Origin of the sequence: Oceanobacillus sp. E9 (genome assembly GCF_001741975.1) — a bacterium.
GTDB lineage: Bacteria > Bacillota > Bacilli > Bacillales > Amphibacillaceae > Oceanobacillus > Oceanobacillus kimchii.
This window is the reverse complement of sequence record NZ_LSNA01000008.1, coordinates 346,028-403,004: the sequence shown is the minus strand read 5'-3', so window position 1 is coordinate 403,004 and position 56,977 is coordinate 346,028. Positions and strand designations below refer to the sequence as shown.

Sequence of the window (56,977 nt, the reverse complement as noted above, 5' to 3'; positions counted from 1 at the left end):
CAAAACAAATTATTATTTTGAAATCACACCAAGGGAGGTTAGTGGTTTTTAGAAACTATTTCCAGGATACATAGATCAAAAAAATGATTTCTATTTAAAAATTAGCCCCATGGAAATTAAGTCAAGGGGCTAATACCATATCCATTACTGTCTTTTCTTTGTTTTTTTATTGTTAAACTTTTCTTCGGCTGTTAATGGTTCATTGGCAAATTCATGATCAAATTGTTTGGAAAGATTTCCTCTGACTGCTTGTTCATCGCTCATATTAGCACGATCTTTCTTTGACTTTTTATTCATAAAAAACACCTCCTAACTTATTTTTCCTATGTAAAGTTAATTTATGTAATAAATACTTCCTAATGTGATAGATATACTAAAAACATTAAAAACAAGCAATTGCCTTAGAGTATCCGCCCCCACATAAAAAGAAAAAACGCATAGATTATCAATGTAAAGTAAAGGGGGGAAATAATAATATGTGGAAAAAATATGATAAAGATGGGAATCAAGAATTCAGTTTTTCAAAAGCGCGTGCACAGGCAGATGCAGATTCGAAATCAAATGTTGATTTTGATTCTGATATAAAGCTTGACAATGACAACGATAACGATAACGACAACAAATCAAAGAACAAAAATCGTAATATCAATATTGCAAAAGTAGTTAACAGTGGAAATTCTTATGTAGATGTAAAATCCGATTCTAAGTCTAAGTCTAAAGCAGATACTGACGACGATAACTTTAACGATAATGGTGATGTAGCAGGCGAACAAGATAATAACGACGACGATGATCGTCATAAAGATAATCATCATTGTTGCAAAAAAAGAAAAAGATTTTAATACAATGTTTTCAAAGTGGGATATCCAACCATCCCACTTTGTCCCTATAACTTTGGCGAAAAGGAGGTTGTAATATGGCGAATATAGATAATCTATATAATATTAAAGGTAAAAGAAGACCTTATTCAAACGATACACAAGCTATCGAGTCAACGATTAGGGAAAGCGGAAATTCAGATGTCGATATTAGTATTCTTGTTGATACTAAACCGATAGCATATGCGATGTTATGTTCATTACTAGCCACCAAGCAACTTACGAGACGTGAATTTGAAAAAGCAGTTCGTGAGCTAGAAGAATTAACTCACAACTTTAACAGAAATGATGTTTCCAATGTTAGGCTTTATGAAGATAAATGAGAAGGTAAACATCTGCCTTCTTATTCTACATAAATACTATTTTCATATGTAACTTGTATGTATTTCCGATAATTATATCTGATGGGATTTTAGAGGGTATAAACATGTCATTTCTTTTCGTTCGAAAGCTGTTGGGTGTACAGTTGCGTTAGATACGGCAAAGCGAATGGAGTATGATATGGACTTCAAATAAGTAAAAAATATTACTTTTTTTAAACAAGATTACTACTGTCAAAAAGGATTATGTTATAATAATTGACAGAATATTACAACCACAATTTTAATCAAACGTTTATTTGAAGGAGAGATAAAGAATGAGTAACCCAATTATAAAACGTACCAATACCATTTTTATTCATGTGAGTGATTTACAACGTTCGGTTCAATGGTATAGTGATTTGCTAAGTGAAGAAGTAGATGTAAGTAAAGTCGCTGATCCAGTACATAACTTAAAGATGGAACAGAATACAGGTATAACGTTAGATGCAGGACCTCCAGGAATGACAAAAGAAATACAGCCATTACCGTATCCACTATTTAACTTCTACACAGAGGATATTTATCAAGCATATGAATATCTTCAACAATTAGGATTTCAAATAGAGTCAGATATCGTAGAGTTTGATGATTTTTCTTTTTTTAATATAAGCGACCCAGATAAGAATATGATTATGATTTGTACTGGATAAATAATCATATAGAATGAGGTGGATGTTTTGGATAAAAGCTCAACTGTTAAGGCAAAAGTATTACTTTCTATAATCGTGGTACTTCCTTTGCTTGCTTTCTCGGAAATAGATGATTCATTCTACAGATGGTTTGCTACTTCCTTTTGGGGAATCATTTTTATCTTCTTTATTCAACCATTCGTTTATAAACGTTTTTAACATTCCTACGATTAGTTAGGCTGGTATATCTAGCCTTTTTTATATTGTCAAAAATTCACCTGGAGAGGTTGCTATATTATTCAATGAAGCGTATATTAAATTGTTAAAGAATAATGTTTTGCGTTAGAAAGAAGGTTCATCATGGTAGAATCTCAAGAGAATCAAAAGAGTAATAATCAGCTTCAATTTGTACTTTTATTTATAGGAATTATTGTTGTGGCATTTAATCTACGTCCGGCCATTACATCAGTAGGTCCATTGATAAGTTTTATTCGAGAAGATATTGATATTTCAAATGGTACGGCAGGATTATTAACGAGCTTGCCATTGATAGCATTTGCAGTTATTTCACCTATGGTACCAAACTTTGCTCATAAATTTACAAGAGAAAAAGTATTAATCTATGGACTTATATTAATTATGATTGGAATTTTAATTCGATCTATTTCTGTATTTACTTTATTACTAATAGGAACCTTAATCATCGGTACAGGGATAGCAATATGTAATGTATTATTACCGAGTGTGATTAAGAGTCACTTTCCGTTAAAGGTGGCATTGATGACTAGTATTTATACCACGGTTATGAATATTTTTGCTGCGGCTGGATCTGGGTTAAGTAACCCTCTTGCGAAAGATCTAGGCCTGGGTTGGCAGCTTTCTTTACTTATTTGGGCAATACCTGCTGTGTTTGCGGCTGTAATATGGATGATTATCATAAGAAAAGACACAACGAAGGAAGAAAACATTACTCCTTCTAAAAAAGGAATTCTATCTGGTAATCGTATGTGGCGGATACCGCTGGCATGGGTCGTTGCTGCTTTTTTAGGCTTACAATCAACGCTTTTTTACGTTACGATCTCTTGGCTTCCTGAAATTTTGCATAATTTTGGTATGAGCATGGCGACGGCTGGATGGCTCCTTTCCATTACACAAATTATTGGATTACCAGCGAGTTTTGCTATCCCTATCCTAGCTGGTAAGTTACAAAAACAATCCTTTATTGCTTGTTCGATTGGTGTTTTCTCATTAATTGGATATGGTGGATTGTTATTGGGAGATTCTTGGGCAATGATAATATTTAGTTTGATTTTTATTGGAATCGCATTAGGTGGAGGATTTGCTTTGGCTTTAACTTTCTTAGGGCTTCGGTCTAAGGATGCGGAACAAGCAACGGAACTTTCGGGAATGGCACAATCTGTCGGTTATTTACTTGCTGCTATAGGTCCGTTTGCGATTGGTTCTATTTATGATGTTACAGCAAGCTGGACGTTTCCACTGTTAACATTGATTATAATAGCGGTATTATTGATTATTATTGGATATCAAGTTGGTAAAGACAGATATGTGATTGATTAAGTAATATAAGACAAGTTTTATAAATTATAAATACTTCTGAGGGAATGGGGGAAAGTGAAGGAATGAAAGTTAAATCTAACACCCCGGAGGTAGCATCATGATGAAGTGGATTAGCATTACGATAACTGCAATATTAATCGTTGGAGCGTTAATGTTTTTAATAAATGTAGAGGACAAACAAAGATACAGATCATCAGATAATATTCGTGAAATATCCGCGAAGGTAGAAGAGATGAGTTTAGATGAAAAGATCGGCCAACTGATCGTTGGTGGAATTGACGGAACAGAAATAAATAATGAAACAAAAGATATGATTGAACATTATCATATTGGAGGAGTCATTCTATTTGCAGACAATATCGAAAGTAAGACGCAAACTGTAAATCTTATGAATGACATGAAAAAAGTGAATGAGAATAATCCCTATCCATTGCTTCTTGGGGTTGATGAAGAAGGTGGAAGTGTAACAAGAATGCCAGAAGAGATTACAAGTCTTCCTCCTAGTGGGTCTATAGGAAAAGAACAAGATCAGGAACTTGCTTTTGAAGTTGGTACGCTTTTAGGAAAACAGATGCAGGGGTTAGGTTTTAACTTAGATTTTGCTCCAGTGCTTGATGTAAATAGTAACCCAGATAATCCTGTTATTGGAGATCGTTCCTTTGGTGACAATCCAGATATAGTGAGTGATATGGGAATCCAAACCATGAAAGGAATTCAGAGTGAAGGAATTATCTCTGTCGTCAAACACTTTCCTGGACATGGGGATACAAGTGAGGATTCACATTTAGAGCTTCCAAAAGTGGACAAGAGCTTGAAGGAACTTTTAGAAGTTGAACTGGTTCCTTTCGAAAAAGCAATTTCCAATGGAGCTGACGTAGTTATGACTGCACATATTTTATTGCCGCAAATGGATGCCACATACCCAGCATCTATGTCTGAAAATATGATTACTGGATTATTGAGAGACGATATGGGTTTTAATGGAGTTGTTATCTCAGACGATTTAACGATGGGAGCAATAACGGAAAACTTTAGAATAGAAGAAGCGGCTATCCAATCAGTAAAAGCTGGCAGTGATATGATACTTATCGCACATCATCCAAATGCGGTGACTTCTGTTCATGAGGCATTGAAAGCAGCTGTAGAAAATGGCGATATAAGTGAAGTGAATATTAACGAAAGTGTTGAAAGAATCATTCATTTAAAAAGGAAATACAAACTTTCAAACGAAGAAACTCCTCAGACATACTTTCAATGGATTAACGAGAAGGTTCAAGAGATTTTAAATAAAGTCTCTTGACCTTTTTTATTTATTGGGGGTATAAAGAGATTCTTAATTTAATTTTAATTGGATATTTTTAACATATATTTAAAATCTAGCTATCTACCGGTATTATTTTCCTGATTAAAGAAAAAAGAGCTGTAAAATACTAAAATAAATTGTTATTTCTCCTTAAACTCAATGTTAATACACTGTGATTTTCATATGATAGATTAGGTGCAGTGATAAAATATGATGGATTTTATCGATATTCATCATATTTTAACTAGTATAGTAGAGAAACAAAGGAGGAATAACGTTGGCAAAGTCCAATCTATCAGCTAAGAAATACGTGCTTTCTACAGCATTTGTTACTTCTTTAGCCCTAACACCTATTTTTGCGGGAAGCGTGTTTGCTAATGCTGGAGCAGGAGCTTCAGAGGGAGATATACCTGCTAGCGAAAGTAACCTTCCTAACGTAACAGAGCAAGAAGAAACTTCCACGAGTGTAGGACTCATTCAGCGCGGGGATGTAAGCTCTGCAGTGGAGAACTTGCAAGAAGAATTACAAGATCAAGGTTATTATACATATAACATTGATGGTATCTTTGGTCCAATTACTGAAGAAGCAGTAAGAGAATATCAAGCAGACCAAGATTTACAAGTGGATGGTATTGTAGGACCAAATACAGAAGAAGCGTTGGCAGTAGAAAATGAAGGTTCTGATGGAGAATTAAATATTGTAGAAAAAGACGAAGATGAGAATACAACTGAGTCTGGAGACATCCAATCCGATATTGTTGCTGCAGCAGAGAGCGTTGTAGGTACTCCTTATGTATGGGGAGGAACAACTACAGATGGAATGGATAGTAGTGGATTTATTAACTATGTATTCAATCAAGTAGATATTGATATTTCTCGTACGCATAGTGAGATGTGGGTAAATGATGGAGTACATGTAGATTCTCCTGAAATTGGAGACGTTGTATTCTTTGAAGGAACCTATGACACTAAAGGAGCTTCACACAGTGGTATCTATATTGGTAATGGTCAAATGATTCATGCTGGAAATGACGGTGTCAGTGTCGCTGATTTCACCATTGATTACTGGCAAGATCATTACATTGGCGCAAAGTCTTTCACTGAATAATATAATCTAAAAAAATTAGTATGATTACTCAAAGAAAAGAGGCTAGTAAAATCTAGCCTCTTTTCTTTGTGTTTTATTTTTAATTTAATGAACCAATTTCATAATTAATATATTTAGTATAAAATTCGAATGTTGTGCTGTTTGATTTCCATTATAGACGGACGCTTTTTAGCAGGCACGGCCTCAGCTAACTTGAAAAGAAGAACACTTTTCAAGTGGATCTTCAGTTCGTTATTCTGAGCAGGAGTCGCCGTCTTCCATTACAATCAAAGCCGAATCCAAGCAGCTACATTAAAGGAATAATAAACCATACTCAAGGAGTTTTTTCTTGATAACGTCTTTAAATTATTCAATACATGTCTAGTTAAATTGGGTTTTTACTAGATATCTAGTATAGCTCGTTCTAGGTTTTGTTTTAATTGATCGATACGAATAAATCGGCTTTCCCTAAATAATTCTTTTTGCTCTAGAAGCAAAAACATGGTAGGTACCGTAAATACTAGGTATTCTCCTGCAATTTCTTTCACTTCATCTGCATCGACTTTTCCTACTTGGATTTGTGGGTAGTCACTTAATAGCTCTTGAACCTTTGGCCACACGGCATGACAAACACTACAGTTTTCTCTAGAAATATATATGAATGATAATTGATTGTCCCTCGTAAATTCTCTAACCATCTCGATAGAAGTTAGTTGTGTGTATTCTTTCATACAGCGACTCCTTTTTAGTTATGCGTCATCTTTTACTCTAAGCAGGCGTAAGCTGTTGAGTGTTACGATTAATGTTGCACCAATATCTGCAAAGATTGCTAACCAAAGCGTTAACCATCCTGGAATAACGAGTAATAGGGCTGCTAGTTTAATTCCTAATGAAAAGATAATGTTTTCTTTAATAATTCTTAGCGTTTTCTTACTTAAGTTCATCGTATATGGTAATTTATTAAGGTCATCCGACATTAATACGATATCAGCGGTTTCTAAAGCGGTATCGGTACCTGCACCACCCATTGCAATGCCGACAGTAGAAGCTGCGAGTGCTGGAGAATCGTTAATGCCATCTCCTACCATCGCTGTTTTTTGATGGTTAGTTGATAACTCTTTAATGTACTTCAATTTATCTTCTGGCAATAGATTTGACTTAACATTGGTGACACCGACTTGATTTCCAATTGCTGAAGCAGTATTGTGATTGTCACCTGTTAGCATGACAGTATTCATACCAAGCTTATTTAGTTTTATCACTACATTTTTTGATGCTTCTCTAACTTTATCTGCGATGGCATATAACGAGAGAATATCTTGATTAGTTCCTAGAATGATCACCGTTTTTCCTTCTAATTGTAAGTCTTCTATTTGTTTTTGGATAGTTGAATCGATGGATGTGTGTAAATCTTTAAAAAAGTCAGGGCTACCAACGTAATAATCTTTGTTGTCTAGCGTAGCTTGAACACCTTTTCCTGTGATCGATTTAAAGTTTTCCATTTCCACATTTTTAAATACAATGTTATTTTCATCCGCTTTACGTATAATCGCAGCAGCTAGTGGATGCTGGGAACCATTTTCAATAGCGGCGATGAGTGATAAGTTATAATCTTCTTCGCCTTGATAGGATACAATATTGGTTACGTGCGGTACACCTTCTGTTAAGGTACCTGTTTTATCAAAAGCGATAGTCTGTAGTGATCCAGTCTCTTCTAAATACACGCCACCTTTAATCAGTACACCATTTTTAGCGGCATTACCAATTGCAGTAACAATTGCAACGGGAGTAGAGATTACAAGTGCACAAGGGCAACCAACGACTAATATAGCTAATCCTTGATATACCCAAGTACTCCAATCTCCTGTGATAGCTGAAGGAACAATCGCCACCATGAGAGCAACGAGCATGATTACTGGGGTATAGTATTTAGCAAATTTATCTACGAAAGCTTGTGAAGGCGCACGTTCCGCCTGTGCCTCCTCTACAAGATGAATAATCTTGGAGATAGTGTTATCTTCCACTTTTTTCGTAACACGTATTTCTAATAATCCATCTACATTAAATGTACCTGCAAAAACTTCATCGTCCGTCATTCGAGCAACAGGAATACTTTCGCCCGTAATAGCTGATTGGTTAACAGATGAAGATCCTTTGATGACAGTGCCATCCATCGCTATTTTTTGTCCAGGTTTCACAATCATAATATCGTTTATCTGTATGTCGTTGACATCGACTGTTTGCTCTATATTACCTCTGCGTATAAGTGCTTCGTTTGGTGCGATGTCCATTAGAGACTGAATGGAATGTCTCGCTTTATCCATAGAAAATCGTTCTAATGCTTCACTTATCGCAAATAGAATGACGACCGCTGCGCCTTCTAACCATTCTCCTATTAATGCTGCACCAACAACGGCGATAGTCATTAATGTATTCATATCAAACTGGAACTGGATTAAATTCTTGAGTCCTTTGATAAATAGAGAGTAGCCGCCAATCAGAATTGCTGCGCCAAAACCTATAGTTGGTATCATACTTTGTTCATTTAAGGAATAACTAGCGATAAGACTGATAACTATAATAAAAGCGGCAATGTAGAGACGGATATTGTCTTTTTGTTTCCAAAAAGAAATCTTCTTTTTGGATTTACGTTCTCTTTCATCTGAGATTTTTAGATTCTCAAACGAACCTGCTTTTTCTAAATCTTGAATGGTTGTATTTCCCTCAACATATACTTTAGATGCTCCAAAATTTACTTGAGCATTCTCAACACCAGGTAATTGTTTTACATTGTTTTCAAACTTTGCTGCACAGTTCGTACAGCTTAAACCTTGTATTCGATATGTTTCTGCATTAGGATTAGTGTTTATTTGACTATAAGACATGGTTTTCCCCCTCTTGATGATGAATTAGTGCAATAGATACAAGTTGACGAATATGATCATCATCTAGAGAGTAGAAAGCGAGCTTTCCTTCTTTACGGTAGTTCACAATTCCTTGTTTATATAACGTTCTCAAATGATGAGAAGCTGTTGCGACTGATGTCTCGATGATATTCGCAATATCACAAACACAAAGATCATCTTCTTCACATAAAGCATAAGTAATTTTCGCTCTATTTTGATCAGATAAGGCTTTGAATATTTTTGCCATACCTTCTAAATCATTGTTTTTCATCTTGGATTGAACACGATTAACCTTTTCTTCATTATGACAATATATATCGCAAGTATCTTTAGTTATCATAAAATTCACGTCCTTGTTCAAATATTCATTTGATTGTATTGTATTACTAAATTTATTTATATTCAAGTATTCGTTTGAATGTTAGTTTGTATACTCTCATAAAGGAAAATAAAGATAAAGATAGAATAGTAAGTAGAGGTGGTTAAAGGGGGATATGATGACTAATCAAGGATTAATAAGAAAAATACCAGAATTACGTGAATGTAAGGAAATTATCCAAATTGAAAAAGGGTTCTCTGCTGATAAGAAATATATTATTCATACAGAGAAAAATCAGAAACGATTACTACGTATATTTGATTGCGCTGATATGAAGCAGAAACAACTAGAATTTATGGTGTTGAAGAAAATGGAAGAAAACCAAGTAGCCTGTTCCAGACCTAAAGCCATTGGTGAGGTGGGTCAGCATGGGTATATGATTACTTCATATATCGAAGGAGAAGATGCGGAAATAGAAGTCCTCAAACTATCTGAAGAAAAGCAATTTCAGGTGGGCGTAGAGGCGGGAGAAGAACTGAAGAAGATACATAGACTTCAAGTGCCACCACAGATTTCTTCTTGGTATTCCAGAAAAGTGATCAAACACCAAAGTTATATGGAAGCTTATCAAAATTGCGGAGTACAAGTAAAGAATGATGAAAAAATCATACGTTTTATTAAAGACCATATGCATTTGATGAAAGATCGTCCGAATGTATTTCAGCACGATGATTATCACCTTTCTAATCTGATTATTAATAACGGCGAGTTCGCAGGAGTCATTGATTTCAATCGATACGATTGGGGAGACCCTGTTCATGAATTCTTGAAAATTGGTATTTTTAGCCGGGAAATTAGTATTCCATTTTGTACTGGACAGATTAAAGGCTACTTCAGTGGAAGAGAACCGGATGAAGGGTTTTGGCGATTATATTCTCTTTATCTTGCAATGTGTGTGTTCTCGACAGTTGTATGGACATTGAAAACGATACCAGAGAATTTGAATCAGATGCTGGATAAAGTATACACATTTCTAGAGGATCACAATTATTTTGAAGAAATTGTACCGAAGTGGTATAGAAGGGAAGGAGGGTATTGATTTGATCAAGCAACTACTTTTAATTATTGATGTGCAACAAGATTTGATGGAAGGAAATGATACAGAACCGCCTGTTTTCTTGAAGGATCAACTTATAAGTAATGTTAATATTGTGATTGAAAAAGCACATAAAGAAAATATTCCTGTCGTATTCGTTAGAGATCTTGATGTGGCAGGAGGTAAAGGAGAGGGATTTGAAGTTCATCGCAACATACATGTACCGGAAGATGCGAGATTTTTTAATAAATCGGCAACAAATGCTTTCTACGGGACTGGTCTATTAGAGTATGTAAAGGCTGAGGAGTTTAACCATTTAATTATTATGGGCTGTGAAACCCAGCACTGTATTGATAGTGCTGTTCGAACTGCTACTATTAATGGCATGGATGTAACACTTGTCAGAGACGGACATTCAACGAAAGGCAATGAAGTGTTAAGTGGAGAACAAATTATCCGACACCATAATACAACCCTCCACGGTTATTATAATGTAGATCATTTTTCTGTCGTTCGGAATTCAAATGAAGATCTATTTATTCCTACTCATGATAACTATAGGTGAATAAAGAGGGAAATAATATATGAACACAAAAATACTCAAATTATTAAATGAAATATATCCACTCCAGATTACTGAAATTGAAGTAACAAATGAACTGTATCGATGTAAGGCGGATAAGAGGCATACGCTAAGTGGGGAACAAGTGTGGATTATGAATCACTTTAGAATTAAGATAGAAAATAACCATACTTTATTAAATCTAAGTGAAATGTATATTTGATCGGCAATTATTGATATTAGCAATCTATTATTAGTTGGCGTATTTTACCTTCCATAAAAATGATTAACTTTATTAAAACTGGGAATACAGATTATATAATCAAATTAATAGGAGGTAAATATCATGCCATTTGTAAAAGCTTATACAAACGATGAAGCACTAGAAAAGGATATTAATACTTTAAAAGAAAGTGATATTAATTCTAAAGAAATTTTTGTGTTATCACATGATGATGATCGTACAGCAAGAATTGTTAGCAATACAGATATTTCAGGAATTGACTATAATAAAGAAAACATCGGTTCCTTTGAAAAACAAGGTGATGAATTAAGAGAAAAGCTTATCGAATTAGGAGTAGCAGACGCAGAAGCTCATGAATTCGAAGAGGATATGGATGAAGGAAAAGTCTTTTTAATTGTCAAAGATGAAAGAGCACAAATAGTGCTAAAATAAAGGATACAATGTAGAAATCGCTTGGAGCTTAAGCTTCAAGCGATTTTTTGTGTCTAATAATTTTCTGATTCGTTTTTAATATAGGTATATACTGATTTTGGTAATGGAATCCCTTCTGTTTCTCTCTTTTTAGCTGTTATATTTTCTATCTCTCCTGGAATAAATACTCTTTCTACATGAGTGCTAGGAGTTGTGTTACGTAATTCTTGAATCATAGCGTCGAGTCTTGTTGTGAATACTTCAATTGATACAAATTTAGATGGGTCAATTGCCATGAAGAAGTGTCCAAGTTCCCTGTTTTTATCATAATCTCCATACATTTTAGATATATGTGGTCCAAAAGCAGCTCCTGTAAGCATAGAAGAGAATATTTCTACTACCATTGCTAAGCCATATCCTTTTGGACCTCCGAATGGTGACAATGCTACAACTTCATTAGGATCTATTGTAGCTTCTCCATTGTTGTCTACCCCCCAACCATGAGGAATTTTCTCTCCTTTTTCTTTGGCATTTAATATTTTCCCTAATGCAACAGTGCTTGTAGCGAAATCTAAAATTATTGCTTCTTCTTTATTTGCCGGAAAACCGAAGGCGATTGGATTTGTACCAAAGAATGGTTCTGCCCCACCAAATGGAACAACTACTTTATCCGTATGGGTCATAGCTATACCAATCAAGTTATTCTTTGCAGCTTGTTGAACGAAATACGATAACGCCCCACAGTGACTACTGTTCTGTACTGCAACTGCACCAGTCCCTGTTTGTTTAGCTTTTTTAATTGCTATGTTCATTGCTTCTTTGGAAATATAATGTCCAAACCCATTATCACCATCTAAAATGCTAGTGGACGGGGATGTGTCTGTTTCTTGCAATACCGGCTTAGGATTGATTCCGCCTTCTTTAATTCGTTTAATATAGTGTTCTACTCTTAATACGCCATGTGAATCAACCCCTCTGAGGTTAGCGTGAACAAGTACGTCAGTAATGATATTAGCGATCTCTTCTTCAATGCCATATTTTTCGAATACTTTTTTGGTCATTTGTGTTAACTCATCTTTAAGAATCATATTAAATACACTCCTTTCTTTTGAAAACGCTTAAATTAATACTAGCATACTTGTATGGTAGTATGGTAGAATTATTTTCAGAAAGGAGTGAATTATATGTTAAACAGGACGAAATTTAAAAATTCAACAAGAGATTTTGTATATGATACAATGCGAGAATCTATCATGAACCTAGAAATGCCACCTGGTAAAGCTATCTCAGAGAAAGAAATTGCTGAAGAATTAGAAGTTAGTCGTACACCTGTTAGAGAAGCTTTCTTAAGGTTAACTCAAGATGAATTATTAACTGTTTTACCGCAAAGAGGTTCGTTTGTTGCACTTATTGATTTAGACCATGTAGAGGAAGCTCGTTTTTTACGTGAGCAAGCAGAAGTAGGGATTATTCGATTAGCTTGTGAAGTGCTAAATGAGAGTTATATAGAAAAACTCCAATCAAATTTGAGTGAGCAGAAGGAAGCAAGAGACAGTGATGATGAAAACACCCTGTACATTTTAGATAAAGAGTTTCATCGTATATTTGCAGAAGGGACGGATAAACATCGTGTGTGGAATGTTGTTCAAAAGATGGATACACATTCCAACAGACTTAGGAAATTAAGTATAGAATTGAAATTAAATTGGAGAAAGCTAGTTGATCAACATGAGGCGATGCTGAATGCTGTTAAATCAAATAAACCAGATTTGGCTGAAGATATAATGCGTGAGCATTTATCACTCTTAATCTATGATCAAGAGGAGCTAAAAGCGAATTATCCTGATTATTTTTATTAAATAAAATGATAACAAGGGGTTGGCAATGATGATCAAAAAGTTAGTATTATTTGTTTTACTTACTTTCCTTTTCTTAAACGGTTGTTCAACAAATCAAAGTTCTGCGAAGGAAGAGGACGTTACACATTGGAAAATGACCCATATTTCCGATTCAAGCCATTTATGGCATCGTACAGCAGTTGAATTTGCAAATCTTGTAGAGGAAAAAACCAATGGAAAGGTAATAATTGAGTTATTTCCTAATAGCCAGCTTGGCAGTGAAGTAGATAATATTAATTCGATTCGTTACGGTGCTACGGATTTAACCATTACGGGGGAAACTTTAGAGGTATGGACACCGAATGCTGTTATGTTAGCGGTACCATATGCTTTTGAAAGCAATAATCATATGAGGGAGGTCATTGAAGGTGACATTGGGGAGAAAATCGAAAACGATATTAAGCGTGATATTGGTCTGACTCCTTTATTTTATATGGAACGTGCTCCACGAAACTTGACTTCAAACTATCCCATCTCAACACCGGATGATTTGCGAGGATTTAGTATGCGGGTTCCAAACGTACCGTTATTTTTAGATTCGTGGTCAGAAGCTGGTGCTCAACCACAAGTAATGAGTTTAAGTGAAGTATTTACTGGATTGCAACAGGGAGTTATTGATGGTCAAGAAAATCCCAATGACTTAATTGAAAGTAATGGATTTTATGAAGTGCAAGATTATTTAAATTTAACAGAGCATGTTCGTTCTTGGATTTATGTGGTAGTAGGTACGGAACAATTGAAAGCGCTACCTGAGAATCAACAAGAAGCAGTCAAAGAAGCTGCTGCAGAAGCAGAGAAGTATGCACAAGATTTATTAGAACAAGAGACAGAAGAAGTCCGACAAAGATTAATTGATGCTGGTATGCAAATTAATGAAGATGTTGATACAGATGCATTTCGTGAAGCAATGTTACCAGCGTTAAAAGAATATTTTAAAGAGGAACAATTAGAGCTTTACCAGGACATATTAGATGTTGCCGATGAAAACGGAGGTAATCAATAATGAATGTAATGAGAAAAATAGATAAAATTCTCGGAATAATAGCAATGTTATTATTTGCCGCTTTATTGTTAGTTGTTATTATTCAGATCTTAAGTCGTTATTTTCCGTATGATTTTATATGGACTGAAGAGCTTTCTCGGTATCTATTTGTCTATTCTATTGTAATAGCAGCACCACTTGCTTTAAGGAAACAAGAATTTATAAAAGTAGATATGCTTATAGAATTCTTGCCGAAGCATGTTCGAAGAATTTATGAGAGCGTAATCGCTGTTTTAATTTTGCTGTTTTCAGTGGTGTTATTCATCTATGGATTCAATTTAGTGACATTGGGTATAGATTTTTATGCTCCTACTTTAGGGTTTTCTATGGCGTATACCTATGCAGCAATTCCGCTATTAGCGGTTTTATTAATTGTTTACTCTGTAGTGTACATCATCGATCAATTTAGTATTGAAAGTCAAGAGAGTGAGGAGGAACAATTATGATGGCTTTATTGCTTTTTGGTCTGTTCTTAATACTCATTGTTACCGGTGTGCCAATTGCATTTAGTTTAGTATTATCTTCATTGGTTTATCTATTAATTGCAGGAGTACCGTTAACCGTTATTCCACAAACCTTATTTGCGGGCTTAGATTCTTTTGTCATGCTTGCGATTCCAGCATTCATTTTGGCAGGTAATTTGATGAATGCTGGTGGGATTACAAACCGTATTATTGACTTTGCGAACGCAGTAGTGGGTCATATAAGAGGTGGCTTAGGCTTAACAAACGTAGCTTCTTCTCTAGGATTTGCAGGAATATCTGGAACAGCTTTATCTGATACAGCAAGTATAGGATCTGTAATGATTCCAGCGATGAAAAAACAGGGGTATGGTGCTGGGTTCTCAGCAGCAGTAACTTCAATATCATCAACTGTGGGACCGATGCTACCCCCATCTTTACCAATGATTATTATTGGAACTTTAGCCAGTATTTCTATTGGTGATTTATTTTTAGCAGGTGCAATCCCAGGGGTATTATTAGCATTAGGATTTTTACTAGTTACATATATTATTTCTGTAAACCGTCAATATCCTAAAGGTGAAAGACAGACAATCGCTGTAGTTGGTAAAACCTTTATGGGAGCGTTTTGGGCGCTATTAATGGTAGTTATTATTCTTTGGGGGATTCTTGGAGGATATTTTACCCCAACAGAAGCAGCGGTAGTTTGTGTGGTATATGCATTTATTGTAGGGAAATTTGTTTATAAAGAACTGGACTTAAAACAAGTACCTGCTATTTTGCTTACAACGTTAAGATCAACAGCTTCCATTTTATTACTTGTAGGATTTGCAAATACTTTTGGTTGGATTTTAGTAAGTGAAGGTGTGCCACTTCTAATTGCAGATGGAATCCTTTCTGTTTCAGAAAATCCAATCTTTGTAACTTTATTAATTATATTGTTGCTCCTTATGGTTGGAATGTTTATGGAAACAATAGCAGCATTAGTTATTCTATTCCCTGTATTGTTGCCAGTTGCAGAAAGTATAGGAATGGATCCAATTCACTTTGGCGTGGTGATGGTATTATCCTTAATGATAGGTTTATCAACTCCGCCTGTGGGTGTTTGTTTATTTGTAGCATCAACATTCGCGGAAGTTCCAATTACCAAAACGATAAGAGAACTACTGCCTTTTTTTGGTATCGCAATTTTTGTGCTCCTTGTTGTAGCCTTTGTACCTTCTCTATCTTTGTACCTACCGAGTCTATTTGAATAAAGGATGTGGAAAGTAATGAAAGCAATACAGGTTGAGAAACCAGGGAAATTAGAAATTGTAGAAATGAATAAACCTACTATAAAAGATGACTATGACGTCATTGTAAAAGTGAAAAGAGTTGGTATATGTGGTTCAGATGTTCACATCTACCATGGAACTAACCCATTTACCAAATATCCAAGAGTAATTGGTCATGAAGTATCTGGTGTAGTGGAAGAAGTTGGAAACAAAGTTGTTAGTATAAAAAAAGGTGATTTAGTAGCGTTAGAACCTATTATCTACTGTGGAGAATGTTATGCATGTAGAAAAGGTCAACCTAATGTATGCAAATCATTAGAGGTTTTTGGTGTTCATCGAGATGGAGGGATGAGTGAATGGCTTAAAGCTGAAGAAAAGAATTGGCATAAAGTCTCTAGTCATGTTTCTGAAGAAGCGGCGGCTTTAATTGAACCTTTAACAATTGGAGCGCAAGCAACGTATAGAGGAGAAGTGCGTGAAGGAGAGAAAGTTTTTATTATTGGCGCTGGTCCTACAGGTATTGCTTGTCTGTTATTAGCAAAAGAACGAGGTGCTACAGTATTCATCTCTGACTTCAATCAAACAAGATTAGATTATGCAGATTCTATTGGTGCAGATGTTACCATACAGCCTAAAAAAGTTAATGTAGCATCGGAGATAGATAGATTAACAGATGGAGAGCTAGCAAATGTTGTAATCGATGCCGTAGGATTACCTGAGACTTTTCAACAAGCAGTTGAACTTACTTCAATAGCGGGGACAGTAGTTACATTAGGTTTTAATGAAGAACCATCTTCAATACCGTCTCTGTTATTAACGAAAAAAGAATTAAAAGTTGTTGGATCAAGACTACAGTCACATCAGTTTAAAAATGTAATCGATAAAGTTAATGAAAGAAAGTTAGATCCAAGTAAAATAATTTCTCATCAATATCCAATGGAGCAAATAAAAGGTGCGTTTGATTTATTAGAAAACCATCCAGATGAAGTTAGAAAAATAGTACTAACATTTTAGTTTTAGGAGTGATTGAAGAATGCGAATGACATTTAGATGGTATGGTGAGAATAATGACTCTGTTTCATTAAAACATATTAAGCAAATTCCTGGTGTAGAAGGTTTGGTATGGGCATTGCATCATCGTTCAGCAGGAGAAGTATGGCCGTTAGAAGAAGTATTGGAAGTGAAAAAGCAAGCAGATAAGTATGGCTTTCACTTGGACGTTGTGGAAAGTATTAACGTTCATGAGGATATTAAATTAGGAAAGGAATCAAGAGATCAGTATATAGATAACTATAAGGAAAGTATTCGACATGTTGCAGCTGTAGGAGCGAAAGTTATTTGTTTTAACTTTATGCCTGTTTTTGATTGGACGCGTACCGACCTTTACAAAGAATTAGAGGATGGTTCAACGGCATTGTTTTACGAAACATCAAAAGTGAATCAAATGGATCCGACTGAGTTGATTAAGCAAATAACCAATTCAGGTTATACAATGCCTGGCTGGGAACCTGAACGTTTAAAAACTATTAAAAATTCATTTAAAGCTTATGAAGAAGTAGATGAAGAACAATTGTGGATAAACTTAGAATATTTTTTAAATGAGGTGTTGCCTGTAGCAGAAGAGGAGGATATCAAATTGGCTATTCATCCTGATGATCCGCCATGGCCAGTGTTCAATCTACCCCGAATTATTACGAATGAACGAGCTGTTGAAAGATATCTAGCAATTTCAGATAGCCCATCTCATTGTCTAACTTTATGTAGTGGATCTTTAGGTGCAAATCCTAATAATGATATCCCAGGTATTATACGAAGATTTCATAATCGGATTGCTTTTGCCCATGTTCGTAATGTGAGAATCTATGATAATGGTGACTTTATAGAAACATCTCATCGAACGAAAGATGGATCCGTTCCAATTGACGAAATTGTAAAAGCGTATCATGACACTGAATTTAAAGGATATATTCGTCCGGATCATGGAAGACATTTATGGAACGAAGAATGTCGTCCTGGTTATGGATTATATGATCGTGCTTTAGGTGTAATGCATCTTTGGGGATTATGGGATGCTTATGAATTAGTGAAGCAAGAAAGGAGTGAATGATATTGTTACCAATTTATGAAGGACTAGTTGGAAAAGTAGCAGTTATTACTGGTGGTAGCGGAGTATTATGTCAAGCAATGGCAAAAGAACTTGCACGTCAGGGTATGAAAATCGCTATTTTAAATCGTAATGTTGAGAATGGAGAAAAGGTTGCTGAAGAAATCATAGGACATGGCGGTATAGCAATAGCAGTTGGTTGCGATGTATTAAAGGAAAAGCATGTAAAGGAAGCTTATAAGATAGTAAAAAAAGAATTAGGAGAATGTGATTTATTAATAAATGGAGCTGGAGGAAATCATCCAGATGCTATTACAGACAAGGAGAAGTTTGAAGCAGGAGACATCGATGACAATACTGTAAAATCTTTCTTTGATTTGCAATTAAATGGATTTGACCATGTGTTTCAGCTGAATTTAGTCGGGTCACTTATTCCTACACAAGTATTTGCACAGAATATGGCTACACGCGGAGGGAATGTTATCAATATTTCATCCATGGCGGCACCTGCACCAATGACAAAAGTTCCAGCATATAGTGCTGCTAAAGCAGGTATAGATAATCTTACTAAATGGTTATCTGTTCATTTCGCGGAAGTGGGTATTAGAGTTAATGCGATTGCTCCTGGGTTCTTTTTGACCAATCAAAATAGAAATCTTTTACTAAATGAAGATGGTTCTTTATCTAACCGTGCAGAAAAAATCATTAATCATACACCACAACGTCGGTTTGGGAATCCGGAAGATTTATTGGGCACTTTACTTTGGCTCGCTGATGATAATACATCTGGATTTGTAACGGGAATAACAGTACCTGTTGACGGAGGATTTATGGCTTATTCTGGCGTATAAATATAAAATTATATATAAACCTGCTTGAATTTTGATTCAAGCAGGTTTATTCAAGTTTAATAAAAGTTAGATTTTATTTTTTAGTAGAACTTACCTAAATAGTTATTCGCATTATGTAGTGTTAGTTTAATAGTTTACACATATATACATGGAGGGTCCTCAAATAATAAGGAAGGATCAACATGTCATTAACAAGAAATCAAAAACTAGCCCATTTTTTAATTTTGCCGATAGGATTATTTTTATTTTCTCATTTACTATTTTAGATATTAAATCGTGGTGAAACTCCAGATATATTTCAGCCTCATTGGTTTAATAACGATAATTCTCCTAAAGAACGTCAGTTTATTAGACAGATTATATTTTGGTCATTGTTAATAATGATTTGTGTTTGAATATTTATTGTTGATAAAACATTATAGATTCATAAATTGAAAGCGTGTCGTGATTCCTCATCGTGTGCATGTAACGTACAACTATAAAGATTCACACATTATTGAACCTCATTTATTATTATCTGATAAAAATGGAGTTTATGCTTTCTATAAGATTGACTAATGTGTTGTTACTACTTCTATTTTTCACACCATTTAATTTACACTAAAATCCAGCAGCAGTAATTTTAATTCCCCAATTTCCAAAATTAACCATATTCTAATCTATTTCTAAGAAAGCCCTAATAGCTATCTCATTAATCACAATTAAAATGTTATTTATAACTTATAAAGATGATATTGGAGGCTATCTTATGAAAATTGTAATTATACCATCCGGATTTAAAGAGTGCTTAAATGCAGAAGAAGTTGCTAGTTCAATGGATATGGGAATCCGTCGGTTTGATCGAAATGTAAAAACAGTTGTCATTCCAATGATTGATGGTGGGGAAGGTTTTGCGGAAACAATTATCAATATTAAAAAAGGAGAACTTATTTACAAGAGAGTCACTGGACCAGTAGGTGGACAGATAATGAGCCATTTTGGAGTATATGAAGAGAAAGGAGTAAAGAAGGCTGTTATAGAAATGGCCGCTGTTGCAGGGTTAAGGTTAGTTCCTCGATCCATGCGCAATCCTTTGAAAACGACTACATTTGGTGTGGGTGAACTAATAGCAGCTGCTTTAGATGAAAATGTCGATCAAATTATTATTGGATGCGGTGATTCGGGAACATCCGATGGGGGAGCTGGTATGGCTCAAGCGTTAGGGGTTCAATTTCTCGATCAGCGTCATCAGTTATTGGATATTCGCGGAGGCGGCGACTTAAGCCAAGTCTCACATATTGATCTTTCTCATCTAGATGAAAGAGTTTGTAATGTGAGAATTGATGTTGCTTGTAATTGGCATAATATTCTTTGTGGAGCAAAAGGAGTCGCCCGTGTATTTGCTCCTCAAAAGGGAGCTACTCCTGGAGAAGTAGAGATTTTAAGTCATGGATTAGAACACTATGCATCTTTGATTCAGGAAGCAAAGGGTGTTGATGTTAGGTTTGTACCAGGAAGTGGAGCTTCGGGTGGACTGGGAGCAGGATTGCTTGCCTTCACAAATGCTGTGCTCCATCCTCGATATGATATCATCATGCAATATATTCAGCTTGAAGAGCATATTCAGGATGCTGATTTGGTTTTAACAGCGGAAGGATGTTTAGATGGCCAAACGCCTAATGGAAAGATACCATCGGAAGTTTCAAGAATTGCCAAACTAGCAGGAGTTCCGGTGATTGCTATTACCGGTACCATTGGTGAAGGAGCAAGTATTAATTATACAAGTGGAATTGACGCATATACGAGTATTATCCAAAAGCCGACTTCATTAGAAAGTGCAATGGAAGAAGCAGCTATTTGGATTGCGGATAGTGCAGAAGCAGCGATAAGACAAATACAAATAGGATATAACATCGCGCAACGTAAATATAAGCGGGATGTAATATGATAGGCGATACTCGAATAGAAAGAAGAAATACGAGAATATCTCCGATCACTAAATATTTTAATGAGATGTCTTATCGTTCTGTATTTCTTTACAGTATATTCATCATTTTATTTGTAGCAATAGCATTTACTAGATCGTTAGATTATGAGGCGAAAATTACACTTATTATTTTTATTATTGCGATGGTATTATGGGTGGTTACGAAGCTTCCTGCTGGGTATGTAGCACTTGGATCATTATTATTTATCATTCTATTAAAAGGAGCTAGCCCAAGCTTATTATATGAATCATTTTCACTTGAAATAGTCTGGTTAATGATTGGGGCATTTATTATAGGTGAAGCAGTGAAACGTTCTGGATTAGCTGATCGAATGATGAACTCAATCCTTCACCGCTCTACAAGTTATAATGGGCTTTTATTTTATGTCATGATAGCACTTTTTCCGTTGGCTATTTTTATACCTTCTACATCTGGGAGGGCTGCGTTAACGTTGCCTGTTGTTAAGGAATTGGGTAGACGAATCAAGGATGAGAAACAGAAGCAAACACTAGCTTTGTTTGTCCCCATCATTATTTTGATGACAACTTCAGCTACTATCATTGGAGCGGGGTCACATCTTATAGGAATAGAACTTTTAAACCAAACAACAGGGGGTTCGATTTCCTTTTTTAATTGGCTAATTTGGGGGTTACCATTTGCCTTGTTTATCAGTTTTATTACTTATTTGGTAATAAAACTATATTTTGTACGGCAAGGTTCTAACCCTGTATCCATGGAAGTGGTTAATGATTCAGTTGACCATGAGAAAAAGGTAATGACAAAAAAAGAGTCGCAAACCTTAGTAATCATCGGCATACTTGTTCTTCTTTGGTTAACAGAGGCAGTACATGGATATGAAATTGGATTTGTCACCATTTTGGGGGCAATTGTTTTGATGACTCCTAAGTATGGTCTGATTTCGTGGAAACAAGGGATAAGGGCGGTATCTTGGAATTTAATTATATTTGTATCGGCAGCAACTGCATTAGGGATTAACCTAGTGGAAACGGGGGTTGTTGGATGGGTTGAGGAACATATCTTTCAATACATTTTAAAGTATTCAGGATTCAGTCATTGGGGAATACTTTGCGTAATCTTACTTATTTCCATTACGAGTCATTTATATGTGACCTCTCATACGACAAGAGCCATTGTATTTCTACCTGGATTTCTTATGTTAAGTACCTCGTTAGACTTAAATTCTACTGCAGTTTTGTTTTTATGTTTGATTGGGATGAATTATTGTGTGACTTTTCCAATAAGCTCCAAAGCATTGCTTGTTTATTTTGAACAGGAGGACATGAACTTTGAAGCTCGAGATTTATTGAAGTTAAGCATGATACTAATGCCTGTTTATTTTATTTCTATGTTGATATTCTATTATACGTATTGGACATGGACTGGATTATCACTTTAAAATTTTTTCGCATAACGTTTTTGTGCTAAATATATATTGCATAAGATCATTCTAGTTACAAACGCTAAACAGAGGTGATTTTTTCAATGAAAAGAATTCTTGTTTTAACGTGTATCCTCAGTTTATGTATAAGTGTTCCATCTGCTTTTGCAAAGCCGATTAATGAAGCGGATACGGATTTTACTAAGACTCTCGAGTATGCACTTATCATTAGTCTCATAGAACCAATTGACGAAGCGATTACTACCATATACAAAGATGATAAAAATGCGCCGGAAGATTTAGAGTGGTCCGTCGATGAAGCAGAGATATTAAAGATTAAACAACTCGGCGAAGTTGGAGAAGCATATGAAATCACATTGAAAGTTTTTCCATACTATGGTAATAAACAAATATATGGTGAAGACTTGCTTGTTGTTCAGGCTGGTGGAGAATTAATAGAGTTTCATCATTTGGACACGTATCATGTGAAAGATGAACGGAAATAGGTTTGGTATTTACTTTTTTAAATAAACAAGGTAGAATAATGAAAATTTATACAAATGCGATGAAGAGAAGAGTAAGCATCTGAACAATCTACAGAGAACTCCGGTAAGCTGTGAAGGAGCGTGCGGGAAGATGCTGAATCAAGGCTTGGAGCTGTGTATTGGATTGAAAGAGATTTTTTTCATGATAGTGCAACGGGTTCTCCCGTTATAGAGATAGAGTATCGCAATTATTATTGCTGTACTTGAAGAGGTCTATACAGTGATGTAAAGACAAACAGAGGTGGCACCGCGATTAATCTCGCCCTCAAAACAATTTGTTTTGGGGGTGAGTTTTTTATTTGTTTTCCTAATTTTTGATTCAAATAAAAAGGAAGTGGTGTGATTGTTTAACTGGAAATACCCGCTTTTGTTATTAAGTGGTATTGGTATATCTAACATTGGAGGATGGGTGTATTTAATCGCATTAAATTTAATAATATTAAATGAAACGGGTTCTCCTTTTGCAGTAGCAATTTTGTACATTTTAATACCACTGGCTACAATCTGTTCAAATTTTTGGTCAGGTAGCATGATTGATCGAGTAAATACAAGAAAACTTATGATTAGTCTTGATCTATTTCGAGGGGTGTGTATTGCTCTGATTCCACTAATTCCATCATTACCATTGGTATATGTTGTTGCATTTATAATTAATATGGGAACGTCGATATTTGAACCTGCTTCTATGGTTTATATGACGAAGTTAATTCCCAAGAAAGATAGACAACGATTTAATGCCCTAAGAAGTTTTATTAACTCTTGTGGAGCAATGATTGGACCAGTTATTGCAGGAGGTTTGTTTTGGTTAGGAACACCGCCTACAGCTATTTATGTAAATGCTCTTGCAATGTTTTGTTCTGCTGTTATTATTTTTTTCTTGCCAAATGTGACGACATATAAAGCTAAGAATCAAGACTTTAATTTCAATATAATTCGTATGGATATTAAGGTAGTGCTGGATTATAGTAAAAAGCATTTGTTGGTAGCAAAAATATATTTATTTTTCTGTGGTACGACTATTTTTATGGCAGCGATAGATTCATTAGAAGCATCTTTTGCGAAAGGTGTTTTATTAATATCAGACACCAGTTATGGATTTTTACTAAGTTTGTTTGGAGTTGGTATTATAGCGGGGTCTATAATGAATACGATCTGTGCAAGTCGATTTAAAATCAATTATTTAATTGCTTTTGGAACTATATTTACTGCGTTAGGGTATGTGGTTTTTTATAGCTCTCAAGGATTTGTAACGGCCGTTTTCGGAGTAGTTATTATTGGGTTTTCAGTAACTTTTGCGAACACTGGTTACTTAACATTCTATCAGAATCATGTTCCTGTAATTATAATGGGACGTTTTGGAAGTGTATTTAACATCATAGAAGCAATATTTATCATTGGACTAACAATCTTAGTGGGATTCTTTGCGGATATAATAGCTATTCGCTCTATAGGATTAGTAAGTTCTATCTGTTTTTTCGTACTAGGAATTATGGTAATGGTCTCCGTATCCAAAAGTAATCGCAATAATTTTTTCAACATGTAATTCCTTGATTAGTTGGTTATTTCAGAAAAATGAAAAATGTGGTATTCTTACTGCTAAAGAGGGGGGAGATCTCGATGCGTAGATTTTTAGTGTGAACAGTCTAACTAAATGATCCTTACCGTACATTATCAAAAAAATATCAAAGGACATTTAGGAGGATATAAGATGAGTAAACTGATTCAATATGTTGATAAAGTAGCTAATGATATTCAATTTTCAGGTACTATTCATGTGAAAAGTTCTGAAGGAATAACAACGAAAAGTTACGGTTATTCCAATCGTGCGGAAAGAATTAAAAATCAAACCAATACTCGTTATGGTATTGCTTCAGGATGTAAAATCTTTACATCTATTGCCATTTGCCAATTAATTGACGCAGGGAAATTATCTTTTGACACTACATTAAATCAATGTTTAGATGTTGATTTTCCGTATTTTGATGAGAATATCACTGTACATCATTTATTAACCCACACTTCAGGCGTTCCGGATTATTTCGATGAAGATGAGATGGACGATTATGAAGAACTGTGGGTATCCATACCAATGTATCATATAAGAAGTCTAAAGGACTTCTTGCCATTATTTAAAAATATGAAGATGAAGGCGGAAGTAGGAAGCTCTTTTTCATACAATAATGCTGGTTATATTCTGCTAGGATTAATTGTCGAGAAAGTTTCTGGATATGTATTTGGTGATTATATCCAGAAGTATATATTCCAAAAGGCAGGAATGGAAGACTCCGGGTACTTTGAAATGGATGGTTTACCGGAACGAACTGCTTTCGGTTATATTGAAAAGCCGAACGGGGATTGGAAGACAAATATATATTCTCTTCCAGTCAAATCAGCTTCTGATGGTGGTGCATATGTAACAGCTAGAGATATGGCATTATTCTGGGATGCGCTAATGAACAACCTACTTTTATCAGAAGATATGACAGACCAATTCTTAAAGCGAAGAATACATGTTGATGACGATATTTACTATGGCTATGCTGGTTATATGCAAGTAATGGAAAACAAAACAATAAAGCATATTTTGATGGGATATGACCCAGGAGTTAATTTTCGTTTTGTACACTATCCTGCTACGTCGTCAACGATTGTAGTGTGTTCGAATAAATCAGAAGGTGCCTATGAAATTTTAAAGAAGATAGAAGATGTATTGGTATAAGTAAAGAGAAAAGGCTGGGCTAGATTGCCCAGCCCTTTTAAAATCAAGAATTTTTTGGGCAGGAGGAAAGGCTGCTTGAGACCAACTTACGTAAACTGGGGAGATTCTAAAATAAAGTTAACATGAGTGCCGAGTAGGGTGCTACCATCACTTCATCTAATTACAAGTGTACATGGATTATGTTTTCAAGATGGAAAGTTATTAATGATTGATCTGAAACAGCGTGGCTATATCATCATAATTGGAATGCTATTTACGAAGATATATTAAAAGTTGCATTATCACTAGAATAAGAGGCAATAGAAATGAGAGATAATGATATACGGTTACGACCTTTTTGAATGGTTAATCTAACATAGAAGTTGACTGCATCCAGCAAATACACATAAGAGAGCAACGGTTCATACAGTGTATCCTTGAAGCAGGTTTTGTTTAGTAGTTTCTTTGCTTTTTATAATTTTACTTCATGTATAAGTTAAATAGAGGATAAAAAGAAAACATATCAAAACAATATTATTCAACTGCACCCCTCCTTATCGGAATTGAAAGACGGATTTAATAATAGATTATATAATTTCTCATGAGAATACGGGAAAGGAGAAAAATATTTGCAAATAAGACACATCCAAAGTTCAGATTATTATACTATATCCCCATTAGTAAATGAGTGGTGGGGAGGTAGGGAAATGTCAGATATGTTACCTAAATTATTTTTTAATCATTTTAATGATACGAGCTTTATAGTGGAAAATGATGAAGAAGCAGTAGTAGGGTTTTTAATTGGATTCTTATCACAAAGTAAGAAAAATACGGCATATATTCATTTTGTTGGTGTACATCCCGATTATCGTAACCAGCAGGTAGCGAAAAAATTATATAATACTTTTTTTAAGGTGATTCAACAGAAAGGAAGAAACATTGTCCGCTCGGTAACATCTCCGGTCAATAAAGGGTCTATAGCTTTTCATAAACAGATGGGATTTAATATTGAAGAAGGAGATAAAGAAGTAGAGGGAATTGAAGTTGTTTCTAATTATGATGGACACGGACAAGACAGGGTCTTATTTATGAAAAGAGTTTAGGAATCAACAAATAAGTAAATATGATTAGAAAAGGAAAGGAGCGGTGATTTTACATGCCAAGAGAGCAAGAAATGAAAGCAAACCTGCAAAATTATTTAGATGGATTTAATGAAGGGGATTCAGAAAAAGTAATTTCGTTATTTGCAGAAGATGCACGTGTAGAAGATCCTGTTGGGAGTGATCCTTTAAAAGGAATAGCATCCATTGCATCATTCTTTCAACAATCTGTTCCGTCGGTTAAAAGATTGGAATTAGCTGCACCGATACGTGGATCACATAGTAATTCAGCGGCGATGGCATTTAACATTTACGTTGAAATAGAAGGTAAAGAATCGGTTATTCGCTGTATTGATGTGATGACATTTAATGATGACGGATTTATTATTGATATGAAAGCATACTGGGGACCAGAGGATATACAGTCAAGCTTAAATTTTTAATTGTATGAGAAAATAATCTATGTTAGCCTTTAAATATAATGAACGTTCTATCTAAGGAGAGTAAGCATGAAGAAATCAAAGAAAAGAGAAGATTTATTGGATGCAGCGGAAGCTCTTTTTTACAAACAAGGATTTCATACGATTGGCATTAAGCAAATTTTAAACGAAGCTAATGTGGCGACAATGACAATGTATAATCATTTCGATTCGAAAGAAGAATTAATTACAGAAGTATTGAAGCGTAGAGAGAAAATTTATTTTGATTTGTTAAAGTCTCATACATCAGGGCAAACAGATGTAGAAGCCTATATAGAATCATTAATTGATTTTCATGTTGACTGGCTTGTAAAGGATGGTTTTAATGGTTGTTTATTTTTACGAGCAAAACAAGAGTACGAAGGAATTAATGAAGATATTACTTCATTAAGTGTTGAGTATAAGCAGAAATTAATTGATAAAATTAGTCAAGACCTGGCTAGTTTAAATATGGAAGATAACTATTCTGCCAGCATGCAAATCACACTTATCTTAGAAGGTGCGACTTCCATGTTTCAAATTTTAGGTACGGAAGTGACCAGAAGAGAAACAAAAAAGGTTGTATCGAAGTTGATTGGAAAATAGATGTTGATCTATTTTCTTTATTTTAAAACTTTAATATAATGAACGTTCTATCTAAAAAGGAGGATGCACAATGAAATCAAGGACATTAATAATGGCTGGATTGCCGATGATAGCAGTAACGTATGGTTTATCAAGATTCAGTTTTGGTTTGATGCTTCCTTATATTCGTGAATCATTATCAATTAGTCAAAGTGTCTCGGGGGTTATTTCATCACTATCGTACTTTGCTTATTGTATTGCCATTATCATGGCGATGATTTTTGCAGTTAAGATTGGTTCCAAAAATATTATTATGATAGCTGGTCTTTTTTCTATCACCGGATTAGGGTTGATCGCTGGTTCGACTAATTCTTTGTTATTGGGTATGGGAGTATTTATCGCTGGTTTAAGCACTGGATTAGCTTCGCCGCCTTATGCAGATATTGTTAGTACTAAAATCAATCCAGATAAAAAAGATCAAACAAACTCCTGGATAAATTCAGGTACAAGTATTGGAACTGCGTTTACAGGTATGATCGCACTCACAATGACGAATGATTGGAGACAGGTTTACATTATTTTCGCAATCGTAGCTTTCGTAGTTCTACTACTTAATTATTTTAGTCTTCCACGTAAAAATATTTCTAAAAAAGAGGCATCACCATTATCATTTTTTCCTTACAAAAAGGAGTGGAAAAATGCTATTGGATTAATCAGTGCTTCTATTCTTTTAGGTATCTCTAGTGCCGCATATTGGACTTTTTCACGTGATTATATTATTGGGATTGAACAATTACCAACGTTATTAGGCGATTTATTCTGGGTTCTTATTGGACTATCTGGACTCGCTGGTGGTATGGCTGGTTACTTTGTTTCCAAAATTGGATTAACCAAAGCGTATGTTATAACAATTGTTTTGTTATCCACCGCTTCTTTATTATTAGGGTTATTTCCAACAAATACTCTGAGCGGGATTATTTCTCCCATCCTATTTGGAAGTTCTTATATATTTGTAACAGGATTACTGATAGTATGGGGAACAAATACTTTTATTACTAACGCATCGTTTGGTTTAGGTGTGCCATTTTTATTATTAGCTTTAGGGCAAGTGATTGGTTCGATTATTGCAGGAACAATAAGTGAAGCGATAGGTTATTCATTCTTGTTTATTTTTTCTTCTCTAATAGGCTATTTAACAATCTTTATTTGGCCGAAAGAAAAGAATGAGCAAGAAGCTGAACCATTACGTGGCTTACAGTGATTATCCAAGCACTGGCTGGTTAATGATGTGATGACATTCAATAATGTAACATATAGGATTGACATATGGAGGAACGGAGGATATACACGTTTTGTGAAAGCCATTTTCTAATAGCCATAAAGAGGTGAGTATTTAATGAATAAAGAAGTTGTTGGCAAATGTAAGATATGTGGAGGCAACGTTTATTGTTCTGGTGGTTTTTTAGAAGGAGTTTTACAAGACAATAACACACTTTTATGTTTGTCCTGCTCAGGAAGGGATAAAAAGGATTGACACTCTGACTGTCAATCCTTTTTTATCTTTACTTCGCAATAGGTTCGAGAGGGCCAAATAATTCCATGTGAATATCTTTATCGGAGACATCCATAATTTGTAGGTCATGGTTTATTGCACTCATGAAAGGCTTAGGTCCGCACAAATAAAAGGCAGCATTTTTTGTAGGTATCACTTCTTCTAACCAGTCACAATCGATATACCCTTGTTTATCTCCATCTGTACCATTCTTGGGGGTACTAAATACAACATATTGCTTCACTTGTTCATAAGAATTTGCTATTTCAGATACTCTTTCTCTCATGGCTTGATGATCGATAGATTTGGCAGCTTGAATGAATATAACATTTCTATTTGGCTGAAGTTCTACAACGGATTCTAACATGCTCATGATTGGAGTTAAACCAACGCCACCACTAATTAAAACTAGTGGACGGTGATCACGTTCATCTAAAACAAAATCACCTGCAGGTGCACTAATTGGTAAAACAGATCCCTCCTCCACAGAATCATGTAGATAATTAGATACAATCCCAAACGGATGACTTGAAGCTTCTCGTTTTACACTAATACGATAAAAATTATTACCTGGTGCAGTTGATAAACTATATTGTCGTAGATGATCATATAATTCATTTTCTATCTGAGCTTTTATCGTAATATATTGACCAGGTTTGAAGGTAGAGATTGGTAAATTATCAACAGGTTTTAAATAAAAGGAAGTAATGTCTTTACTTTCTTTCACTTTTTTTATAATCATAAAATCACGAAAACCGGTCCACCCACCAATCTTGTTCTTCTTTTCGTTGTACATCTCTTTCTCTACTGAAATAAAGATGTCGGCGATAACAAAATAAGCTTTTTCCCATGCTTCTATAATTTCGTCGGTAGCTGCATCCCCTAATACTTCTTTAATCGCTATCAGCAAGTATTTACCAACAATCGGATATTGTTCTGGTTTAATATTTAAACTTGTATGTTTATGTGCAATTTGTTTTACATGTGGTAATATTTCTTCCAATTTCTCAATGTTAGCTGCAGCAGCATATACCGTATTTGCTAGTGCTTTAGATTGGGATCCTTTCCGTTGATTTGTTTGATTAAAGACATTTCTTAGTTCTGGATTGTTTTCTAAAAGTAGCTTATAAAAATGTTTTGTTATGGTTTCTCCATGTTCTTTTAATACTGGTACGGTGGTTTTAATAATTTCTGTCGTTCTTTTGTCTAAAGGTACGGTTGTATTTAACATGAAATCACTCCTAAATAAAAGATGTATTTTCTATACATCTTTTATTTTATATGTTTAAATTGCTATTACAATAAGTCTAATAAACCTTGTGTTACAATAATGTGAAAGATCTATTCGAGTAGGTGTGTAAGATGAATTTAAAAAAATATACCGACTATGCATTGCGAGTATTGATTTTTACTGGTTTAAAATCGGATCAAGAGCTTGCGAATATTAAGGAAATAGCTGAAGTATATCAGATATCACAAGAGCACCTGAGGAAAGTTGTACATGAGTTAACGAAAAAAGAATTAGTTGTCACGATTCGTGGGAGAAATGGTGGGATTAAGCTAGCAAAACCCGCTTCAGAGATAAATATAGGACATTTAATTCGACAGTTAGAGAATGGTTTTGTTTTATTGGAGTGCTTTGATAAAGGGACAAACCATTGTGTTATTTCTCCTGGATGTACACTCAAACATGTGATTAATAAAGCATTGGTAGCTTTCTTTAAGGTGTTAGAAGAATATACACTTGAGGATTTAATTAAGAATGAAGAAGAATTACTAGCACTAATGGGAATAGAAAAGAATGATTGATGGAGGAGGGGAATAATATGCCGATTGTCTTACAAAGAATTTATGAACATTCTCAATTCGACGGTTATAGAGTTTTAGTTGATCGAGTGTGGCCTAGAGGAATATCAAAAGTAACCGCTAATTTAGATGACTGGGCGAAAGATATTACCCCTAGTCCAACTCTAAGAAAATGGTTCAATCATGAACCGGAAAAATTTAATCAATTTAAAAAGGAATATAAAAAAGAACTACTTGAAAATCAATCAAAGATAAATAAATTATTAAATTTAAAAGAAATACAGGAAAATCAAAATCTAATTTTGCTTTATGCAGCGAAAGATAAAGAGCATAATCATGTTCTGGTTTTAAAAGAGGTTTTGGAAAATTATCAGCTTTAAATGAAAACTTCTCAGCCAATACACGATAGAACCAGTCAAAATAAATATAAAGTTTCTCATGGTTTTTAAAGAAGTTGTAATATTTTATGAAAAACGCATACATTAATCAATAAAATTGAAAAATTTTTCGTTACACATATCTTTTTTCTATCATTAATCGTTTATATTGATGAGAAGCGTAAAAGGAGTGATGAATATGTGCGCTAGGCCTAGCACAAGTTTTCGTGAAGAAAAACAAGATTTTTTAAAGATGTATCAGCAACTTTCATATTATTGTTTTTTCTTATCTCAAAATAAATGGGATGGAGAAGAACTACTCCAGGATACGATAGTTAATGCGTTAGCAAAATATAACGATTCACATTTGTGGAATATAGGTTTGCTTAAAAAAATTGCTCATAATAACTGGATAGACAAAATGCGTAGACAACGAACTGCTCCCATACCACAGTTTGAGCATGAACAGATCCATGAAGAAAAACATGGAGAAGCTGAAGCATTAGTAAGGATGTTACTTACTAAATTGACTGAAAAACAACTGTCTGTTTTCTTATTAAAAGAAGTTTTTAACTTTAAGAACTTGGAAATAGCGGATATCTGTGGGTCTTCAGAAGTTGCAATAAAAGCTTTATTATATCGATGTAGAAAACATATAAGTGAATTTGATATGACTGATGTTTTCTGTGAAGATTCAATTAAGGAAAAACATGCCAAAGATTTTATCACATTGGTGGTAGGGGTTATTAAAGCAGATGATCCTTATCTTTTAATAAAATGGATTCCAACACTGTTTAAAGAAAATCATCAAGTTACGATGCTTTCTGTAAAATCATCTACTTCTCCTTGTTGCGCTCTCTCAATGGCAGCTTAATAAAAGCTGATATAAGGAGGAAAACGATGAATACAGTACCTTATGTGATTGAACAATCGAATCGTGGGGAGAGATCCTACGATATTTTTTCCAGACTGTTAAAAGATCGAATTATAATGGTAAGTGATGAAATAAATGATCAGATGGCAAATAGTATTGTAGCTCAGCTATTGTTTTTAGCAGCAGAAGATGCAGACAAAGATATCTCTCTTTATATAAATAGTCCTGGCGGTTCGACTTCTGCTGGCTTTGCGATTTTTGATACGATGCAATATATAAAACCAGATGTTCGAACTATATGTACGGGAATGGCGGCGTCGTTTGGAGCTATGTTGTTATTGGCTGGAGCCAAGGGAAAACGTTTTGCACTCCCCAATAGTGAGATCATGCTCCATCAACCGCTTGGAGGTGCGCGTGGCCAGGCAACAGAAATTGATATTTCTGCGAAGCGGATAATTAAATTAAGAGAAAAAATCAATCAAATAATTGCTGAACGCACGGGGCAATCCGTGGAGAAGGTAAGAAAAGATACCGATCGTGATTACTTTTTGACTGCAAAGGAAGCAAAAGAATATGGATTGATTGACGAGATTATATAAATAGAACGTAAAGGGGTTGGGTTATATCTAGACGCTTTGATAAAAAACGTATGATAGCTACAACTAGCGCAAGAAATATACGGAGACTCCTTAAAAATCAAAAATCGATTTTCTGCGTGCGATGCAATGCTGTCGATGTCTTCCTTGTCCTGTGGGAGTGAGGCATAGGTGAGACCCTGGAATGCGGTGTATCCGGAGGCTCACCAGCCGCCCACGGAAAGCGGAGTATATCTCTGAAGCGGGTTTTCAAAACTTATTCATTTGTATATATTTTTTGTCATAAAAAGTCCAAAGAACGAACTTTATGAAAAAGGAGGTTACATAGTAATTAGTTATTCTTTTTCATCGATCTATCAGCTAACTGTATAATTGTCATATCATCCATCGGAGGATTGTGTAATCCCGCTCGAACGTCACGATAGTAGCGTTGTAAATTGTTTTTCTCAGATAAGCTTTTTGCTCCAACAATTCGCATGGCTAGATCAACGGCTTGCACAGCCTTATTAGTAACCGATAGTTTTGCTGCACCAAGTTCAGGTCCCATCGCAACACGAATATTTTCATCGCCATTATCCCATTGTTGTGCAATGGAATGAAGGAAATGTTTAGATTCCATTAATAACAATTCAAGGTCACCCATCTTTTGTTTTACATTAGGTAAATCAGAAATAGTTCCTTCAATACTATTTGGTGAATAATTCATTGCGAATTGTATAGCTTCTTTTTGTGCTGCTTGAGCAATTCCTAGATAACAAGCGGGTATGTGAAGTAACCAACCAGCTGGTTTTCTTTTCTTACTTGATAGCATCTCAACTAAATCTTTCTCATCTAGGTGAACATTCTTTAATACCAGATCATGACTCCCACTGCCACGCATCGCAATAGAATCCCACGTCTCTTCTACTTTCACGCCCTGTTTATCCCGTTTGATTAAGAAATTGCCGACTTCTCCTGTCTCATCAATGGTTGCACTTACAACAAAGTAAGTAAGAATTGGAGATAGTGTTGTGAATGTTTTTCTGCCATTAATTATCCACTTATTACCTTGTTTAATCGCGTGCGTTTCTGGTTTTCCGCCCCGTGTAGGGCTTCCAGTAGCTGGTTCTGTCGCTGCATTGTTGAGTAGAGCTCCGTTCTGAATAACATCATTTGCTACAGCGGAATACATTTCTTCTTTCCATATTTTATTTTCGCCAAGATATTTCATAATCCCCATATGCCACCCTATTGATAAAGCGGTGGAACCATCTGCATTTGCAATGATTTCTTGATATGTCAGTAATTCATCTAAAGATATCCCGGCCCCTCCGTATTCTTTTGGTATTGTCAAACTAGGATAACCAATCGATTGTAAATCCTTAAAGTTTTCAAATGGAAAAGATACGTCTTTATCATGTTTTTGTGCTCGTTCATTAAATGATGCAACGGTATTTTTTAATAATTGTATGCGTTTATCTGTTGTATTTAGATCGAGTAAATTATTCATTACTTAAAACCTCCTTAAATACTTAGTAAGTCAATAGGTATTATCTTTATTATTTCATTGTTAAAAATAAAATTCAATTAACGGGTACTTGAAAAGAACATAAGAAATATCAGCCCCTAGGTGGATAACATATTGATAATTACTTCATATAATGAACATAAGTTCAATTCATTATAAAGAGGAGGAATATAATTGGTAAGGTCGAAAGAGCAAAATGAACGAATGTCGTATGTTACCAGAGAGAAGATTATAGAAGCAGCATTAAGCCTATTTGCATATAAAGGCTATGCATTAACAACAATCAAAGATGTTTCGAAAACGGCTGGCATAAGTACAGGTCTAATTTATAGGCATTTTCATTCAAAAGAAGAACTATTCGACACACTGATTGAAATGGCCATAATAGAAATAAAAGAACTGATAAACTTTTTAGATACAGATATTAACCCAAAGGATATGATAAATAGCTTGGTAGAGAAGATAATCGCTGGAATTGAGTCAAGTGAACTTATCGCCCATTATTATTTGCTGGTATCTCGTTCATTCATTGATAATGATGTCACTAAGCAACAGGAAAACTTGAAAACAATAAATTTAATATTGTTTCAAAAAATGTCTAATCTAATAGAAAAAGGACAACAACTAGGGGAGCTGAAAGAAGGAAATGCTGATAAACTTTCATTGCTTTTCTTCTCATTAATACAAGGAATAGCTAGTATGAAGTTGTTTTTGGAAGATAAGTTTATCGCACTAGAAAGTCAAGATTTAACAGTATTTCTTATTAACGAAGAGAAAGGAGAAGAATATGTATAAATCTAACGTTGAGGTAAGACTAATGAAGGAATTAAATACTGATGTGAGAAGGGAAGTGGCACAGGTATTTGTAAATGGTTATGATAGGGAGTTATCTTTTCTTTCGAAGGACGAGGAAAAGTTAGTCAGTGCTTTTCAACAAATGATTTGTCCAGAAGTATTTTATATTGGAATTTTAGATAATGAAATTGTAGGAATTCTAGCCTGTTCAAATAATAAACAACGAGCAATAACAATAAAGCAAGAAGTACTCAAAGAACATTTTGGAGCCTGGAAAGGTCGTATAGCATACCGCTTGATGAAAGATGAATTTAATAGTAAGCTTCTTTTTGGAAATGAAGCTGGCTATATTGAATGTGTTGCAACTAAGGAAAAGTCAAGGGGAAAAGGTGTATCTACGGCTTTATTTAACGATATGTTAGTGCACGCTCCACATCAACACTATATGTTAGAAGTAGTAGATACCAATGTAGCAGCTCGCAAAATGTATTCTAAGTTAGGATTTATAGAAACAAAGCGGAAGAAAGAACGGTTTTCTTCTTTAAAAGGTTTTAAGGAGAGAATCTATATGGAGAGATATTCATAGTTTAATTGTTTATTAGTATATAATAGTATACAGAGAGGAGAGAACTTTATGAAAAATCATTCATTATGGAATAATGTAGACGAGTACTTTGAGGAAAAGCTTTTACCTGAAGACAAAATATTAAATCAAATATTAGAGAATAATCAAGCAGCAGGATTACCACAAATTGATGTGGCACCTTTACAAGGGAAGTTATTATACCTATTAACAAAAATGAAGTCCGCGAGACAAGTGTTAGAGATTGGAACATTGGGTGGTTACAGTTCAATATGGTTTGCCAAAGGAGTAACTCAGAATGGTAAAGTAGTAACTTTAGAAGCAAATCAAACCCATGCGGAAATAGCAAGGAAAAATATAGAGAACGCAGGATTCAAACAAACGGTACAAGTGCTTGTTGGAAATGCAATTGATACTCTTCCAACCTTAGAAAATGCAGGCGAGTCTTTTGATGTTATTTTTATTGATGCCGATAAACAAAATAATCCCAAGTATTTAGAATGGGCTTTACGGTTAGCGAATGAAGGGGCGCTCCTTATTGCAGATAATGTTGTGCGAAATGGAGAAGTAATTGATCAAAAAAGTGAAGATGAACGTATCCAAGGGCTAAGAGAATTTATGAATATGCTTGAAAACGAAGAACGTATTGAATCTACTGCTATTCAAACAGTTGGTTCCAAAGGTTATGACGCTTTCGTGATTGGGATAGTGAAGTAAGCTGGCCCTTCAAAATTTCGAGAAGGAAATCTACTATCAAGTAGAGAAAATTAGCTAAGAAAACGGAAACTTGGTGGTGATCATATTACTTTTCTTAAAGGTGTTGAAATTAGTTTGAAAGGATCAACTGGAGCACCAGTTGTCATTTTAACTGGCATGGGTTGTTCTTTTTACGAATGGCACAGTGTTAGTGAATCGCTTTGTAAAACAAATAGGGTGCTAATGTATCATAGACCAGGACTAGGAAGAAGTCAGTTGCAGGATGATAATCGAAATACTAGAAAAGCAGTTCAAGAATTATTTAATCTTATAGAATGCTTGGATTTTAAAGAACCAATAATCCTTGTTGGCCATTCATATGGAGGTTTGTGTGCCCAACATTTTCTAAAAAAGTATCCATATTTAGTAGGTGGATTAATACTAGTAGATTCTACATCTGTTGACTTACATGAGTTAGATGAGCTTGATCTACCTCTTTTGAATAAGGATTCTACAGATGAAATTTGGATACAAAAATGTATGGAATATTCTACTATGAGTGAGGATGAAATATTTCATGAGTTACAACCAAGTTTAACTGAAAAAGAAAAACAATTACCAACTGAAATTCAACGAAACATTTTAACATTTTCTCTAAATCCACTTCTATATAAAGCCATGGCATCCGAAATAAGAAATTGGAAATATGATGCGGAGCACATAAAACACTTGCATAATCCAAAAAACACACCGTTGATTGTTATAGGACGGGACAAACAATTCAATATCCAGACTGGTATAAATGACGGGTCCCCAAAGTCAGAACTGGAGTTGTTTGAAAATACCTGGCATCAACTAATTATTGATCAGCTTTCGTTAAGTTGTCACAGCGAACTAATCATCGCAGAAAACGCGAGTCACAATGTCCATTTGGATAGACCAGATGTTATCGAAAAAGCAGTAGGCAAGGTCGTTTCTCAATTGTATTAAAGGAGTTAATGAACTGATGAAAGGGTTGCTGAAAATTGGAATTTCGATTGAATAAAGAAGTTTTTTATAAAGCACTATCTATAGTGAATAAAGCTGTTTCCTCAAATACCACAATAACCGTATTAACAGGAATAAAATTAGAAGTAACAAATGAAAAGATAATAGTTACTGGAGCTAATTCAGATATGTTTTTAACGAACACCATTCCAATAACTACAGGAAATAAGCATCGACACGTAGTTGATATTATTAATACAGGAACGGTTGTATTACCTGCGAAAATAGTAGTTGCTATTATAAAAAAATGTGAAAATGAAGTGCATATGAAATTACAAGGTAATCAAGTTTCAATTATGTCCGGGTCGATTCAAACAACTATTAATGGACTGATAGCAGATGAATTTCCACAATTACCTCAACGGGGTAGCGTTGAACCAATAACAATCTCTTCTAATGAGTTAAAAAAAGCTATACTGCAAACTGCTTTTGCTGTTTCTATTAATGAGACAAAGCCAGTATTAACTGGGATAAACATATTGCTCGAAAATAAAAAGCTAAAGTTAATAGCAACGAATTCTTATCGACTAGCAACAAAAGAGATAGACATCGAATCTAGTAATCATCAAGAATCCTTTATTGTTCCTACAGTAGGGATAACCTATTTTGTAAATACGCTTCCTTCTGATTCCGCACACAATACATCTATATACGTATATAATAATCATGCTATATTCAAATATAAAAATGTATCACTTTATACAAAATTAATTAACGGCACATACCCAAATGTGCAAAGCTTATTAAATAGAGATGCTAATTTGGTAATTTCAATGTCAAAAGATAGCTTGATTAAAGGAATTGATCGAGCATGTGTTTTTGCAACTGAATGGGAGAACAACAATGTGAATCTACAAATTTTGGATAAGTGCATAGATATATCATCCAATTCTACAGAGTATGGAACAATTCAAGAACGACAAGAGATTGAAGTAGTCAAAGGGAAATCAAATATTAATCTAACGTTTGATGGTAAATATATGTTGGAGGCGTTAAAGAAAATTGAAGAAGATAGGGTAATGTTGAATTTTGGACAATCTATGTCTCCGGTTTTTATACGACCAACCAATAATTCATCATTGAGTTATTTGATATCACCAGTTAGGACGAAATAGAGCAAAGCAGATGTAATAAATGATTGAACAAGTTGGTGAATAGTAATGAAGCTAGGTGAATTAATAGCAAAAGGGAATACAGCAGATATTTACGCTATGGATGATAAAAAGGTTGTAAAGCTATTCAAACCAGATTTTCCTGGAGTTGAAGCGGAAAAAGAGGCTAGCAAGCAGCAATTTGCTAAAAAATGTGGGTTACATGTACCGAAAATTTTTGATGTGACTATAATAAACAATCGACAGGCGATTATTATGGAATATATGAATGCTACTCCGCTTGGTGAGTATATTTTAGGACAAACAAAGACTATCGAAGAGATTATGTTGATTTGCGTTAAAGTCCAACAACATATCCATCAAATTGCAGTCAAGGACCATTTAATTGAATCGATGAGTGAAAAGCTCGAATACCAAATAACGAACAATGCTGTATTAAATAAGAAACAAAAGAGGGATTTACTAAAGGAATTAAATAAAATCGATTATACAGCATATCTTTGTCATGGTGATTTGCATCCGTTTAATGTGTTAATAGATGAGAAAAAGGATGAAACTATCATTATTGATTGGGTTGATGCTAGTGCTGGAGATATTCGGGCAGATGTTTACCGAACTTATTTATTGCTATCTGGATCCAATCAAGAGTTAGCGGATCTTTATGTAAATCAGTATTGTTCAACTTCAGAAATAACTCAAGATGAAGTTTTTCAATGGGGACCAATTATCGCTGGTGCACGATTATTTGAGGTGGTCCCTTCTGAAAATAAGCAACGTTTAATAAATGTGGTAAATGGGCTTTATCGGTAATTTTTAATTTCTTTTAGTCGATATGGAGAGAGAATATATAAGATGCTTCTCCTTGATCCCAATAACCTATAATTTCATAGATTATCTCTCCTTTATTCATTAAATCTATAGAATCAGAAGAACTTACCACTTGATTATCCTCCCAGATTCTAACAGCATATTTACTAGGTTCCATGTCAAAGTTTAATGTAACTTGAGAGTTTGTAGTCACATTAGGTGAATCGAATTGTTTTGCTAATTCAGATGGCCCGTCTATATCTACCGTAGTATTTGTCATGGGCCCATCTTTATTTTCGTATTCCCAACTGTATGTTCCTTGAATGGTTGTGATTATTTTATTACCAATATCGATTGATAATTGTGGTGGTTCCAGTAATTGATTTTCTTTAGCACTTGAATGAACTGATTTATCAATAGTTATCGTTTCTTCCACACATCCTACAAGAAAGAGGAAAGTACAACATATAATCAATAATAGAATGTTTTCATGATACACCTCCAATACATCTTTAAATTTAATATATCATAAATAGTTTAAAATATTGGTTATATTTATGAACTGCTGAGAACGGGTACACTGAAAGAAAATGAAAAAGGATGTGTAGATAATGGAGCAACAGCAGAATTTCGAACCATTAGTTGAATCATTTTACCAAGTACCAACACTTGAATTAGCGAAAAATCTATTAGGTTGTATTTTAGTGAAACAAACGGAAGAAGGAACAACTTCAGGTATTATTGTTGAGACAGAGGCTTATCTGGGAAATTCAGACCGAGCAGCTCACGGTTATGGAAATCGAAGGACAAAACGTACAGAAATTCTCTATGCTAAACCAGGGCATGCATATGTGCATCTCATTCATAATCATCGTCTGATTAATGTGGTTAGTAGTATGGAAGGTGATCCTGAAAGTGTGCTAATTCGAGCGGTCGAACCTTTTTCCGGTATAGATGAAATGCTTATGCGGAGACCAGTGAAGAAGTTTCAGAACTTAACCAGTGGGCCAGGAAAATTAACACAAGCTATGGGGATACACATGGAGGATTATGGCCGCTACATGCTAGAGCCTCCTTTATTTATATCTGAAGGAAAATCTCCCATATCAGTGAAAAGCGGAAGTCGAATTGGCATAGATAATACTGGTGAGGCAAAGGATTATCCTTATCGATTTTGGGTAGATGGCAATCCTTTTGTATCAAAATAAAATATCGTTATTCATTGGAAAGACAAAGGGATTCACATATTTATGTAGAAATAATTAGGTAGATGTATTCATAGACATTATAAATATTAAAAAATAAGGAGGAAATCAATGAATACGAAAGAAGTTTTATTAGCTCAGATTGACGCTTGTTTGGAAAATACATGGTTTGTATCATTATTTTATTCTATAGAAGGACTGACAGAAGAAGAGGCAGATTGGAAACCTTCAAGTGAAGTAAACTCCATTCGAGAAATAGTAAATCATTTGATTTTTTATAATGAACGACATCTAAACAGATTTAAGAACGCACCGACAGACACGAAAAAAGTTGAATCCACTTTTTCGAATAGAGATGGACTTACTTGGGATGATGTACGTGAAAGGATTACAAAGGGAATTGAAAGCTGGAAAATGGAATTGCAAAATGCAGGTATGAATAAAGTGGAGGAGCAAGCAGAGGTAATAGCCCATTTAACTATTCATATAACCTATCATACTGGTCAGATTATTTTCCTTAGGAAATTACAAGGGAGTTGGAATAAAGAAGATGGTGTGAAGGGGTGAAATTGATGAATGAAAAGCTTTGGAGAATTGGAACAACATATATTCCGGTAAGCGATATAGAACTTTCTGCAAATTGGTACGTGGAAAAGTTAGGTGCACGGGTGAACTATCAAGATGATGATAAATGTATTCTAGATCTGGCAAATCAAAGCATTTTTCTTGTTAGATCTCCATCTGGTCAAAATGCTAATTTTATAGATTTAGCTGGAGAAGAACATTTTTCCATAACGTTTGAAGTGGATGGAGTAAAATCACTAGAATTTCTCCGGCTTGAATTAGCGGTAGATGATGTTCGTGTAGGTGAACTAGAAGATAGAGGTCATGCGGGAAGGAATTTCGTGTTTTATGATCCAGATGGCAATAAATTTGATGTGTGGAGTGAATTGAGTCCTCGTTTTAAGGAAAAGTATAGATTATTGGAGGGATGATATGTCTCATTCTGTAAATATTGAAGAAAAGTCAAGTGTCGTTATAAAGGGGCTAACAAAGCGATTTCAGAGTGAAGTAGTTTTAGATAATGTAGATATAACCATTTCAAAAAATGAGATACATGGAATTATTGGTCGAAATGGAGCAGGGAAAACAACATTTATTGAATGTATAACAGGATTTCTACCTTTTGATAGTGGAGAAGTCAAGCTTTTGAACCTTGAGGGTCCACAAAACCAAAAACAGATAATGCAACATATTGGTATACAACCTCAAGTCGGAAACCTATTGCCAAGACAAACGGTTTATGAAACGATTCAATTATTTACAAGCTTTTATAAAGAATCCATCCCTGTTGAAAAATTAATGGATTTACTAGCTTTAAATCAACTGGAAACTAAGAAAATAAAAGACCTATCTGTTGGCCAAAAGCAACGATTACTAGTAGGGTTAGCTTTGATTGGTAATCCATCATTAATCATATTAGATGAACCGACAACTGGTATTGATCCTCAAATACGTCAACTAATCTGGGAAGTATTAAAAGAAGTAAGAGATTCGGGAAGCACAATCTTATTAACTACTCACTATATGGAAGAGGCTCATAAGTTATGTGATCGTATTTCTATTTTACATAATAATAGGTTTTTGGTTACTGGAACTCCTGAAGAAATAATAAATGCACATAAAAAGCACTTATCTGATAGTTTAGAAGATGTATTCCTTAATCTTACTGGAACGGATTTACGAAGGGAGATTGATTAAGGATTATGAAAGAAATGGCCATTATTCAAAATTTAGTTGTGGTTGGCTTGAAAGAAATTACTCGTGACCCAAAAATTTTGTTCTTTTCAATGATCTTTCCTTTGTTTTTCCTAGGCTTATTTTATGGAATGAGTTTTGTTATTCCTTCATCAGAAGTAATGGAAATGACGTTGATCGAGTTTATGTTTCCTGGTATTTTAATGATGGCATTTGCAAGTATAGGCTTTTTAGGCACATCTGTACCAATTATTGAAATGAGACAAAAAGGGGTATTAAAAACATTTCGAACTACGCCTTTAAAGGAGATTACTTTTGTTTTGTCGCAGGTTATTGTCCGGTTGGTACTTGCCTGCATTCAATTAGTAATATTTGTTGTAATAGGTGTTTTCTTAAATATGATTGATATGAGTAATCTCTTGCTTTTTCTAGTCATTTCATTATTGGGTATTTGTATGTTTTTGATATTTGGGTTTCTATTTGGTGGTCTTTTTAATCATGTTGAACTAGCTTCAGGTGTCTTAAGTTTTTTGATGGTCCCTCTTATCATGTTAAGTGGTGCAATGCTGCCATTATATATTTTACCAGATGTATTTCAAACCATTTCATATTTTATACCAATTACGTATTTAACGGATATCTATCATCAATTTTTATTTGGTGTAGAAGGAAATATCCCTATTATTGCTGATGTCCTTATTATTATTGGAATCAGTGTCATCTTTTATTGGTTAACTGTTAAGACATTTAAGTGGAATTAGTCTTACCTGATGGAGGTGATCAGTACTGGATAATTTTTATTAATACGTTTAATTTTTTGAATATTTGATTTTTATGAAGTTGTTTTTTTAATTGGAAGTGCCATTGTATTTTTATTTCCTGCATTTTATTTTCTTGGTGCAGAGAATTAGTTCAGAGTTTTTATCATCCTTCCTTTGATTTCTTTTGTTGTGGCATTTTTTCTATATCGGAGAGTTGAATAGTTTGCAAGAAGGTGAATGTAAATGGTTATCTTATTTATTTTAGTTTTTCTCATTGCGTTATATCTTAATAAAGATCGGCTCAAGAAGTTAACGATGTTGCAAATATTTGGAGTTGCACTGACGTTTGTTTTAGGAATATTAATTGGGGCTGGTCTTATTCTTTACTTTGTTTACTTGGTAGACGAGTTTTTCCCTGATGGAAGTATAAGAACAGTATTGAGGGTTTTAGTTGTAATTATTTCATTTTGGGTTATTTTCATGATGATGAGTAAAGTCGTAAATCGAATTATAGGGAAAGATTTTACTGACTTATAGTTCTGTTAAAATTCAAAAATGGAGGGCTAGAGATGCCAGAGCAATATGCCGTATTAGAAGGAGCGGAGCCATTTTATTTTGAAGGGAATCGTGTAGGAGTATTGGTTTCTCATGGTTTTACCGGTACGACACAAAGTATGCGACCGCTTGGGGAAGCATTTGCGGATGCTGGATATACTGTATGTAGCCCAAGATTGAAGGGACATGGAACCCATTATAAAGATATGGAGAAAACGACATTCCATGATTGGATTGAATCTATTGAAGAAGGATATCAGTGGCTCCAAGAGCGTTGTGACTCTATTTACATGTGCGGCTTGTCAATGGGAGGAACATTATCTCTATACATGGCACAGAAGTACAGTGAATTAAAAGGAATTGTCTTAATAAATGCCGCTATAGAAGTGCCAGATATGGAAACAGCAACAGATATAAAAGATACACGTTTTATTGATGCAATTGGATCAGATATAAAAAAGCTGAATGTGCAGGAATTAGCATATGAAAAAACACCAGTTCAATCGATTAGAGAGATTGTAGGGCTGATGGAACAAGTACGATTAGATTTAAATAAAGTTACGTGCCCCACATGTATATTTGTATCGGATGTGGATCATGTGGTACCACCATATAATTCAGAGGTCATATATAAAGAAATCGAATCTAACGTGAAAGAAATAATTCCATTAAAAGATAGTTATCACGTGGCAACGCTGGATAATGACCAGGCTTATATAATTGAGAAAACATTGGAGTTTATAGGTGAGTATTAGTTTGAGGGAGAAAATTTAATACCAAATGTTAATGGTATAAGTATTGTAGATGTTTTAATGTTAAATGAGTCTGACTTAGCGGGAATTCCTGACCAAGCAGGTATTTTTGTGATAATCGAATGTTGAAGTAACTATCTTATGATGCTTTCATACGTTGAGAAGACAGGGGGAACTACCTGATGGGAAAAAGAAGAAAATTAGATAACGGTATGAAAAGACAGGTCAGTCCATATCGGATATGGCATCTATAGTAATATTAATTTCTAGAGATAGACTTGGAAAAGTTAAATATAATTCATTGTTTTACGCTAGAGTAGAAGAGCTTCAACCATTTATACCTAGGACTTCAGGTTTGAAGCTCTGAGACCAAGCAGATGAAATAAGTCCGATAGTTCCTGTTGAGGAGAACCTTTTACAACGTAACTTTTCCTATTTCAATATGATTCTGTAGAAACGAATTCCATTATCCTTCCACCATCTGTAGATATGGAATCTCTCTGTTTTCTACAATTGCAATAAATACTTGCGTATCGGTTTCATAAATTTTCGTTCCTACAGGCAGTTTATTAGCGGTTCCGTTTTCAAAATCTTTAGCTTCATTCGATTGGAAAGAAATCTCTCCTATTTCCTCGCCAATTGTATATTCTTCTTCTTGAACCCATTCAATGTTTATTGCATTGGAAAAAACAGTATCTTCTAATAGAAAAATGTCTGCGTTTTCATTTTGGAGGAATTCATATGGAGTTGGGTTTTTTGTTACGGATTTTTCTTCTTCCTCAGTACAACCGGTTAATGTAAAGATTGGCACGAAGAGAATGATCATAATGATACGTAACACTGTTTTCCCTCCTTGATAATTTATGTAGGTATTTATTCAATAGTATATCGGATATTCCCTTTAAATGGTAATTATTAATTTGAGGAGGAGATGTAATGAAAGATATAAGAAATCGCATGAATGCAAGAGAAGCAGCTAGGAAAATAGTAGAGCAACATTTCCCCTCTTGTACTGGAGCGGTTTTAGCAGGGAGTGTTCTACGTGGGGAAGCAACAAATACTTCTGATCTAGATATCGTTATTTTTGATAAAAAATTACCAGCATCTTATCGAACTTCATTTAATTCTTTTGGTGGCCAGTGGAAGCATTTGTACATAATAGTGAATCATACAAGTTTTTCTTTGAGTCTGACCGCAAGCGAGCTCGGCCATCTTTGCCGGATATGGTAGCTAATGGAGTAATTATCAAGAATGAGGATGGGATAATGGATAAGATTAAAGTAGAAGCGAACCAAATTTTAACGAATGGACCTGATAAGTGGACGAAAGAAGAGATTGACTTAAAGCGCTATTTCTTAACGGATGTGTTAGATGATTTTATCGGTAGTGAATATAGACCAGAGGAATTATTTATATTAAATAAGCTCATGGATCTTGTTTGTGAATTTATATTACGAACAAAAAATCAATGGGTTGGAGATTCGAAAGGAATGTATCGTGCTTTACAGAGGCATGATGATACTCTAACTGAAGAATTGATAAGGAGCGTGGATACTTTCTATCAATATAATGAGAAGAAGTCTATGATTGAATTTGTCGATAGAATCCTAGAACCATATGGCGGAAGATTCTTTGAGGGTTTTCTACTGGGAAAGATGGAAAGTGCTCAAAGTAAGGAGATGTAGAAAAAGTTTTCATTCATAAGGAAGATGAGTGCCCACAATCGGAGGGAGAAGTAGAAAATGGTCACTCATAAGGAAGATGAGTGCCCATAATCGGAGGGAGAAGTAGAAAATGGTCGCTCATAAGGAAGATAAGTGCCCATAATCGGAGGGAGAAGTAGAAAATGGTCACTCATAAGGAAGATGAGTGCCCATAATCGGAGGGAGAAGTAGAAAATGGTCACTCATAAGGAAGATGAGTGCCCATAATCGGAGGGAGAAGTAGAAAATGGTCGCTCATAAGGAAGATAAGTGCCCAGAATCAGAGGAAGCAAGAAGAAATGGTCACTCATGTAATTTAAGGAATAGTCTAGTCTTTTTTGGTTATGGGGTTCTATCAAATTAATGTTGGGAATAAGTGGAATAACGAAACTGTTCGATTTTTTCTGAAAAATATGTTGATTTTTGACTAATTATGCGTTTATAATAATTAGCAATCACTCTACATTTTCAGACTTTGGACTATTATATAGATGTAGCCCTATCAACAGAGTGAATTTTCGGAATCGTTAATTAATTATCATCAAAGAAGGAGGGCTATTTCATGATCAGTAATCCACTGGTTGCTACAACACTTATTTTTGCATTAATTGCTCTAGGAGAATATATCTCTATTATTACAAGGGCAAGAGTTCCAATGTTGCTTACTGCGATGGTTGGATATCTCATTTGTGTATGGTCAGGTATTTTTCCAAATGATTTGCTCGCAACTTCACAGTTCGCAGCGCTAGGGGCTATCTTAGTTGGACCAGCAATTTTGCATATGGGGACGATGATTCCTTTCTCACTTTTAAAAAGTCAGTATAAAGCTGTACTTATTTCATTAGGTGGACTAGTTGTGTCAGGGGCACTCGTATTAATTATCGTGAGCCTAATCTTTGATTATCCTACTGCTGTAGCAGGTGTTGGACCATTGAGTGGAGGTATTGTTGCACTTATTGTTACTTCAGAAAGACTAGCAGAAATTGGTTTAACGAGTTTAGTTGTAATTCCTGCATTAGTTGTCGCTTTTCAGGGTGTACTAGGTATGCCTTTAGCACAGTATTTCTTGCGTAGGTATGCATTTACTATTCAAGAGAAAATCGACAACGGCACTTTTGTACCGATAAACCAAGATCAAGCAAGCGCTACCCAAGAAACAGTGAAGCTAGATGGTCCAATTAAATCAAGTGCGACATTAAAGTTGTTCTTTATATTTGTTGGGGCATCTATCGGTATTGTGCTGGGAGAGTTAACACCAGTACATTACAGTCTATGGTGTCTGGCAATTGGTGTTGGTGGCTTGAAATTAGGTATATTCCAGCATAAATCATTGGAGAAAGCCAATTCGTTTAATTTAACGATGATTGGAATTATCTTTGTCGTAATTGGAACCATGGCGGATGTTGGACCACAAGATGTGTTAAACAATTTACCTAGTATTATTGTGTTGCTGTTACTTGGTACATTTGGTCTTTCGCTTGGTGGGTATGTTGTATCTAAGTTGCTCAAATGGCATCCATATAAAGGAATGCCTGTCGCATTAACGGCATTATTTGGGTTTCCAGCAGACTATATACTTTGTGAAGAAGTAAGTAGAAGTATTGCTCGGAATAAAGAAGAGGAACAGACTATTTTTGATGAAATTTTAACACCAATGTTAATCGGTGGATTTACAACAGTAACTGTTGCTTCTGTTGTAATAGCAGGGATATTAGTAGAAACATTATAATATTTGGGGGAAGATATCATGACAAGCTTATTAATAAAAAACGGATTGTTTATAGATGGAAATGGCGGTGAACCAGAGAAAGATGTAATTGTTGTAGTAAAGGATAATCAAATTGCTTACGTAGGATTAGAAACGGCTTATTCTATCAGTGGTGAGGAACAAGTAGTAGATGCCCAAGGTGGAACAATACTTCCTGGGATGATTGATACACATGTGCATATGATGATGGAGTTTTCTCCAGTTGCAGAAAGATTGGAGACACCTTTTTCTTTTATGTATTATCAAGCAGCAAAATATTTAGAGAACACATTAAAAGCAGGAATTACCACTGTAAGAGACGCTCTTGGTACTGATCTTGGTGTGAAGAAAGCGGTAGAAGAAGGTTTAATTTCAGGTCCTCGATTACAGTTAAGTATCAATGCACTTACGATTACCGGTGGACATGGAGATGGTTATACTGTTTCCGGACGTGAAGTCGATTTATTGCCATCGGATTATCCGGGGATGCCAAGTGGTAAATGTGATGGTGTAGAAGAAGTGCGCAAGAAAACACGTGAAATGTTACGTGCCGGTGCAGAAGTTATCAAAGTGCATGCTACTGGAGGCGTTCTAAGTGCTACGGATCATCCAGAATTCACTCAATTTTCGCAAGAGGAACTAGAGACGATCGTAGAAGAAGGACGCTTCCGTAAAGGCGTCAAAGTAATGGCACATGCTCAAGGAGCAGAAGGAATCAAAAACGCAGTAAGAGCTGGGGTACATTCGATTGAACATGGAATATTTCTTGATGATGAGGCAATTGACATGATGATAGAAAAAGGGACTTACCTCGTTCCAACACTACTAGCACCAGTTGCTGTTCTTGAAACAGCCAAAGAGACGGGAATGCCTGATACCGCAGTACAAAAATCAAAAGAAGTTATTGAATTTCATAAAGCAAGTATTGCTAAAGCGCATAAAGCTGGTGTGAAAATTGCAATGGGAACCGATGCTGGTGTGATGAAGCATGGAACAAACTTACGCGAACTTGGTTTAATGACAGAAGCTGGGATGACACCAATGGAGGCTATTATAGCTTCTACTAAGACAGCTGCAGAGTGTCTTGGTTGGGAAGATAAAGTTGGGACCGTTGAAGAAGGAAAGTTAGCAGATATTATTATTGTTAATGGAAATCCATTAGAGGATATTAACTTACTAGCGAATAATGAAAACATAAAAACGGTTATTAAAGACGGGAAAATAGAAAAATAGTAATTAAAAGATCCGCCTGAGACCTATACATTAAAGTGTATAATCTCAGACGGTTTTTTTATTTTTTATGTATTTAACCACCGAAGAATAGATCAAATGCATTACTAGCAGTTGAGCTATCTTTATTATAGAACTCAGAGTAACCGCAATCTTGGCAGTAAACTACGGTGAAACGGTTATTTTGGACATCAAACATTTTTGATAATCCTGAACCAGTCATTGATACATCCTTTTGATCTGCATTTCTACTACCGCACTTTATACAACCTTGACCTTGTTTCATTATCATCACCTCTTATAATGTAATACGATTAAATTATATGAAAAGTTTCATGGGATCTTGATATATAATATCCGCGATTTCTTATGTTTAATTATTCTATTTTATAGGGAAAAAATCAAAAGAAGACGAAAAATATTAAGGGGTGATGAATAGTGAAGCTACATGAAGCTTTAAATAAAAAAATTGGTTTAGGCACTGCTCCGTTAGGAAATATGTTCCGAAAGGTATCTGAAGAAGAAGCACAAGAGACTATCCGAAATGCGTGGGAACAAGGCATTCGATATTTTGATACGGCACCTTTTTATGGAGCGGGATTATCGGAAATTCGTCTTGGAGAAGCATTGTCTGATAAAAAACGAAGCGATTATCTTTTAAGCTCAAAGGTTGGCAGAATTATTTTAGAAGATGAAATGGAAGAAAAATCGGGATTGTTTGAAGATGCGCGTCAAAATAAGATTCTAACAGATTATACAGAGGAAGCGACTTTACGTTCCATTGAAGATAGTCTAAAACGATTAAATACAGATTATCTAGATATGATATTTGTACATGACATTTCACCAGATTTCTTAGGTGATGAATGGATTACAAAATTTGAAGAAGCACGAAATGGTGCATTTAAAGTACTGGATCGACTGCGTGATGAGGGAGTAATCAAATCATGGGGGATTGGTGTTAACACAACTATTCCAATTGAAGTCGCCATGGAATTAGAAGAAGCAAATCCAGATCTTTCCCTGACAGCAACACAATATACACTGATGCAGCATGATCGTGCATTGGAGCGTATGATGTCTCTCGGTGAAAAAACAGGAAAAAAATTTGTGGTTGGTGCACCATATAATTCAGGAGCATTGCTTGGAGGAGATTATTTTGATTATCAACCGGCGACCGAAGAAGTAAAAAAACAAGCACAGCAATTAAGACAAATTGCCGACAAACATGGGATTAGTCTAAAAGCAGCAGCGCTACAGTTCTCTACCGCACATCCTGCAGTTAGTGCAGTAATTCCTGGCTCTACAAGACCGAGTCGTATCAAGGAAGATTTAAGCGCGATGCAAGAAACCATTCCTGCGGTGTTTTGGCAAGAGCTGATTAGAGAAGGATTGATTTCTGATAAAGCTCCCTTACCAAAATAGAATTTATGAAAAAACGCTCAAGAAACTTTGAGCGTTTTTTTCTTACAAACACTTAATAAATATTGTGCAATGATATATCCAATTGCTTCTCCTAAGGTATTTAATATCAGATTATCTACATCAAAACTTCTACTGATTACAAATCCAAGTGAACCCAATGCTAATTGTGAAATTTCAATAGTTAGACTGCTAAGAAAAATAATAAGTGCAACATGCTCTAATCGTAGGGTTTTCCATAATAATGAGATATACACACCTAATGGCAACAGTAAGATTACATTGTATAAGGTTAATTTTACTGCATTCCAAAAAAACCAATCAAAGCCATGATTATACCATTAAGTTGCTGGTAAATTAGTAAATTTATGAATAATTTATGATACAATAAAAATAATCTGAAAATTATAAAATGAGGAATGGAATCATGGAAGGCGTGATGGATAATGAGTGAATTTTATGAAGTAGATATATTTCAATGTAGGGGGAGTTCATTTGACATTGGTTATCAAATTGGAGAACAACTCAAAAATAACAAAATTGTAGATGTGTATAAAGAAAAGATGAAACCAACGATAGATATAGCAAATATGGAATCCGTGTTTTCTACTTACGCGCCACATCTTATAGAAGAATTGAAAGGGATATCAGAAGGATTAGAGATTTCCTATAAGGAGGCTGCAGCAATATTTAGTGGCTATGATATTCCAAAAATGGATGCAATGGGGTGCTCAGCAACAATTACAAATGATTTCTATGTTCGAAACTATGACTTTTCTCCACTATTATATGATCATATATTTAGCTTAGTAGACTCTGAAGTTGCTTATGCATCTGCTGGTTATTCGCAACAAGTTCTCGGGAGGTTAGATGGGGTGAATAGTGAGGGTCTAGTAATGGGACTTCATTTTGTGAGTTTTAAGGAGTTTCAGAATGGTATATCGGCTTGGACAGCCATACGAATGGTGTTGGATACATGTTCTAGTACTAGTGAAGCGGTTGATCTGTTAAAAGTAATTCCACATGCCGCTTGCTACAATTTTTCTATTGGTGATAAGTCTGGTGATATAGCTGTTGTTGAAGCTAGTCCAAATAAAGTTGTAATGCGTGAAGACAAAAGCTACCTTACTTGTGTAAATCACTTTCAAAACCAAGATTTGCATCAAAAAAATAGAAAGTATATAGAGTTTTCTATGAAGAGAAATATGCATATGCAGGAATTGAATAAAAAAGGATTTTCCGAGAAGCAAATGTTTGAACGATTTAAAGATAGTCATTCTCCATTATTCTTTAAGAACTATGATGATTACTTCGGCACACTTCATACTTTTTGTTATTCCTTCCATGATTCCAAAATAACTACTTGTTTGGCAAAAAGTGAGCACGTATTATCCTTTTACTTGGATGATTGGGTTAATGGAAAAGCGATCTCAAATACTAGCATGTCAGGAAAAATAGAAAGGGAAAGTATATGATTAAAGAAATAATATTAGATGAAGCTAGAATAGCAGCGGTGTTTGCTTGTAAATTATGGCCGAGTCAGACTGTTAACGAATTTGAAAAAGAAATGGAACTACTTATTAAGGATAACCACGCTACTATCTTACTTGCTTATCAAAACAATGAAGCAATTGGGTTTGCACAATGTCAGCTAAGGTTTGATTACGTAGAAGGAACAAATTCAAGTCCAGTTGGATATTTAGAAGGGCTGTATGTATTGGAAAGTTATAGAAAGTCAGGAATAGCAAGAGAATTGGTGAAGGAATGTGAGCGTTGGGCAAAAAGAAAAGGATGTTCAGAGTTTGCAAGTGACTGCGAACTGGGTAATGAACAAAGTCTTGCTATGCATCTTCGTCTAGGATTTACAGAGGCGAATCGAATTATATGTTTCCGAAAAGATATATAAAACTAACCTATGAGTCTAGAATATGTTAATGAAAGGAATGCTAAAATGATTCAATTCAAGGATAAGAACCTTACCGTCTTTCAAAGTGCCTTATACAAGACAACGACTGCCGTTATTGACACGGAAGAAGCACTTATTATGACAGATCCGAATTGGTTACCAGAAGAAGTGCAAGAAATTAGAAACTACATATCGCAACATATCGGGAATAAAAAATTATACATCATTTATACACATAGTGACTTTGACCATATTATTGGAGCTAGTGCTTTTCCAGAAGCCTATGTGGTTGCTTCAGAAGAGTTTAGTAACAATGAACATAAGGAAGAAATTAAGAAGCAGATTGAAGAGTTTGATCAAAAATATTATATATATCGAAATTATACGCCGGCGTATCCTAACGTGGATTATCAAGTAGTCAATGATGGAGAAACATTACAGATTGGTAATGTTACACTATATTTTTATAAATCGCCTGGACATACGTCTGATGGAATATTTACGGTTATAGAGCCGTATGGAATTTTTTTGTCTGGGGATTATCTATCAGACGTAGAATTTCCTTTTATTTTTAGTGGTTATCGGGACTATGTTAGTACGGTAGATAAAGCAATAAGGATCTTTAAAGAGCATCCAATTTACTATCATGTTCCCGGACACGGAACAACTACTGTTGATAGAAAAGAAATTACAAGAAGAGTAGAGATATCTCGGTATTATTTAGAACAGTTAGGTAAAGGAAACGAACAGTTAGAGGAATTTTGCCAAAAAGAATATGATTTTTTTGAGGGCATGAGGGATATTCACGAAAGCAATAAAGCAAAAGCAGATTAACAGTATTCAAAACCGAAGTGGGAGGGATACATCTTGAAAGTGAGATTAACAGCGTATACACCTAATTGGAAAACGATGTATAAAGAAGAGCAAGCTAATCTCAGATGTATATTTGGCAAAGAGATACTTTCTTTTAAACATTTTGGTAGCACTGCAATACCTGGAATGCTTGCTAAACCCGTAGTCGATATGATGTGTATCGTAAAAGATATTTATCGAATTGATTCATATAATACCTATATGGACCGTGGTAGGGTACGATATAGCTGGTGAATGGGGAATTGAAGGGAGAAGGTTGTTTAGAAAGGGAGGAGTTAACAGATCTCATCATATACATGTATATCAATATGGCAATCCACAGATAGACCGTCATTTAATATTGAGAGATTACTTATTACAACATTCATCTGAAGCAGCACAGTATAGTGCTTTTAAGGAAAAGATTGCGAAAAGGTATACATATACCTCTGAATATAGTAAGGCGAAAAAACAGTTTGTAAGTGATTTAGAGAATAGAGCACTTTGGTGGAAGGAGAAGTCACTTGATGGATGAATTACTTACACTTGTTGTTAATTGGATTAAAAAACAAGATGGAAAGCTGATAATTGGAATTTCCGGACATGGTGTTTCAGGGAAAACCACTTTTGCTACAAAACTAAAAGCACTTCTACAAAAAGAGCAAGTAAATATTCTAAATACCGATCCATATATTATAGATTCGGTAGTTAGGAAAAAATCTATTATGGAATATACATATAAAGGTAATTTACATCATTATAAGATGACGGCATCTCACCCGTCGGCACACCATCTAGTTTCCCTAACTAGAGATATTCGTATGATTCAGAATGGACTCGATTTATTAACACTAGAAACTCAATATAGTGAAAGCAAACACATTACGCAAATGTTCCGATAACGATTGTAGAAGGAATGAGTGTGGCTTTTATTGAACCTAATATTTTTGATTTAAGAATATATTTATATACGGATGATGAAACCGAATTTATAAGAAGGATGCACCGAGATGTAGCGGACAGAGGGGCGAATAAAGAATACATTATATTTGCACATAAAGAAAGAAGGGTTCAATACAAGTTATTTATGCATAAATATCACGAAGACTTTGATATTGTGATTAATAATTCCAATACAGGGTGGGCGATTGTTAAGAATGTTTTAATGGAGGGTCCAAAATGAAAGTTACAAGGTTAACAACAAAAGATCAATGGCTAGAAGCTTTTCCAATTATGAGGCAGTTACGAACGCATCTCGATAAAGCATCTTATGTTATCCTCATATCGGAAGCAGTAGAAAAAGATAATTATCGTCTTTATGCGTTGTATGACCAGCAAGAAATTGTAGCTGTTGTAGGATTCAAACCAATGATCACGCTCTATTATGGCAGATTTGTATGGGTGTGTGATTTGGTTACAGATAATATCAATCGTTCGAAGGGCTATGGTGAATATCTATTAAACTATGTACATACGTGGGCAACAGATAATGAATACGAAAGTGTTGCCCTTTCTTCGGGAATCCAACGTCATCAAGCCCATCGTTTTTACGAAGAAAAGATGGGCTATGAGAAAGTTAGTTATGTATTTAAATCAAAATGAAGGCCTCTATCCTATTAGAAAATAAAACCAACCTTCACGTCTAGTCACTAATATGCTAGTTTAGAATAAGTTGGAATTTATTACATAGGAGTGTTAAAAAATGAATAGTAAAAAGGCAATAGTTATTTTAAGTGGCGGATTAGATAGTACGACATGTATGGGAGTAGCTAAAGAAGCAGGGTATGATATCTATCCAATTACTTTCCACTATGGTCAGCGGCATGATCGCGAGATTGAGAATGCTAAAAAGGTAGCTTCCTATTTTGATGCAGCGGAGCATAAGGTATTTTCACTGGAATTTTTAAAAGAGATTGGTGGCAGTTCCTTGACTGATCAATTAATGGAAGTAAATCAAGAAGGCGTTGGTGAAGATGTACCGAATACATATGTTCCGGGAAGAAATACAATTTTCCTATCAATTGCTGCTTCCTATGCAGAGGCGATAGGTGCTGAAAAAATATATGTAGGTGTATCTGCAGTTGATTTCAGTGGATATCCAGACTGTCGCCCAGAATTTATAGAAGCAATGCAACAAACCATATTTCAAGGGACCAATGCAGAACCTACAATAACGATTGAGGCACCACTGATTGATTTATCCAAAGGAGATACAGTCAAGTTAGGTATGGAATTAAACGTGCCTTATCATTTAACTACATCTTGTTACTTAGGTGGTGAAGAAGCATGTGGTGAATGTGATAGTTGTAGATTGAGGTTGCAAGGATTTGAAGAAGCTGGTGCTACGGATCCAATTAAATATATGTAGTAGATTATTTAGATAACAAGGAGGTTCGATTATGAATACATTTGATGAATTTTTAGAGACAATAGAAAATTCTAACCATCGTTCTAGAACGGAGGAAATCCTAAAATGGATAACAAAGAAATATCCTGAATTAAATCAAGAAATTAAATGGAAACAGCCAATGTTTACCGATCATAATACGTATATTATTGGTTTTAGTGTTTCTAAAAAGCATTTAGCCGTTGCCCCAGAACAGGCAGGAATAAATCAGTTTTTAGATGAAATTGTACAGGCTGGTTATGACCACACGAAGGAAATCATTCGTATACCTTGGACCAGTGAGATTGATTATTCATTAATTGAAAAATTAATCAATTTTAATATTACTGATAAAGCTGAATGTACTACTTTCTGGCGATAGTTCAGAAGAGGTATTCCAAATACAAGGAATAGAACATGTTATTGTTGATCGTATCTCTAATGGAGTAGTAGGGAGTTTCAATCTAACTAAGTTGAGGAGGAATAGAATGGATCGTATAGCCAAGATACGTCTTGAAGAGAAATTATATCATGATCACTGTTATGAAAAATTCGCTCTATTTGAAAAAGGGTCTTGGCTATATAAACCTGTTCAAACTGTACTGGATATTATCCCGTATTTTAAAGGAGTAGAGCCGTTAGAGGTGCTTGACTTAGGTGCGGGGGTTGGAAGGAATAGCATACCAATTGCCGAAGCAATTTCTATTCGTACAGGCTGTATAACTTGTGTTGATTTACTAGATTCTGCAATAGAAAAACTTAAAGAGTATAGTAAAATTTATCAGGTTGAAGATCGAATTCAAGTAGTAAAACAAGATATAGCCACTTTTCAAATCAAACCAAATACATATGATTTTATTATTGCAGTTTCCAGTCTTGAACATGTTAGGACAGAGTCAGAACTCGATTACGTTCTCCATGGGATGGCAGAGGGGACGAAACAGAAAGGTATAAATTGCATAATTATTAATTCAGAAGTTGAGGAAGTAGATATAAAAACAGGCCTTCATTTAGAGGCCCAGATGGAAGTGAATTTACGGACAGCAGATATGACAAACAAATTAAAAAAAGCATACCAAAGCTGGTCAGTTATGAAACATGTAGTGAAACCACTCGAGTATACGATTGAAAGACAAGGAAAGCCTGTGTTAATGAAAACGAAGGCGATTACCTATGTGGTAAAAAATGATG

64 protein-coding genes, 4 pseudogenes and 1 other annotated feature (1 of these 69 only partly in view) are annotated in these 56,977 nt (G+C 34.9%); of the genes and pseudogenes, 57 read left to right on the top strand and 11 right to left on the bottom strand.

Annotation, left to right across the window (positions count from 1 at the left end):
• Positions 1–144 precede the first annotated feature (144 nt).
• Positions 145–297 (bottom strand): small acid-soluble spore protein O, encoded by a 153-nt coding sequence (sspO, locus tag AQ616_RS15735; RefSeq protein WP_017795301.1) that lies wholly within the window; start codon positions 295–297, stop codon positions 145–147.
• 179 nt (positions 298–476) lie between these two features.
• Here sspO and AQ616_RS15730 point away from each other — a divergent pair, with 179 nt between their 5' ends.
• The 7 genes from AQ616_RS15730 (at position 477) to AQ616_RS15705 (ending at position 5,858) form a co-directional block, all read left to right on the top strand.
• Positions 477–842 carry a hypothetical protein gene (locus tag AQ616_RS15730; RefSeq protein ID WP_017795302.1) on the top strand — a complete coding sequence of 122 codons (366 nt, stop codon included), beginning with the start codon at positions 477–479 and terminating at the stop codon, positions 840–842.
• A gap of 74 nt (positions 843–916) precedes the next feature.
• A complete protein-coding gene (locus tag AQ616_RS15725; protein ID WP_017795303.1) occupies positions 917–1,201 on the top strand; it encodes a hypothetical protein in 285 nt (94 codons plus the stop codon).
• Between the two features lie 314 nt (positions 1,202–1,515).
• Complete coding sequence (locus AQ616_RS15720; protein WP_069686211.1) at positions 1,516–1,890, top strand: VOC family protein; 375 nt, start codon at positions 1,516–1,518, stop codon at positions 1,888–1,890.
• A gap of 27 nt (positions 1,891–1,917) precedes the next feature.
• Positions 1,918–2,088: a hypothetical protein gene (locus AQ616_RS19655; RefSeq protein WP_168156652.1), complete on the top strand. Its 171-nt coding sequence runs from the start codon at positions 1,918–1,920 to the stop codon at positions 2,086–2,088.
• A gap of 141 nt (positions 2,089–2,229) precedes the next feature.
• Entirely contained in the window at positions 2,230–3,447 is a 1,218-nt protein-coding gene (locus tag AQ616_RS15715; protein ID WP_069686210.1) for a CynX/NimT family MFS transporter, read from the top strand.
• Between the two features lie 97 nt (positions 3,448–3,544).
• Complete coding sequence (gene nagZ, locus AQ616_RS15710) at positions 3,545–4,747, top strand: beta-N-acetylhexosaminidase (protein WP_069686209.1); 1,203 nt, start codon at positions 3,545–3,547, stop codon at positions 4,745–4,747.
• A gap of 280 nt (positions 4,748–5,027) precedes the next feature.
• On the top strand, positions 5,028–5,858 hold the full coding sequence (locus AQ616_RS15705; protein ID WP_069686208.1) for a C40 family peptidase: 831 nt from the start codon (positions 5,028–5,030) through the stop codon (positions 5,856–5,858).
• Between the two features lie 380 nt (positions 5,859–6,238).
• Here the strand turns inward: AQ616_RS15705 and AQ616_RS15700 are convergent, their stop codons facing one another.
• Genes AQ616_RS15700 through AQ616_RS15690 form a run of 3 tightly spaced genes read right to left on the bottom strand, consistent with a single transcriptional unit; the run spans position 6,239 to position 9,083 of the window.
• Entirely contained in the window at positions 6,239–6,568 is a 330-nt protein-coding gene (locus tag AQ616_RS15700) for a thioredoxin family protein (RefSeq protein WP_017795308.1), read from the bottom strand.
• 18 nt (positions 6,569–6,586) lie between these two features.
• Positions 6,587–8,722 carry a heavy metal translocating P-type ATPase gene (locus tag AQ616_RS15695; protein ID WP_069686207.1) on the bottom strand — a complete coding sequence of 712 codons (2,136 nt, stop codon included), beginning with the start codon at positions 8,720–8,722 and terminating at the stop codon, positions 6,587–6,589.
• Positions 8,712–9,083, bottom strand: coding sequence for an ArsR/SmtB family transcription factor (locus tag AQ616_RS15690; RefSeq protein WP_017795310.1), 372 nt, complete (start codon positions 9,081–9,083; stop codon positions 8,712–8,714). The genes AQ616_RS15695 and AQ616_RS15690 overlap by 11 nt, the downstream gene beginning before the upstream one ends.
• A gap of 157 nt (positions 9,084–9,240) precedes the next feature.
• Between AQ616_RS15690 and AQ616_RS15685 the strand changes: the two genes are divergently transcribed.
• From AQ616_RS15685 to AQ616_RS15670, 4 genes are all read left to right on the top strand, one after another.
• Positions 9,241–10,161, top strand: a complete 921-nt coding sequence (locus AQ616_RS15685; protein ID WP_017795311.1) for an aminoglycoside phosphotransferase family protein — start codon at positions 9,241–9,243, stop codon at positions 10,159–10,161.
• Positions 10,162–10,165: 4 nt separating this feature from the next.
• Positions 10,166–10,723 carry a cysteine hydrolase family protein gene (locus AQ616_RS15680; RefSeq protein ID WP_069686277.1) on the top strand — a complete coding sequence of 186 codons (558 nt, stop codon included), beginning with the start codon at positions 10,166–10,168 and terminating at the stop codon, positions 10,721–10,723.
• Between the two features lie 19 nt (positions 10,724–10,742).
• Positions 10,743–10,943 carry a hypothetical protein gene (locus AQ616_RS19795; RefSeq protein ID WP_069686206.1) on the top strand — a complete coding sequence of 67 codons (201 nt, stop codon included), beginning with the start codon at positions 10,743–10,745 and terminating at the stop codon, positions 10,941–10,943.
• Between the two features lie 123 nt (positions 10,944–11,066).
• On the top strand, positions 11,067–11,396 hold the full coding sequence (locus AQ616_RS15670) for a YflT domain-containing protein (protein WP_017795314.1): 330 nt from the start codon (positions 11,067–11,069) through the stop codon (positions 11,394–11,396).
• A 53-nt stretch (positions 11,397–11,449) separates the two neighbouring features.
• Here AQ616_RS15670 and allD read toward each other — a convergent pair whose 3' ends face one another.
• A complete protein-coding gene (gene allD, locus AQ616_RS15665; RefSeq protein ID WP_069686205.1) occupies positions 11,450–12,463 on the bottom strand; it encodes an ureidoglycolate dehydrogenase in 1,014 nt (337 codons plus the stop codon).
• 96 nt (positions 12,464–12,559) lie between these two features.
• On the opposite strand from allD, the gene AQ616_RS15660 reads away from it, so the two are divergent.
• From AQ616_RS15660 to AQ616_RS15585, 16 genes are all read left to right on the top strand, one after another.
• Positions 12,560–13,234: a GntR family transcriptional regulator gene (locus tag AQ616_RS15660; RefSeq protein WP_017795316.1), complete on the top strand. Its 675-nt coding sequence runs from the start codon at positions 12,560–12,562 to the stop codon at positions 13,232–13,234.
• 28 nt (positions 13,235–13,262) lie between these two features.
• Positions 13,263–14,276 carry a TRAP transporter substrate-binding protein gene (locus AQ616_RS15655; protein ID WP_069686204.1) on the top strand — a complete coding sequence of 338 codons (1,014 nt, stop codon included), beginning with the start codon at positions 13,263–13,265 and terminating at the stop codon, positions 14,274–14,276.
• Positions 14,276–14,761, top strand: coding sequence for a TRAP transporter small permease (locus tag AQ616_RS15650; protein WP_017795318.1), 486 nt, complete (start codon positions 14,276–14,278; stop codon positions 14,759–14,761). Before AQ616_RS15655 ends, AQ616_RS15650 begins: the two co-directional genes overlap by 1 nt.
• Entirely contained in the window at positions 14,758–16,032 is a 1,275-nt protein-coding gene (locus tag AQ616_RS15645; protein WP_069686203.1) for a TRAP transporter large permease, read from the top strand. Before AQ616_RS15650 ends, AQ616_RS15645 begins: the two co-directional genes overlap by 4 nt.
• 15 nt (positions 16,033–16,047) lie before the next feature.
• Positions 16,048–17,064: a zinc-binding alcohol dehydrogenase family protein gene (locus tag AQ616_RS15640; protein WP_017795320.1), complete on the top strand. Its 1,017-nt coding sequence runs from the start codon at positions 16,048–16,050 to the stop codon at positions 17,062–17,064.
• A 19-nt stretch (positions 17,065–17,083) separates the two neighbouring features.
• Positions 17,084–18,157 (top strand): mannonate dehydratase, encoded by a 1,074-nt coding sequence (uxuA, locus tag AQ616_RS15635; protein ID WP_017795321.1) that lies wholly within the window; start codon positions 17,084–17,086, stop codon positions 18,155–18,157.
• The gene (locus tag AQ616_RS15630) at positions 18,154–19,005 is read left to right on the top strand and encodes an SDR family oxidoreductase (protein ID WP_139136376.1); all 852 of its coding nucleotides are present in this window, start codon (positions 18,154–18,156) and stop codon (positions 19,003–19,005) included. The genes uxuA and AQ616_RS15630 overlap by 4 nt, the downstream gene beginning before the upstream one ends.
• Before the next feature lie 748 nt (positions 19,006–19,753).
• Entirely contained in the window at positions 19,754–20,932 is a 1,179-nt protein-coding gene (locus AQ616_RS15625) for a glycerate kinase family protein (protein ID WP_069686202.1), read from the top strand.
• Positions 20,929–22,389 (top strand): SLC13 family permease, encoded by a 1,461-nt coding sequence (locus tag AQ616_RS15620; protein WP_069686201.1) that lies wholly within the window; start codon positions 20,929–20,931, stop codon positions 22,387–22,389. Before AQ616_RS15625 ends, AQ616_RS15620 begins: the two co-directional genes overlap by 4 nt.
• A gap of 86 nt (positions 22,390–22,475) precedes the next feature.
• Positions 22,476–22,877: a DUF3888 domain-containing protein gene (locus AQ616_RS15615; RefSeq protein WP_017795326.1), complete on the top strand. Its 402-nt coding sequence runs from the start codon at positions 22,476–22,478 to the stop codon at positions 22,875–22,877.
• Positions 22,878–22,927: 50 nt separating this feature from the next.
• Positions 22,928–23,186: a binding site (T-box leader), on the top strand.
• Positions 23,187–23,259: 73 nt separating this feature from the next.
• Positions 23,260–24,459: an MFS transporter gene (locus tag AQ616_RS15610; RefSeq protein WP_069686200.1), complete on the top strand. Its 1,200-nt coding sequence runs from the start codon at positions 23,260–23,262 to the stop codon at positions 24,457–24,459.
• 165 nt (positions 24,460–24,624) lie between these two features.
• Positions 24,625–25,635, top strand: coding sequence for a serine hydrolase domain-containing protein (locus AQ616_RS15605; protein WP_069686199.1), 1,011 nt, complete (start codon positions 24,625–24,627; stop codon positions 25,633–25,635).
• A gap of 608 nt (positions 25,636–26,243) precedes the next feature.
• A complete protein-coding gene (locus AQ616_RS15600; protein ID WP_069686198.1) occupies positions 26,244–26,717 on the top strand; it encodes a GNAT family N-acetyltransferase in 474 nt (157 codons plus the stop codon).
• Between the two features lie 53 nt (positions 26,718–26,770).
• Positions 26,771–27,157 (top strand): steroid Delta-isomerase, encoded by a 387-nt coding sequence (locus tag AQ616_RS15595; RefSeq protein ID WP_069686197.1) that lies wholly within the window; start codon positions 26,771–26,773, stop codon positions 27,155–27,157.
• 66 nt (positions 27,158–27,223) lie between these two features.
• Positions 27,224–27,778: a TetR/AcrR family transcriptional regulator gene (locus AQ616_RS15590; RefSeq protein WP_017795331.1), complete on the top strand. Its 555-nt coding sequence runs from the start codon at positions 27,224–27,226 to the stop codon at positions 27,776–27,778.
• 70 nt (positions 27,779–27,848) lie between these two features.
• A complete protein-coding gene (locus AQ616_RS15585) occupies positions 27,849–29,018 on the top strand; it encodes an MFS transporter (RefSeq protein WP_069686196.1) in 1,170 nt (389 codons plus the stop codon).
• 301 nt (positions 29,019–29,319) lie between these two features.
• Here AQ616_RS15585 and hmpA read toward each other — a convergent pair whose 3' ends face one another.
• Positions 29,320–30,540, bottom strand: a complete 1,221-nt coding sequence (gene hmpA, locus AQ616_RS15580) for an NO-inducible flavohemoprotein (protein WP_069686195.1) — start codon at positions 30,538–30,540, stop codon at positions 29,320–29,322.
• Between the two features lie 131 nt (positions 30,541–30,671).
• Here hmpA and nsrR point away from each other — a divergent pair, with 131 nt between their 5' ends.
• From nsrR to clpP, 4 genes are all read left to right on the top strand, one after another.
• Positions 30,672–31,118 carry a nitric oxide-sensing transcriptional repressor NsrR gene (nsrR, locus tag AQ616_RS15575; RefSeq protein WP_069686194.1) on the top strand — a complete coding sequence of 149 codons (447 nt, stop codon included), beginning with the start codon at positions 30,672–30,674 and terminating at the stop codon, positions 31,116–31,118.
• A gap of 17 nt (positions 31,119–31,135) precedes the next feature.
• Entirely contained in the window at positions 31,136–31,495 is a 360-nt protein-coding gene (locus AQ616_RS15570) for a DUF488 domain-containing protein (RefSeq protein ID WP_069686193.1), read from the top strand.
• A gap of 196 nt (positions 31,496–31,691) precedes the next feature.
• Positions 31,692–32,366 (top strand): sigma factor-like helix-turn-helix DNA-binding protein, encoded by a 675-nt coding sequence (locus AQ616_RS15565; protein WP_069686192.1) that lies wholly within the window; start codon positions 31,692–31,694, stop codon positions 32,364–32,366.
• A gap of 26 nt (positions 32,367–32,392) precedes the next feature.
• The gene (gene clpP / locus AQ616_RS15560; RefSeq protein ID WP_017795338.1) at positions 32,393–32,965 is read left to right on the top strand and encodes an ATP-dependent Clp endopeptidase proteolytic subunit ClpP; all 573 of its coding nucleotides are present in this window, start codon (positions 32,393–32,395) and stop codon (positions 32,963–32,965) included.
• Positions 32,966–33,293: 328 nt separating this feature from the next.
• On the opposite strand, the gene AQ616_RS15555 is transcribed toward clpP, so the two are convergent.
• Positions 33,294–34,451: an acyl-CoA dehydrogenase family protein gene (locus AQ616_RS15555; RefSeq protein ID WP_069686191.1), complete on the bottom strand. Its 1,158-nt coding sequence runs from the start codon at positions 34,449–34,451 to the stop codon at positions 33,294–33,296.
• A gap of 192 nt (positions 34,452–34,643) precedes the next feature.
• Here AQ616_RS15555 and AQ616_RS15550 point away from each other — a divergent pair, with 192 nt between their 5' ends.
• From AQ616_RS15550 to AQ616_RS15525, 6 genes are all read left to right on the top strand, one after another.
• The gene (locus AQ616_RS15550) at positions 34,644–35,264 is read left to right on the top strand and encodes a TetR/AcrR family transcriptional regulator (RefSeq protein ID WP_069686190.1); all 621 of its coding nucleotides are present in this window, start codon (positions 34,644–34,646) and stop codon (positions 35,262–35,264) included.
• Complete coding sequence (locus tag AQ616_RS15545; RefSeq protein WP_069686189.1) at positions 35,257–35,850, top strand: GNAT family N-acetyltransferase; 594 nt, start codon at positions 35,257–35,259, stop codon at positions 35,848–35,850. The genes AQ616_RS15550 and AQ616_RS15545 overlap by 8 nt, the downstream gene beginning before the upstream one ends.
• Positions 35,851–35,898: 48 nt before the next feature.
• Entirely contained in the window at positions 35,899–36,564 is a 666-nt protein-coding gene (locus AQ616_RS15540) for an O-methyltransferase (protein WP_069686188.1), read from the top strand.
• A gap of 114 nt (positions 36,565–36,678) precedes the next feature.
• Positions 36,679–37,533 (top strand): alpha/beta hydrolase, encoded by an 855-nt coding sequence (locus tag AQ616_RS15535; protein WP_017795343.1) that lies wholly within the window; start codon positions 36,679–36,681, stop codon positions 37,531–37,533.
• A gap of 47 nt (positions 37,534–37,580) precedes the next feature.
• Positions 37,581–38,705, top strand: coding sequence for a DNA polymerase III subunit beta (gene dnaN / locus AQ616_RS15530; RefSeq protein ID WP_168156651.1), 1,125 nt, complete (start codon positions 37,581–37,583; stop codon positions 38,703–38,705).
• A gap of 45 nt (positions 38,706–38,750) precedes the next feature.
• Positions 38,751–39,512: an aminoglycoside phosphotransferase family protein gene (locus AQ616_RS15525; protein ID WP_017795345.1), complete on the top strand. Its 762-nt coding sequence runs from the start codon at positions 38,751–38,753 to the stop codon at positions 39,510–39,512.
• A gap of 13 nt (positions 39,513–39,525) precedes the next feature.
• Here AQ616_RS15525 and AQ616_RS15520 read toward each other — a convergent pair whose 3' ends face one another.
• Positions 39,526–39,945 carry a hypothetical protein gene (locus tag AQ616_RS15520; RefSeq protein ID WP_069686186.1) on the bottom strand — a complete coding sequence of 140 codons (420 nt, stop codon included), beginning with the start codon at positions 39,943–39,945 and terminating at the stop codon, positions 39,526–39,528.
• A gap of 175 nt (positions 39,946–40,120) precedes the next feature.
• Here AQ616_RS15520 and AQ616_RS15515 point away from each other — a divergent pair, with 175 nt between their 5' ends.
• From AQ616_RS15515 to AQ616_RS15485, 7 genes are all read left to right on the top strand, one after another.
• Complete coding sequence (locus AQ616_RS15515) at positions 40,121–40,717, top strand: DNA-3-methyladenine glycosylase (protein WP_069686185.1); 597 nt, start codon at positions 40,121–40,123, stop codon at positions 40,715–40,717.
• A 108-nt stretch (positions 40,718–40,825) separates the two neighbouring features.
• Complete coding sequence (locus tag AQ616_RS15510; protein ID WP_017795348.1) at positions 40,826–41,281, top strand: DinB family protein; 456 nt, start codon at positions 40,826–40,828, stop codon at positions 41,279–41,281.
• A 5-nt stretch (positions 41,282–41,286) separates the two neighbouring features.
• Entirely contained in the window at positions 41,287–41,709 is a 423-nt protein-coding gene (locus AQ616_RS15505; protein ID WP_017795349.1) for a VOC family protein, read from the top strand.
• A gap of 1 nt (position 41,710) precedes the next feature.
• A complete protein-coding gene (locus tag AQ616_RS15500; protein ID WP_069686184.1) occupies positions 41,711–42,475 on the top strand; it encodes an ABC transporter ATP-binding protein in 765 nt (254 codons plus the stop codon).
• Between the two features lie 5 nt (positions 42,476–42,480).
• The gene (locus AQ616_RS15495) at positions 42,481–43,233 is read left to right on the top strand and encodes an ABC transporter permease (RefSeq protein WP_069686183.1); all 753 of its coding nucleotides are present in this window, start codon (positions 42,481–42,483) and stop codon (positions 43,231–43,233) included.
• Positions 43,234–43,476: 243 nt separating this feature from the next.
• On the top strand, positions 43,477–43,770 hold the full coding sequence (locus tag AQ616_RS15490) for a hypothetical protein (protein ID WP_017795352.1): 294 nt from the start codon (positions 43,477–43,479) through the stop codon (positions 43,768–43,770).
• 32 nt (positions 43,771–43,802) lie between these two features.
• Positions 43,803–44,543 (top strand): alpha/beta hydrolase, encoded by a 741-nt coding sequence (locus AQ616_RS15485; RefSeq protein ID WP_069686182.1) that lies wholly within the window; start codon positions 43,803–43,805, stop codon positions 44,541–44,543.
• 463 nt (positions 44,544–45,006) lie between these two features.
• On the opposite strand, the gene AQ616_RS15480 is transcribed toward AQ616_RS15485, so the two are convergent.
• Entirely contained in the window at positions 45,007–45,381 is a 375-nt protein-coding gene (locus AQ616_RS15480) for a hypothetical protein (protein ID WP_017795354.1), read from the bottom strand.
• A 116-nt stretch (positions 45,382–45,497) separates the two neighbouring features.
• On the opposite strand from AQ616_RS15480, the pseudogene AQ616_RS15475 reads away from it, so the two are divergent.
• The 3 genes and pseudogenes from AQ616_RS15475 to AQ616_RS15465 all read left to right on the top strand — a co-directional run bounded on the left by AQ616_RS15475 (position 45,498) and on the right by AQ616_RS15465 (position 49,223).
• Positions 45,498–46,225 (top strand): annotated as a pseudogene (locus AQ616_RS15475) (nucleotidyltransferase domain-containing protein).
• A gap of 580 nt (positions 46,226–46,805) precedes the next feature.
• On the top strand, positions 46,806–47,972 hold the full coding sequence (locus tag AQ616_RS15470) for a hypothetical protein (RefSeq protein ID WP_069686181.1): 1,167 nt from the start codon (positions 46,806–46,808) through the stop codon (positions 47,970–47,972).
• A gap of 18 nt (positions 47,973–47,990) precedes the next feature.
• Positions 47,991–49,223 (top strand): metal-dependent hydrolase family protein, encoded by a 1,233-nt coding sequence (locus AQ616_RS15465; RefSeq protein WP_069686180.1) that lies wholly within the window; start codon positions 47,991–47,993, stop codon positions 49,221–49,223.
• Between the two features lie 73 nt (positions 49,224–49,296).
• On the opposite strand, the gene AQ616_RS15460 is transcribed toward AQ616_RS15465, so the two are convergent.
• A complete protein-coding gene (locus AQ616_RS15460; RefSeq protein WP_017795358.1) occupies positions 49,297–49,506 on the bottom strand; it encodes a zinc ribbon domain-containing protein in 210 nt (69 codons plus the stop codon).
• A 152-nt stretch (positions 49,507–49,658) separates the two neighbouring features.
• Here AQ616_RS15460 and AQ616_RS15455 point away from each other — a divergent pair, with 152 nt between their 5' ends.
• On the top strand, positions 49,659–50,645 hold the full coding sequence (locus tag AQ616_RS15455) for an aldo/keto reductase (RefSeq protein ID WP_017795359.1): 987 nt from the start codon (positions 49,659–49,661) through the stop codon (positions 50,643–50,645).
• A 17-nt stretch (positions 50,646–50,662) separates the two neighbouring features.
• On the opposite strand, the pseudogene AQ616_RS15450 reads toward AQ616_RS15455, so the two are convergent.
• Positions 50,663–50,935: pseudogene (locus AQ616_RS15450) on the bottom strand (VanZ family protein); the annotation flags it as partial.
• A gap of 153 nt (positions 50,936–51,088) precedes the next feature.
• On the opposite strand from AQ616_RS15450, the gene AQ616_RS15445 reads away from it, so the two are divergent.
• From AQ616_RS15445 to AQ616_RS15405, 9 genes and pseudogenes are all read left to right on the top strand, one after another.
• Positions 51,089–52,117: a C45 family autoproteolytic acyltransferase/hydrolase gene (locus AQ616_RS15445; RefSeq protein ID WP_017795361.1), complete on the top strand. Its 1,029-nt coding sequence runs from the start codon at positions 51,089–51,091 to the stop codon at positions 52,115–52,117.
• The gene (gene aac(6'), locus AQ616_RS15440) at positions 52,114–52,548 is read left to right on the top strand and encodes an aminoglycoside 6'-N-acetyltransferase (RefSeq protein ID WP_069686178.1); all 435 of its coding nucleotides are present in this window, start codon (positions 52,114–52,116) and stop codon (positions 52,546–52,548) included. Before AQ616_RS15445 ends, aac(6') begins: the two co-directional genes overlap by 4 nt.
• 45 nt (positions 52,549–52,593) lie before the next feature.
• Positions 52,594–53,382 carry an MBL fold metallo-hydrolase gene (locus tag AQ616_RS15435; protein ID WP_069686177.1) on the top strand — a complete coding sequence of 263 codons (789 nt, stop codon included), beginning with the start codon at positions 52,594–52,596 and terminating at the stop codon, positions 53,380–53,382.
• 33 nt (positions 53,383–53,415) lie between these two features.
• Positions 53,416–53,935 (top strand): annotated as a pseudogene (locus AQ616_RS20215) (GrpB family protein).
• Positions 53,928–54,583, top strand: a pseudogene (locus AQ616_RS15425) (uridine kinase family protein). Before AQ616_RS20215 ends, AQ616_RS15425 begins: the two co-directional pseudogenes overlap by 8 nt.
• Positions 54,580–55,002 carry a GNAT family N-acetyltransferase gene (locus tag AQ616_RS15420; protein WP_017795366.1) on the top strand — a complete coding sequence of 141 codons (423 nt, stop codon included), beginning with the start codon at positions 54,580–54,582 and terminating at the stop codon, positions 55,000–55,002. Before AQ616_RS15425 ends, AQ616_RS15420 begins: the two are co-directional and overlap by 4 nt.
• Positions 55,003–55,102: 100 nt before the next feature.
• Positions 55,103–55,768, top strand: a complete 666-nt coding sequence (gene queC, locus AQ616_RS15415; protein ID WP_017795367.1) for a 7-cyano-7-deazaguanine synthase QueC — start codon at positions 55,103–55,105, stop codon at positions 55,766–55,768.
• A gap of 31 nt (positions 55,769–55,799) precedes the next feature.
• Entirely contained in the window at positions 55,800–56,168 is a 369-nt protein-coding gene (locus AQ616_RS15410) for an iron chaperone (protein ID WP_017795368.1), read from the top strand.
• A gap of 106 nt (positions 56,169–56,274) precedes the next feature.
• On the top strand, positions 56,275–56,977 hold the 5' portion of the coding sequence (locus AQ616_RS15405) for a class I SAM-dependent methyltransferase (RefSeq protein WP_069686176.1). It continues 11 nt past the right edge of the window; only the first 703 of its 714 coding nucleotides appear in the window; the start codon lies at positions 56,275–56,277; its stop codon lies beyond the right edge, outside the window.

Excerpts from the sequence above, each read along its gene's own strand:
- sspO (WP_017795301.1), bottom strand. The coding sequence starts at position 297 with ATGAATAAAAAGTCAAAGAAAGATCGTGCTAATATGAGCGATGAACAA.
- AQ616_RS15730 (WP_017795302.1), top strand. The coding sequence starts at position 477 with ATGTGGAAAAAATATGATAAAGATGGGAATCAAGAATTCAGTTTTTCA.
- AQ616_RS15725 (WP_017795303.1), top strand. The coding sequence starts at position 917 with ATGGCGAATATAGATAATCTATATAATATTAAAGGTAAAAGAAGACCT.
- AQ616_RS15720 (WP_069686211.1), top strand. The coding sequence starts at position 1,516 with ATGAGTAACCCAATTATAAAACGTACCAATACCATTTTTATTCATGTG.
- AQ616_RS15715 (WP_069686210.1), top strand. The coding sequence starts at position 2,230 with ATGGTAGAATCTCAAGAGAATCAAAAGAGTAATAATCAGCTTCAATTT.
- nagZ (WP_069686209.1), top strand. The coding sequence starts at position 3,545 with ATGATGAAGTGGATTAGCATTACGATAACTGCAATATTAATCGTTGGA.
- AQ616_RS15700 (WP_017795308.1), bottom strand. The coding sequence starts at position 6,568 with ATGAAAGAATACACACAACTAACTTCTATCGAGATGGTTAGAGAATTT.
- AQ616_RS15695 (WP_069686207.1), bottom strand. The coding sequence starts at position 8,722 with ATGTCTTATAGTCAAATAAACACTAATCCTAATGCAGAAACATATCGA.
- AQ616_RS15690 (WP_017795310.1), bottom strand. The coding sequence starts at position 9,083 with ATGATAACTAAAGATACTTGCGATATATATTGTCATAATGAAGAAAAG.
- AQ616_RS15685 (WP_017795311.1), top strand. The coding sequence starts at position 9,241 with ATGACTAATCAAGGATTAATAAGAAAAATACCAGAATTACGTGAATGT.
- AQ616_RS19795 (WP_069686206.1), top strand. The coding sequence starts at position 10,743 with ATGAACACAAAAATACTCAAATTATTAAATGAAATATATCCACTCCAG.
- AQ616_RS15670 (WP_017795314.1), top strand. The coding sequence starts at position 11,067 with ATGCCATTTGTAAAAGCTTATACAAACGATGAAGCACTAGAAAAGGAT.
- allD (WP_069686205.1), bottom strand. The coding sequence starts at position 12,463 with ATGATTCTTAAAGATGAGTTAACACAAATGACCAAAAAAGTATTCGAA.
- AQ616_RS15660 (WP_017795316.1), top strand. The coding sequence starts at position 12,560 with ATGTTAAACAGGACGAAATTTAAAAATTCAACAAGAGATTTTGTATAT.
- AQ616_RS15655 (WP_069686204.1), top strand. The coding sequence starts at position 13,263 with ATGATCAAAAAGTTAGTATTATTTGTTTTACTTACTTTCCTTTTCTTA.
- AQ616_RS15650 (WP_017795318.1), top strand. The coding sequence starts at position 14,276 with ATGAATGTAATGAGAAAAATAGATAAAATTCTCGGAATAATAGCAATG.
- AQ616_RS15645 (WP_069686203.1), top strand. The coding sequence starts at position 14,758 with ATGATGGCTTTATTGCTTTTTGGTCTGTTCTTAATACTCATTGTTACC.
- AQ616_RS15640 (WP_017795320.1), top strand. The coding sequence starts at position 16,048 with ATGAAAGCAATACAGGTTGAGAAACCAGGGAAATTAGAAATTGTAGAA.
- uxuA (WP_017795321.1), top strand. The coding sequence starts at position 17,084 with ATGCGAATGACATTTAGATGGTATGGTGAGAATAATGACTCTGTTTCA.
- AQ616_RS15630 (WP_139136376.1), top strand. The coding sequence starts at position 18,154 with ATGATATTGTTACCAATTTATGAAGGACTAGTTGGAAAAGTAGCAGTT.
- AQ616_RS15625 (WP_069686202.1), top strand. The coding sequence starts at position 19,754 with ATGAAAATTGTAATTATACCATCCGGATTTAAAGAGTGCTTAAATGCA.
- AQ616_RS15620 (WP_069686201.1), top strand. The coding sequence starts at position 20,929 with ATGATAGGCGATACTCGAATAGAAAGAAGAAATACGAGAATATCTCCG.
- AQ616_RS15615 (WP_017795326.1), top strand. The coding sequence starts at position 22,476 with ATGAAAAGAATTCTTGTTTTAACGTGTATCCTCAGTTTATGTATAAGT.
- AQ616_RS15605 (WP_069686199.1), top strand. The coding sequence starts at position 24,625 with ATGAGTAAACTGATTCAATATGTTGATAAAGTAGCTAATGATATTCAA.
- AQ616_RS15595 (WP_069686197.1), top strand. The coding sequence starts at position 26,771 with ATGCCAAGAGAGCAAGAAATGAAAGCAAACCTGCAAAATTATTTAGAT.
- AQ616_RS15590 (WP_017795331.1), top strand. The coding sequence starts at position 27,224 with ATGAAGAAATCAAAGAAAAGAGAAGATTTATTGGATGCAGCGGAAGCT.
- AQ616_RS15585 (WP_069686196.1), top strand. The coding sequence starts at position 27,849 with ATGAAATCAAGGACATTAATAATGGCTGGATTGCCGATGATAGCAGTA.
- hmpA (WP_069686195.1), bottom strand. The coding sequence starts at position 30,540 with ATGTTAAATACAACCGTACCTTTAGACAAAAGAACGACAGAAATTATT.
- nsrR (WP_069686194.1), top strand. The coding sequence starts at position 30,672 with ATGAATTTAAAAAAATATACCGACTATGCATTGCGAGTATTGATTTTT.
- AQ616_RS15570 (WP_069686193.1), top strand. The coding sequence starts at position 31,136 with ATGCCGATTGTCTTACAAAGAATTTATGAACATTCTCAATTCGACGGT.
- AQ616_RS15565 (WP_069686192.1), top strand. The coding sequence starts at position 31,692 with ATGTGCGCTAGGCCTAGCACAAGTTTTCGTGAAGAAAAACAAGATTTT.
- clpP (WP_017795338.1), top strand. The coding sequence starts at position 32,393 with ATGAATACAGTACCTTATGTGATTGAACAATCGAATCGTGGGGAGAGA.
- AQ616_RS15555 (WP_069686191.1), bottom strand. The coding sequence starts at position 34,451 with ATGAATAATTTACTCGATCTAAATACAACAGATAAACGCATACAATTA.
- AQ616_RS15545 (WP_069686189.1), top strand. The coding sequence starts at position 35,257 with ATGTATAAATCTAACGTTGAGGTAAGACTAATGAAGGAATTAAATACT.
- AQ616_RS15540 (WP_069686188.1), top strand. The coding sequence starts at position 35,899 with ATGAAAAATCATTCATTATGGAATAATGTAGACGAGTACTTTGAGGAA.
- AQ616_RS15525 (WP_017795345.1), top strand. The coding sequence starts at position 38,751 with ATGAAGCTAGGTGAATTAATAGCAAAAGGGAATACAGCAGATATTTAC.
- AQ616_RS15515 (WP_069686185.1), top strand. The coding sequence starts at position 40,121 with ATGGAGCAACAGCAGAATTTCGAACCATTAGTTGAATCATTTTACCAA.
- AQ616_RS15510 (WP_017795348.1), top strand. The coding sequence starts at position 40,826 with ATGAATACGAAAGAAGTTTTATTAGCTCAGATTGACGCTTGTTTGGAA.
- AQ616_RS15505 (WP_017795349.1), top strand. The coding sequence starts at position 41,287 with ATGAATGAAAAGCTTTGGAGAATTGGAACAACATATATTCCGGTAAGC.
- AQ616_RS15500 (WP_069686184.1), top strand. The coding sequence starts at position 41,711 with ATGTCTCATTCTGTAAATATTGAAGAAAAGTCAAGTGTCGTTATAAAG.
- AQ616_RS15495 (WP_069686183.1), top strand. The coding sequence starts at position 42,481 with ATGAAAGAAATGGCCATTATTCAAAATTTAGTTGTGGTTGGCTTGAAA.
- AQ616_RS15490 (WP_017795352.1), top strand. The coding sequence starts at position 43,477 with ATGGTTATCTTATTTATTTTAGTTTTTCTCATTGCGTTATATCTTAAT.
- AQ616_RS15485 (WP_069686182.1), top strand. The coding sequence starts at position 43,803 with ATGCCAGAGCAATATGCCGTATTAGAAGGAGCGGAGCCATTTTATTTT.
- AQ616_RS15470 (WP_069686181.1), top strand. The coding sequence starts at position 46,806 with ATGATCAGTAATCCACTGGTTGCTACAACACTTATTTTTGCATTAATT.
- AQ616_RS15465 (WP_069686180.1), top strand. The coding sequence starts at position 47,991 with ATGACAAGCTTATTAATAAAAAACGGATTGTTTATAGATGGAAATGGC.
- AQ616_RS15460 (WP_017795358.1), bottom strand. The coding sequence starts at position 49,506 with ATGAAACAAGGTCAAGGTTGTATAAAGTGCGGTAGTAGAAATGCAGAT.
- AQ616_RS15445 (WP_017795361.1), top strand. The coding sequence starts at position 51,089 with ATGAGTGAATTTTATGAAGTAGATATATTTCAATGTAGGGGGAGTTCA.
- AQ616_RS15435 (WP_069686177.1), top strand. The coding sequence starts at position 52,594 with ATGATTCAATTCAAGGATAAGAACCTTACCGTCTTTCAAAGTGCCTTA.
- AQ616_RS15420 (WP_017795366.1), top strand. The coding sequence starts at position 54,580 with ATGAAAGTTACAAGGTTAACAACAAAAGATCAATGGCTAGAAGCTTTT.
- queC (WP_017795367.1), top strand. The coding sequence starts at position 55,103 with ATGAATAGTAAAAAGGCAATAGTTATTTTAAGTGGCGGATTAGATAGT.
- AQ616_RS15410 (WP_017795368.1), top strand. The coding sequence starts at position 55,800 with ATGAATACATTTGATGAATTTTTAGAGACAATAGAAAATTCTAACCAT.